Source organism: Pantoea sp. RG18 (genome assembly GCF_025910075.1).
GTDB lineage: Bacteria > Pseudomonadota > Gammaproteobacteria > Enterobacterales > Enterobacteriaceae > Pantoea > Pantoea agglomerans.
The window spans coordinates 57672-115342 of sequence record NZ_JAPCIL010000001.1 but is presented as its reverse complement, the minus strand read 5'-3'; the positions used below and the strand labels follow the sequence as shown (position 1 = coordinate 115342).

The following is a 57671-nucleotide window of genomic DNA, read 5'->3' as shown; positions in this document are numbered from 1 at the left end:
AACGGTTCAACGAATCGGTCGGCAGTGCCATTGAACAGGCGTGGAAGGAGGTTGGCGTGCTATGAGTGACCTGCCCGAACTCACTGATGACGCCACCATCATCGTCGCGCGTGAAGGCGGCATGGCCTTTATTCCGGGGCTACGCGCCGAACGACGCTTTATGCTGGGCGATCTGCCGCCGCCAGAAAGAGAGCGCGTCTGCCATGCGCTGCAGCAGGCGATGCCGCTGGGCGAACCGGAGGAGAAAGCCGCGCAGGTGGGCAGTGGCGACCAGCGCTATTTTCGCATCCAGATTCAGTATGCAACCCACCGCGAGGTTGGGACGATAGTGCTGTTGATTCCGGAACAGGTGGCGCCGCCTGAGTTGCAGGCGCTGTGGCGCGACGGCAAATAAGCAAAAAAAAAGGGCCGACAATGTCGGCCCTTTTCATTAAGTGTTGTTACTTGCTGTCTGGCAGTGCGTAAGCAATCACATAATCACCACGGTCCGGTGACTGACGTGCGCCACCTGCCGAGATCAGGATGTACTGCTTACCATCTTTCGGTGAGACGTAGCTCATCGGGCCACCCTGACTGCCCACCGGCAGACGTGCTTTCCACACCTCTTTACCGGTCGAAGAATCAAAGGCGCGCAGATAGTAATCCTGCGTACCCGCGATGAACACCAGGCCGCCCTGCGTGGCCAGCGTACCGCCCAGCGTTGGCATGCCAACCGGCATTTTCACGCGCATCTTGATACCGAATGGTCCGGTATCCTGCACCGTGCCGACCGGCACCTGCCAGACGATTTTCTGCGTTTTCATGTCAATCGCCGACAGCGTACCAAATGGCGGTTTCTGACATGGGATACCCAGCGGTGACATAAAGCGATTTTTATTCACAGCATATGGCGTGCCTTTCAGCGGAACGGCACCCATACCGGTGTTGATCGCTTCGCCGCCGTTGCTGCCACGCGCAATATTGCTGGTATCAGCCGGGATCATCTGAACCCACAGACCCAGACGCATATCATTGACGAACAACAGGTGGTTGTTCGGATCGACCGACATGCTGCCCCAGTTCATACCGCCCAGCGAACCCGGGAAGCTCAGAGACTTGTCGGTGTCCGGCACGGTGAACAGGCCATCATAGCGCATGGATTTGAAGCCAATGCGGCAGGCCAGCTGATCAAACGGCGTGGCACCCCACATGTCAGACTCTTTCAGCGTCTGGTTGCCAATCTGCGGCATCCCGGTCGAGTGTGGCTGCGTTTTAGTGTACTGCTCGTTCGGGATATGACCCTGCGGCATCGGCAGTTCTTCGACTTTGGTCAGCGGCTTGCCGGTCATACGGTCAAGTACGAAGATCATGCCGGTTTTGCCGCCAATCACTACCGCTGGTGTGGTAGTGCCATCTTTTTGCGGGAAGTCGATCAGGCTTGGCTGCATCGGCAAGTCAAAGTCCCACAGATCGTTATGCACGGTCTGATAAACCCACTTCTCTTTACCGGTCGTGGCATCCAGCGCCAGAACCGATGCGCCATATTTGTGATCCAGTTCAGTACGGTTCGCACCCCAGAGGTCAACCGACGAACTGCCCATTGGAATGAACACGGTGTTCATTGCCGGGTCGTAAGACATTGGCGCCCATGAGTTCGGCGTACTGCGGGTATAATCTTTACCCGGCATCAATATCGCATTCGGGTCAACATTGCCTGGGTCAAACGCCCAGCGCATCTGGCCGGTGATAACGTCAAAGCCACGCAATACGCCACCCGGCATATCCGTCTGCACGTTATCCGCTACGCGACCGCCGACCACCACAGTGGTGCCAGCCAGGGTTGGCGCTGAGGTCAGCTGATATTGCGGATCCGGTGCCTTGCCCATGCCCGCTTTGAGATCAACGATGCCGTGATCGCCAAAGTTTTCACAGAACTCACCGTTGTCAGCATTGATCGCAATAAGACGCGCGTCGATGGTGTTCATCAGAATACGACGCTGACAGCTGTCACCGGCTGGCAACACTGCGGCAGTCACAGGTGAAGACCCCGGCTTATCTGGCTGCTGCAGCGGTTTCGTGGCGTCAAAGTAAGCCAGACCACGGCAGCGCGGCCAGACTTCCGCTTTGGCATTGATTTCACGTTTCCAGATCTGCTTACCGCTGTTGGCTTCAACGGCGATGACGTTGTTGTGCGGTGTGCAGAGATAAAGGGTATTGCCAATCTGCAACGGTGTCTGCTGATCTTCTGCGCCGTTGCCGGTCGGGCTGACAGGGGTATCGCCGGTGCGGAAGGTCCAGGCCACCTGCAGATCTTTCACGTTGTCGCGGGTGATTTGATCCAGCGCCACAAAGCGGCTGCCCTGCGGGGTATTACCGTAGTTATCCCAGTCTTTCTGCTGTTTCGCTTTATCTACCGGGATCAGCGGCAGCTCTTCGCCCGTGCCTGCAACGGTAGGATGTGGCTGGAACATCTGCACCAGCGTAACAACCATACCTGCCGCCAGCAGCGCAGAGAACACATAAGAGGGTTTTGCCAGTGAGTGCTTACCTTCATGCTTACGCAGTGAAGGCCAGATCAGGAAGGCAAGCAGCATCAGTCCGGCAGGCACCATCAGGCGTGATACCAGCGGCCAGAACTCCAGGCCCGCGTCGAACAGCGACCAGATCAGGGTGCCGACAAAGACCAGCAGGAACAGAACCACTGCCGAGGATTTACGACGGAAGAACTGAATTGCGGAGAGTACAGTGACGATACCCGCAATTAAAAAGTACCCGCTGCCACCAAGTGCAACCAGTTTGCCGCCGCCAATTGCAAAAAACAGACCGGTGGCAAGTAGCACCAGTCCGAGCAGCACGGATGCTATTCCCAGCCCCTTTCCGGAGCGGGAGGATGTTTCAGCCATAATACTTACTCTCCTGAATAAACAGAGCACCCGGACAGATGCCATCCGGACGCCGGCGCGTTAAGACAGTCCGCGCCAGGCATCGCTCGGTTTCAAATCGAATATAAACAGACCCGCGTCCGTGAGATCGAGGGGCCGGAAGAACACGGATGTGGCTTGCCCCTCCCACGACGCGGCAGGATTGTACCACCTGGTACATTACAGAGTGAACATCCACAACTCATTTGTTACGGCGCAATAGCATTTTTGCTACAAAATGAGCCAGTCGTCGCTCTGAATTCTCAGACGTTTTAAGCGTAGCTGAAAGCGGCGTCAGTGACCTGGCGGCTGGAAAAGGACGCGCTTGCGGGAGATAAGGCCATGTCCGTTCCGGCAAAAATAGTCCACCGCGCCGCAGGCTTTGAGCACTTCAAGCGGCTGATGACACGCCGGACAGCAGGGTTGTGCGGGGTAATGCGTACCGCAGGTATTACAGATAAATTCACCGTCACTGAGCGACAGCGGTTGCTGACATTTTTCGCAAATAATAGTCACTATTTTCTCCCTGCTCCGGTTTATTCAGGGTAAAAAAAAGAGGGCCAGATGGCCCTCTATTCTTAACGCTTGTTCTTTTTCATATGCGCCAGCAGACGCTTACGTTTACGCTGCTGCGTTGGTGTCAGCAGGTTACGTTTGCCTTCATAAGGGTTATCACCCTCTTTGAACTGAATACGAATTGGCGTTCCCATCACGTTGAGTGATTTACGGAAATAGTTCATCAGGTAGCGTTTGTAAGAATCGGGCAGATCCTTAACCTGATTACCGTGGATTACCACGATAGGCGGGTTATAGCCCCCCGCGTGCGCGTATTTGAGCTTAACGCGACGACTGCGTACCAGCGGTGGCTGGTGATCGTCTGCCGCCATGTTCATGATACGGGTCAGCAGCGAGGTGTTTACACGCTTCGTCGAACAGTCATAGGCTTCAGTGATCGACTCAAACAGATTGCCGACGCCGCTGCCGTGCAGCGCAGAGATAAAGTGGATGCGGGCGAAGTCGATAAAGCCCAGACGGTAGTCCAGTGTCTCTTTCACTTCATCACGCACTTCCTGCGACAGGCCATCCCATTTGTTGACCACAATCACCAGCGAACGACCACTGTTGAGAATGAAGCCAAGCAGCGACAGATCCTGATCGGAAATACCGGCATGGGCATCAATCACCAGCATCACCACGTTGGCATCTTCAATCGCCTGCAGCGTCTTGATCACCGAGAATTTCTCTACAGTGTCAGAGATTTTGGCACGCTTACGCACGCCCGCCGTGTCGATCAGAACGTATTCACGTCCATCACGCTCCATCGGAATATAGATGCTGTCGCGGGTGGTGCCCGGCATATCGTAGACCACCACGCGGTCTTCACCGAGAATACGGTTGGTAAGCGTTGACTTACCTACGTTAGGACGGCCAACAATCGCCAGTTTGATCGGCAGGCCCGTCGGGTCGAAGTTTTCTTCTTCCTCGGCGGCTTCCTGCTCAGCAATCTCGTCAGCTTCAAGCGCAGCCCAGTATGCCTGGTTCTCTTCTTCTTCCGTGAGCTCGACCGTCTCAACTTTGTCCATCCATGGCAGCAGTGCCTCTTCTATCAGGCTGCTCACACCACGACCATGCGATGCCGCAATGGCGTGGATCTCGCCCAGGCCCAGTGAATAGAAGTCCACAACCGCCTGATCAGGATCCATCCCGTCAGTTTTGTTGGCCACCAGGAAAGTCGCTTTCTGGCGGGAACGGAGATGCTTAGCGATTTGCTGATCGGCGGCCATCATGCCCGCACGCGCATCGACCATAAACAGCACGACATCCGCTTCTTCAATCGCCAGCAGTGACTGCTCGGCCATCCGCGTTTCAACACCCTCTTCGGTGCCGTCGATACCACCGGTATCAATAACAATAAATTCGCGCCCTTCCACTTCGGCGCGACCATATTTGCGATCGCGAGTCAGTCCAGGAAAATCCGCTACCAGCGCATCACGTGTGCGGGTTAAGCGGTTAAATAGCGTAGATTTTCCCACATTGGGACGCCCAACCAGCGCGACCACAGGTACCATAACAAAATGCCTCAATAAATAATTAATCGCCCGAATGGCGTGATTATAACGGCTCTGGCCGTCAAGTTCAGGCTTAAGGCACAAAGAATACCATGCCTGACTAAAAACGAAACGGCCCCTGATTAAATCAGGAGCCGTCGGAACGGAGGATTTCACCTGCCAGACGTGTACCCGTTAACGGGTAATCGCATAAACCTCACCATCTTTCGACTGGATCAGCAGCTTATCGCTGGCGACCACCGGCTCGGTCTGGAAGCCTGAGCTATCCAGTTCCTGCTGCGCAACAAAACGACCATCCGTGGTGTTCAGCCAGTGCAGATAACCTTCGCTGTCGCCGACAACCAGATAGCCGTTGTAGAGCACCGGCGAAGTCAGGTTGCGATGCAGCAGATCGCTTTGACGCCAGATGGCGACACCGCCGTCAGCGTTAAGCGCAATCACACGATCGTCCTGATCGACCAGATAGATGCGGCCGGCATCCACAATCAGATCTTTCACACCGCCAATTTCGCGTTTCCACAAAATCTGGCCGGAACGCAGATCCAGTGCTGTCAGATTACCGTTATACGCCAGCGCGTAAACCACGCCATTGACGATAACCGGAGTGGTATCGACATCGTTCAGACGATCGATCTCAGTGGCACCGCTGACCTGAGAAATACGCTGCTGCCAGACCAGTTGTCCCTGGTTCAGCACCACGGCACTGACACGACCATTGTCGCCACCGACAATCGCGCCACCAAAAGCGACAGCCGGAGCAGATTCACCGCGCAGAGACAACGCTGGCATATCCAGGTTGACGCTCCACTTTACGGCACCGCTGCTCTGATCCAGGCCCTGCAACATGCCGTTGCTGGTATGAACCAGCACCAGACCATCGCTGACTACCGGACGTGACAGTGCTTCACCGGCGACTTTCGTCTGCCACGCCAGGCTACCATCACTGCTGTTGAGGGCATAAACCTGGCCGCGCTCGCTGCCCACATAGACCCGATCGCCATCAGCCGTCAGGCCACCTGATAACATGGCTGAGCGATTTTTAGAGAAGAAGCCGGTTTTCTCAGAGAGATCGACTTTCCATTTTTCTTTACCGTCTGCGGCATCGAGCGCTTTGACAATACCAAAGCGGTCGGCAGCATAAACCGTATTATCCTGCCAGGCAGGATGCAGATTTGAGTAGAAATCACCGACACCATCGCCTACCGAGGTGCTCCACACTTTCTGTGGCGTGAACTGATTTTCCACCTTCGGCAACGGGGCCATTTTTACTACATCTTCTTCGCCGCTAAACAGCGAACAACCGCTGAGCAAAGTGACTGAAATCAGTCCCGGCAGCAGGTATTTACGTAATTCCATGCGCTCTCTCTTGACTGGCTTAGCTTAAGTTATTCATCTTCATCTGCATCATTTGCTTCAATGCCGGAGAGGCGTCAGATTCAACCCCTTTACTCCAGGCATCGCGCGCGCCCTGCTTGTCGCCTTTGGTCAGCAGCGCTTCGCCGCGAATATCGGCCACAATGGCTGTCCAGCCATCACCCTTCACACCGTCAAGGGTTTTAAGCGCCGCATCCGCTTGATTCTGTTGCAGTTGAATGCGTGCCAGGCGCAGGTTAATCACCGCCTGCAGATTGGCATCTTTGGTATCTTTCAGTCCGTTTTGCAGCAGCGTCGCGGCTTTATCAAGCTGACCGGCGTCAACATACTGCTTCGCCAGATCCATCGCAGCCAGCGCACCGTAGGTGTTGCTGTTTTCACTGGCAAAACGGTTTACCGCTTCCAGCGTCTCCGGTTTGCCCGCCTGCATGGCGCTGGTGAGCTGCTGATACTGCGCTGATACTGTCTTCGCCGTATCGTCCTGATGACTGCTCCAGTAACGCCAGCCGCCCAGCGCAGCAATGCCGATCACTACGCCAATAGCTAACGCTTTGCCATTGTTGGCAAAAAAGTTGCGCAGCGCGTCGGTCTGCTCGTTCTCATTGCTATACACTTCCACGCAATCCCTCTCCTTTCTATGGTTGGTGCTGTGTCACGCTTACTGTAACAGCGAGCGCAAGACAGCAGCAGCCTCTGCCTGATCCAGCGTTTGCTGCTCGCCACGGCGCAGATCTTTAATCACGACCTGACCGGCTTTGACCTCGTCCTCGCCTAACACCAGTGCGACGCGAGCGCCCCACTTGTCAGCACGGGCAAACTGTTTCTTGAAGTTGCCGCCGCCAAAGTTGGTCATCAGCCTCAGTTCTGGCGCTTCATCACGCAATTTCTCAGCCAGCTGCATCGCAGCAGACTGCACGCCCTGACCTGAAGCGATAACATAGACATCCACATTGCTCGTCGGTTCAAATTCAGGATTAACCGCCTGAACCAGCAGCACCAGACGCTCCATGCCCATGGCAAAGCCAACGGCAGGTGTTGCGCGGCCACCGAGCTGCTCAACCAGGCCATCATAGCGACCGCCACCACATACCGTGCCCTGTGAACCCAGGCTATCGGTGACCCACTCAATCACGGTGCGATTGTAATAATCAAGACCGCGTACCAGACGCTGATTGACGGTGTAGCTGATCCCGGCGTCATCCAGCAGGGCACACAGGCCGCTGAAATGTTCACGTGATTCGTCATCAAGATAGTCGCCAAGCTGTGGCGCATCATTCAGTAACTGCTGAATATCGGGATTTTTAGTGTCGAGAACGCGCATCGGATTGGTGTACATGCGGCGTTTACAATCCTCATCCAGCACCTCTTTATGCTGTTCAAGGAAGGCGACCAGCGCGTCGCGGTAATGCGCGCGTGCTTCCAGCGAACCGATAGAGTTGAGTTCCAGACGAACGTGCTCAGAGATACCCAGGGCTTTCCACCAGCGGGCGTTCAGCATGATCAGTTCAGCATCGATGTCCGGTCCCTGCAGACCAAACACTTCCACGCCAATCTGGTAGAACTGACGATAGCGGCCTTTCTGCGGACGCTCATAGCGGAACATCGGGCCCATATACCACAGGCGCTGCTCCTGGTTGTAGAGTAAACCGTGTTCAATACCGGCTCGCACGCAACCTGCAGTGCCTTCCGGACGCAGCGTCAGGCTTTCACCGTTGCGGTCTTCGAAGGTATACATCTCTTTTTCAACCACGTCGGTGACTTCACCGATGGCGCGTTTAAACAGTGGGGTTTGCTCCACCAGCGGTAAGCGAATTTCGCTGTAACCGTAGCTCGCCAGCGTCTGCTTGAGAACGCCTTCAATCCGTTGCCAGAGGGCGGTATCCGCAGGCAGGTAGTCGTTCATCCCGCGAATCGCCTGAATATTCTTCGCCACGTTAGAATCTCTTAATGCAAAAAAACCTGTCCGGCATCATACCTTATGAGGATGAAACCGCACAGGTTCAGTCAAAAAAGTCACGCACGCAAACCGCGTACGCCATTATTTTTCCAGATGCTGCACATCAATACGGCGACTGGCATCCAGCATCGACGCTTTAGCACGAATGCGCGCTTCCAGCTGATCGATCATGTCATTGTTGTCGAGACGATCGCGCTGACGCACACCATCCTCGTAGAAACCACTCTTCTTGCTGCCGCCGGTCACGCCCAGCGTAGAGAGGGTCGCCTCGCCAGGTCCGTTGACCACGCAGCCGATAATGGAGACATCCATCGGGGTGATGAGGTCTTCCAGACGCTGCTCCAGCGCGTTGACCGTGCCGATAACATCGAACTCCTGACGTGAGCAGGTCGGACAAGCGATGAAGTTGATGCCACGAGAACGGATACGCAGTGACTTGAGGATATCGAAACCGACTTTGACTTCTTCTACCGGATCGGCGGCCAGCGAGATACGCAGCGTATCGCCGATCCCTTCTGACAGCAGCAGACCCAGTCCAATCGCCGATTTCACTGCGCCAGCCCGCGCGCCGCCCGCTTCGGTGATACCGAGATGCAGTGGCTGTTCAATCTGTTTCGCCAGCAGACGATAAGATTCAACCGCGAGGAAAACGTCAGAGGCTTTAACGCTGACTTTGAATTGATCGAAGTTAAGACGGTCGAGATGATCGACATGGCGCATGGCAGATTCCAGCAACGCCTGCGGCGTCGGCTCGCCATACTTTTCCTGCAGATCTTTCTCCAGCGAACCGGCGTTCACGCCGATTCGAATCGGAATATTGTTGTCGCGCGCGCAGTCGACCACCATACGGATGCGCTCATTGTTCCCGATGTTACCGGGATTGATGCGCAGGCAGTCGACGCCATACTCGGCGACTTTCAGGGCGATGCGGTAGTCAAAATGAATATCTGCAACCAGCGGGACGTTTACCTGCTGTTTGATCAGCCTGAATGCTTCTGCGGCATCCATGGTAGGCACCGAGATACGAACGATGTCGACACCGACTCGCTCAAGGGCTTTGATCTGATTTACCGTCGCCTCCACGTCAGTGGTGCGGGTGTTGGTCATCGACTGGACAGCGATGGGTGCGCCGTCACCGACCGGCACCTTGCCGACGTAAATGCGTTTGGATTTACGACGGATAATGGGTGCTTCGTTATGCATATTTCTTCTCCACAATTGCCCGGTACGCGATACGCTGTTATTGCGCACCCAACGTCAGGCGAGCAACCTGGTTATTACGGATAAAACGACTTAAATCAACGGTCTGATTCTGATATTGCACCTGAACAGCGGAAGGCGCGCCAATTTTCAGACGATACGGAGGCGTTCCTGCGAGGCTGAGTTTACCACCACTGCGCTGAATGCCGCTGAACAGTTTTTTGCCGGTGGCATCGCTCACTTCCAGCCAGCAGTCGGCGTTAAAAGTCATCACCACCGCATTAGGGTCAGCAGCCGGTTCACTGACCGCCGCTGCACCTACTGGCATCTGAGGTGCCGTGCTGGTATTGGTATTCGTGTTCGCGGCCGCAGGTGCAGCCGCTGAGTTGTCCACGGGCGCCTGGCTCGGCGAAACCACGGCATTGCTGGTGGTATCCGGCTGTGCGGTGGTCGCGCTATTGCTGCCAGTGGCGGCCGGAGCCGCACTCGCTGGCGCACTGGCTGCGCTGTTGTCACTGGTGGTATTGCTTTCGTCAGGCGCGGCAGGTGCCGCGCTGTCACCACTGGATTCACCCAGCGGAATCGACTGGCCGCTATCACCGCTGCTGCTGTTCTGATCGGTCATCGGCACCAGATCATCCTGCGACTCTTTATGATTCTGCCACCACCAGGCACCGGTCAGCCCCACCACCACAAACACCACCAGCCAGGTGAAAATCATCAACCAGCCGTCGCGTTTCTTGCGGCGTTTGCCCAGCGAGAAACTTTGCATCGGCTCGATCTTTGAAGCCCGAATCGGTGTCTGTTTCGCCATCATCGGCAGCAGTTCCTCTTCAGGAATGTGCACCAGACGCGCGTAGGAGCGAATGTATCCGCGCAGGAACGTGGAGGCCAGATCGGCAGGCGATTTGTCTTCCTCGATATCACGCACGGTAGAAAGTTTCAGGCACAGGCGTTCAGCGACGTTCTGCTGCGTCAGCCCCATCTGCTCACGGGCCAGACGCAGGCGTTCACCTGTTGAATGTAATGCAGAGTTTTCTTGAGTGGCTTCAGTATTCATTAGCTAAATAACGCTGGTACTGTATCGATTGCGGAAAACGTCGCGCTAACTGGTCGCCATAACGTGAAACGTCAGCGGCATCTCCCTGTAGCGCGGCGAAACGTAAGTGTAACGCCAGACTTCGTGCCGTTGCGGGCAGCTGTTGCTGGTAAATATCAAGCAAAACCTGCACCTTCGCCAGATGGTTATCTGCCAACTGCTTTTCAGCTTCCGACAGCAGCGAATCAGCTTTGCGTCTGTCAGCCTCAATGGCCTGGCGTAGTGTCCTGCGGGCAGCGGCAATATCGCCAGCCTGCAGATAACAAAACCCTGCCAGTTCAAGCGCGTCATTGCGTGCATCAAACTGCGGTGCTGCGCTTGCCCGACTAAACTGTTGATGCGCTTCGCCATACTGCCTTAAAGCGCAGAGAAACGCACCGTAATTGTTAGCAACAAAACCATTATCCGGGGCCTGCTGCTGTGCCAGTATAAACCGTGCCTGCGCCGCTGTCTGATTACCCTGCTTCTGCGCCAGTCGAGCCAGCGCAAGCGAGACCCGGTAATCCTCTGGCGCGGCGGCCTGTGCCCGCAGAAAGTTTCGCTCAGCTGCGGCATAGTCGCCACCCGCCAGATAGTGCATCCCTAACTGCAGACGCACCTCTTCTGCTCCGGGTTCGTGATGCTGGCTGACACACCCGCTTACAACAAACAGCGCCAGTAAAACTGCAGGTAATCCGTTACGCATAATCGTTTCCATCCGCTTGACGTTGACAGGCTGCAGCCTGCCACGCGTCATCACTTCAGGAAACGCTCTGAGTCACTCTTCTAGAGAGCCTTCACAGAGATGGCTTCACCCGCCATTTTTTTACGCATCGTACGCTTGGTACGGTCGATCACCTCACCGGCTAACTGACCACAGGCGGCATCGATATCGTCGCCACGGGTTTTACGCACGATGGTCGTAAAACCATAGTCCATCAGGACTTTGGAGAAACGATCGATGCGGCTGTTGGAGCTACGGCCATAAGGCGCGCCCGGGAAGGGGTTCCAGGGGATCAGGTTGATTTTACACGGTGTTTCTTTCAGTAATGCGGCGAGTTCATGCGCATCATCTGTGCTGTCATTGACGTGATCCAGCAACACATACTCAATGGTCACGCGTCCCTGATTGGCGTTGGATTTGCCAATGTAGCGTTTCACCGCCGCCAGGAAGGTTTCGATATTGTACTTTTTGTTGATCGGGACAATATCATCACGCAGCTTATCGTTAGGCGCGTGCAGGGAAATCGCCAGCGCGACGTCGATCATATCGCCCAGTTTATCCAGCGCAGGCACCACACCCGAAGTGGAGAGGGTCACGCGACGCTTCGACAGACCAAAACCGAAGTCATCCAGCATGATCTCCATCGCCGGGACCACGTTATTGAGGTTGAGCAGCGGCTCGCCCATGCCCATCATCACCACGTTGGTGATAGGACGCTGGCCGGTGATTTTCGCTGCGCCGACAATTTTTGCCGCGCGCCACACCTGACCAATAATTTCTGACACCCGCAGGTTACGGTTAAAGCCCTGCTGTGCGGTCGAACAGAATTTACACTCCAGCGCACAACCCACCTGTGAAGAGACACAGAGCGTGGCGCGGTCCCCTTCCGGGATATAGACCGTTTCCACCAGCTGGTCGCCCACGCGAATGGCCCATTTGATGGTGCCGTCGGTAGAGCGCATCTCTTCTGCCACTTCTGGCGCACGGATCTCCGTCAGCTCCATCAGCCGGTTACGCAGCTTTTTGTTGATGTCGGTCATCTGCTCGAAGTCATCGCAGCAGTAGTGATAAATCCACTTCATGACCTGATCGGCGCGGAAAGGCTTTTCGCCCAGCGACAGGAAGAATTCGCGCATCTGCTGACGGTTGAGATCCAGCAGGTTTATTTTCTGGCTTTTGGGGGAGACGACAATAGGGGATGCTGACGCGGACGTCACAATCTGTTCGGACATAATATTCTCTGGCCTCGTTGTTACACGTTATGGCGCTGTTCAGGGATAGGTGAAAAAAATTGCGCCTTCATTAAGCTGAGTCAATGAAGGCGCAATATTGTACAACATCTGCAGCCTGATAACAGGCGGGAGTGACCTCCCCTACGCAGATTTTTGTAAAGCCGACGTAACGTTTATCGCCAGGCGATTAACGGGTACGTGGGCAGATTTCGTTTTCGCCAAAGAAATAAGCGATTTCGCGGGCAGCGGATTCAGCAGAATCTGAACCGTGCGTGGCGTTTTCGGTGAAGCTGTCAGCGTAGTCAGCACGCAGTGTGCCAGCCAGTGCGTTTGCCGGGTTAGTGGCACCCATCAGGTCACGGTGACGCTGAACGGCATTTTCACCTTCCAGCACGGAAACAACAACCGGGCCAGAGGTCATGAATTCAACCAGACCATCGAAGAATGGCTTGCCCTGGTGCTCAGCGTAAAAACCTTCAGCCTGCTCTTTGCTCAGCTGCAGCATTTTTGCGCCAACGATTTTGAAGCCAGCGCTTTCAAAACGGTTGTAGATAGCACCAATCACATTTTTAGCGACGGCGTTTGGCTTGATGATAGAAAAAGTACGTTCGATTGCCATGATGACCTCTGTCTTGACGTTCTGAAGAAACCGGTGGCGTCCGCCCCGGTTAAGAAACGGCGCCGATTATAGGGGCTGAGTCCGGCATTGCCTATCAGAGATCCCTAATTTGATGAAAAATCTTGATCTGAGTCGAAGCAGACGCGCCATAGTTATGATTTAGCGCAAAAAATCGTCAGCCCCGGCTGAAGGTGACCGAGACAAGTTGCCCCTCTTCATCCATCACCACCAGCTGATACTCGCCCGGATGATCGAGCTGCAGCGACAGGCTGTCTGCGGCGTTCTGCGTCATCAGAGGCTCACCATTCAGGAACCACCAGCGCTGCGCGCCCTGCCCTCCCTGCACCGCGACCGGCATTGTCAGCGCGCTCCTGCCCGGCAGCGGTCTGACAATTTGCCCCTCAATCACGCCGGTAACGATCAGCGGAGCGCTGCTGCCCTGCTGTAACGGCGGACACCGGGCATCGACAGGGGGCAGGCGTTGCGCCCGCCGCTCCTGAGGCGGCAGCCAGGCTTCCAGCGGCAGCGGCCAGACCAGCCGTTCATGGCGGGTGGCGTCGGGGCAGTCTGCTGCGACGCGCAGTCCCTGCGCATTCTGCCAGTAGCCCAGGCGTAATCCGCTGAGGCTCTCCTGACCGGGAGCCAGCAATGTAGGCGGCAGCGTGTCGGCGGCAACCCAGCTTTGCCGCCGCTGGCGACAGTTTTCGTCTCCGGCGGGCAACGGCTGACCGCCAGGCCAGCAAATGGTCGCCACCGTCACCGAGGCCGGCCGCGGATCGCCCGGAACGTCACGTCTGCCAAGGCGACTCATCAGCAGGCTGTTGATCTGATTCATGACGGGCACGGCAGAGGCAAAACCAAACTGCCCGGCAACCGGCGTCGCATCCGGTCTTCCGACCCAGACGCCAATCAGATAACGGGGATTGATCCCCACCGACCAGGCGTCGCGGTAGCCATAACTGGTGCCGGTTTTCCAGGCCAGTGGCACCACATCGGGTACGCTGCCATTGCCCGCGGGCTGCGCTTCCCCGGCCAGGATACGCCGGATGATCCACGCCGACTCAGGCGAAAGCAGCGGCCGCTGCTGTAAGGGTTGATCGGGCATCCAGCGCAGCTGGCCGGCGTTGCCGTGGCGGGCAAAGGCGCTGTAGGCTGCCACGATCTCATCCATGCGCGCTCCGGTGCCGCCGAGAATCAGCGAAAGATTAGGTTCAGCGCCGGGGGGAAAACGTAAGTTGAGACCGACATTGCGCAGGCGCGCTGCTACGTTTTTCGGTCCCAGCGCCTCCAGAAGCTGCACCGCAGGCAGATTCAGCGACCGCACCAGTGCGTCACTGGCGCTGACCGGCCCGTGAAATCCGGTATCGAAGTTGCCTGGCCGGTAATCACCAAAGCGACGCGGCACATCCTGCAGCAGTGATTCAGCATGAATCAGCCCCTCATCCAGCGCCATGCCGTAAATAAAGGGTTTTAACACCGAGCCTGGCGAACGCACGCTGGCGATCATATCTACATGGCCAAAACGGCTGTCATCGGTAAAGTCAGCCGAGCCGACGTAGCCGCGAACCGCCATGGTGGTGTGATCCACCACCAGCATCGCCAGCGAGGTGCGTGGTGGAAGCTGATTTTTAACATTCAGCGCCAGGCTTTCCAGTTCGCGCTGCAGTGAGGGGTCAAGTGTAGAGACAATCTTATCGCTGTGGCTGATCGACAGCAGCCGCCGGGCCAGCAGCGGCGCCATCTGTGGCATCTGGCGCGGCGGCAGCCACACCGGCTCCTGGCGGATTTCCGCCACCTGTTCAGCGGACCAGATGCGGTATTCCGCCAGCCGATCCAGCACTTTGTTGCGTGCGGCTTCTGCCCGCTCCGGCCAGCGATCGGGTCGCAGACGGCTGGGTGCCTGCGGCAAAACGGCCAGCAGCGCCGCCTCGCCCGGCGTCAGCTGTGACGGGGCTTTTCCCAGCCAGCTCCAGCTGGCCGCGCCCACCCCTTCCAGCGTGCCGCCAAAGGGCGCACGGTTAAGATAGAGCGTCAGGATGTCACGTTTGGAAAGATGCCACTCCAGCTGCAGCGCCCGCCACGCCTGAATCAGCTTGCCGCGCAGCGTCCGGGGTTGCGGGTCGATAAGGCGTGCCACCTGCATGGTCAGCGTGCTGCCTCCGGAAATCACGCTCTGATGGCGCAGATCCTGCCAGGCGGCACGCAGCAGAGCCAGGGGATTGATGCCGGGATGATACCAGAACCAGCGATCTTCGTAGGTCAGCAGCGCCTGCAGATAGGCCGGAGCCACCTCCTCTGGCGTGACCGGATAGCGCCAGATCCCCTTGCTGTCTGCAAAGCGCCACAATGGTGTACCGTCGCTGGCAACAATCACCCGCGCAGGTTGCACCTGTTTAAGCGGCAATGGGAAAAGCCGATCCAGCCCCCATGTCGCCAGCCACAGCGCCAGAAAAAAAAGCGGCAGCGCGAGCCACCACTTTTTGATGCTGCTGACGTTTACCACGCGTCGCGTCACTTACTGAATATGCAGCTGCGACGGCGTGCTGCCGGTGGCGCGCCACTCCGGCACATACATCGACTCGACCTGCGGTGGTGGCATCAGATAGCGACCCGGTGTGACCGCCCGCGCCAGGTAGACCAGCGTCGCGGGACGATAAGTATCCACCGCCAGTGCCGCCACAAAGCGATCGTCACGGAACTCAATGTGTCTGATGTCTGCCTGCTGCATGTCACCCATGCTCTCCTTCAGCGCATCCGCACTGTCGCCGAGGCTGGCGCTGCTGTCAGCCAGGTTCTGGTTTTCCAGCTCCAGACCGGCAGGCAGCAGATCCACCACCAGCGCATCGGTGATGCTGCGCTTCGACGAAACGGTCAGACGCACCACCAGCAACTCGCCGCTGCGCAGATTGCTGAGATCGGCGGCTTTGCCATCCAGCGTAAAGTATTCACGTTTTATCCCGAGCACATTGCTCTCCGGCTGTGGCGCGGCCAGCGGATAACCGGTGACATCCAGACGACCATACAGCGGCGCACTGCCCGGATTACTGATGGCTAAGCCCTGCAACAGTCGTTCAGCCCCCAGCCCTTTATTCAGTGGCGCATCACCCTGCAGAGGCTGTGCATTGCCCGACAGTTGCGCCTGCCAGCTTCCGCCCTGCGCACGCTGCAGCGTATGCGCCGCTAAATAGAGCGCGTTATTCTCCTGAGTCGAGAACCAGCGCTTGCCGTTGACCTCTTTTGACAGCGACAGCAGCAGACTATTCTGTAGATCGGGCTGCAGCTTATTCTCTGCTAACAGGGATATCATCATCCCCTCATCGCGCACCGTGCTGCCATAGTCGCCATACCACTCTTTATCTGAGCGCGTCAGACTGGCACCCTGCATGATCGCAAGCGATGCGCGCTGCCCGTCACCCATCAGCTTCAGCGCCACGCCAAGCTGCATCAGCGCCAGACCGGAGCGGGCCTTCTCACGCTTTTCATACAATGCGCGCAGCGCCCCCAGCGGCGCACGCTGCTGACGCGCCAGCACCAGTCCGGCGTAAGCCTGCACGCTGAACTGCAGCGCGGCGTTGTTATCACTGCCGCCGCCGCTGATCTGCGCGGGATCCTGCAGATAGCGCAGCAGCCGTGCGTTAGCGCGGTCAACTACATTATCCGGCAGCGCATAGCCCGCCTCGCTGGCGCGAAGCAGGAAATCGGTCACGTAAGGCGTCAGCCAGAACTCCTCCTCACTCTGCTTGTCCCACAGCCCGAAGCTACCGTTGGCCCGCTGCATGCCCGCCAGACGGGCAATGCCGGTGTCGACGGCGGCCCGGCGCGCCTCATCACTGCTGGTTTTTATCCCCATCGCGGTCAGCTCGGCATGGCTGGTGTAGAGCGACGGCCAGAGGCCGCTGGTGGTCTGTTCCAGACAGCCGTAGGGATAGGCGTAAAGCGCACTGATATAGCTGGCGATATTGAGCGGCGGACGATTGCTCAGCGTCAGCTGTCCACTCAGGGTCTGAGCATCCAGGCCGGTAAACGCGGCTGCCGCGACCTGCCAGGGCTGATCGGAATTGATGACGGCATCGAAATTCAGCGTCCGGGCCGGATAAGGTGGTCTGACGCCGATTTTCCACTGCTGTTTGCTGGGCTTCACCTGCTCGCCCGGCAGGTTCAGACCGGAAATCTGCACGGCAACCTCGCCATCACCAAAGCCGGTTTTCGCCATGACCGGAATCTGAAGTGTGGTACGCGCGCCTTTGGCCAGCGTCACACTCTGGCTGGCAGCCCCGGCCAGATCCACTAAGCCACTGCTGCTCAGATCCACCTTCAGGGTTTGCGGCAGATCGGTCAGGTTAGTGAGATCCAGCGCCAGTGAGGCTGTATCGCCGCTGGCAAGGAAGCGCGGGGTGGCCAGTTCGCTGATCAGCGGCGCCGCGACCACCAGTTTGCGCTCTGCCGCGCCGAAGCTGTCGTCGCTCCAGGCCTGAGTCATCAGCCGCAGTTCGCCGTTAAAGGCCGGGATCGGCAGCGTAATCGATCCGTTGCCCTCTTTATCCAGTGTGACTGCCTGTAACTGCTGCGCCACGATATTGACGTGCGTCACCGGCTTTTTGCCGCCGCGCGTCATCGATTCATCCTCGCCATCACCACCAAAACGCAGCGCCGCGAGCCGGCCACCGCCTTCGATCAGCTGGCCAAAGACGTCGTACTGATCGACGTTGTAGCGTTTACGGCCAAAGAAAGCCTGCCACGGATCGGGCGTTTTAAAATCCGTCACGCTCAGAACGCCGCTGTCCACCGCTGACAGCAGTACATTCACTTTTTCAGGCAGCGGGCCGCCATCACGACTGGCGTGGACTTTTACCGTCAGGCGTTGCTCAGGACGGATTTTATCGGGCGCATCCAGCGTCAGATTTAAGCGGCGCGCCTCCGTCGCCATCGGCAGATGCAACAGCCCCACCGCGCGTTTTGGCGTTGCGCCACTGACCTTATCGCCGTCACGCACCACGATGGCGCTGAAGTAGAGATCGTGACGCTGCCAGCTCTCAGCAACAGGGACATCCACCGTTGTGCCGCCCTTTGGTACGGTCAGTGGCTGCCACCAGAGCGTGCCGCTGCTCGACTCCACCATCAGGTAACCTTTACCGGCCGCCGGTGACTCAACCTGCAGATGCACGGTATCGCCCGGCTGGTAAGCCGCTTTATCCAGCTTCAGTCTGACCTGATCCGGGCGCAATGCACCCGTGCCGTTGGTGTTATCCTGCCAGTCATAACCCGCCTGGAACCGGACGCTGCTGACGATCTTCTCGCCCGCCTGCACTTCCAGCCGGTAGTGGCCCCACTCGACCGGGAAGCTGACTTTGGTGCTGCCATCAGCCGGGACAGAGATGGCGCGTTCATCTTCCTGCAGATCCTTGTCGCTATACTGCGACTGCCAGCCTTCGCTGTCAGAGAAGCTCCAGTAGTAATCATGGCGTTCACGGATCAGGCGAACATCCAGCTTCTCTGCCGCCAGTTTTTTGCCCTGACTGTTGGCATAGACAATGTCGAATTCGGCCAGGCTCTGTTCCGGCACGGTCGGCTCATCGTGATAGCTGTCACTGCGGTAGTCATAAACCGCCTTGTTACCAAACAGCGGCCGGATACCCGGCAGCGCTTCAGCGGGCCAGATGGCCTGGGTGGCACGACGGGTGACCGGACGTCCGCCGGTTTCCAGCAGGCTGGCCTGCAGGATCAGATTGAGCGGAGAGTGGAGCTGATCCCACTGATTTTCTACCGTGAGTTGTGCTTTACCGCTGGCATCGAGCTTGAGATCCACCTCATCCAGCGTCCGCTTTAACCCCTCTTCGGTGATGTCACCAAACTGGTAGCCTGGCAGTGCAGTCACCGCCTCGCGTGCCGGTCGCAGATAGAGTTGACCCTGTAGCGTGTTACCTGCTGCCGGGGCGCCATAGAGATAGCGCCCCTCAATACCGAACTCAACACTGGCATCAGCGGCCTGTGGCTGAGGGTCATTTTTCAGGGTTAACGCCATACGCTCCGGCAGAAAATCTTCGACGTGAAACTTCCACTCTCGCTTGAGGTTATCGCCGGTATTCAGTCGCAACATCCAGTCGCCGGTCATGGCCGATGCGGACAGCGCCAGTCGCTGCTGGTAGAATCCCGCTTCAGGCTGCCAGACAAAAGTCCGCATCACCTGGCCATCGGGCTGCACCAGCTCCGCTTTGATCGGCTGCGCGGGCAAGGGGTGTCCGTCGGCATCGCGAAGCAGCGCATTCACGATGACCGTTTCGCCAGGACGATAGATATCGCGCGGACCAAAAACAAACAGCTGTTTGTCATAGCCCTGCGGCCCCGCGACCGGGAATTCAGCGAGATCCAGCGCCGGACGCGCCAGGTCGATCATTGAGGTCTGTTCTCCCTGAATTGCCAGCAGGAGCTTGCCTTTTTCATCCGCCTTGAGGCTCAGATGACCGGTACTGTCACTGGTTCCGCTTTGCAGCACCTGCCCCTTCTCATCCAGTAACCTGACGCTGACCCCGGAAAGCGGCTGACCGTCTGCCAGACTCTGGGCGAACAGTTCAAACCGGGTCGGGAAGCGATGCAGTGACAGGCCAATATCGCTGAGGGTGAAAAGCGTGGCGGGCTGGCTGTAGCGATAAGTACCGGCCTGCTTCATCACCGCCAGATAGACGCCCGGCTGCTGAAGTGCGGTAATGTCACGCATCGGCAGCTGCAATTTTTCACGCGTGTTACGCGCCGGGTTGAGCTCAAAGCGTCCGCTATAGACCAGCTGGCTGCTTTTCAGCAGCTCCTGCGACTGCCAGCTTGAGAGGTTGTTGCCGTAATTCCACTGCGAGAGAAATTCCGCCAGGCCGGCATTCTTTATCCGGAAGAAATCGACATCGACCTGGTCAACATTCAGCGCCAGCACCGGCAGTCCCTGCGTGATACGCAGCGGCAGCAGTGAACCGCGAATGGCAAAGCCCACCATCGGCTGGATATCACGGGTGGCGATTTTCTGACTGTAATCGGCGGCAAGCGTCTCTCCGCTGGCCGCGCGCAGTCCCGCATCCACCGTGACGGTGAAGTGACGTGACGGCTCGGGATGGCGGAAGCGCAACGTTTTGCGGTTAGCGGAAAGCTCCCAGCCGCCATCCACCCGGCCCTGTTTATCGTCGGTCAGCCTGACTTTTTGCGCGATATCCTGTTTATCATCAAGCGGCTGACTGAAGGTTAAGACCAGCGCAGCGGCATTATCGATCTGCAGTTCCGAGAGATCGATAATCGTCAGCGGTTTGCTGACCTGGGAGGTTGCGGGTGCTTCTGCCGCCTGGAGAGGCAAAACAGGTAACAGGGTCGCTGACAGCAGCGAACCACCGATCAGCATGCTGAGCAGCAGCCGGGTATTGCGTTTCTTCATGGTAGTTCCTTCACCGGGACGCAGGGAGTGTCGTTTGATTACGCAGCGCAATTTCATATCAATGCTCGCATTTAATCAACGCTTCTCTTGAGATGGTGCGCACATTCCCTGACACTGGTATGACAGATTGCTGAGATGAGGTTATTATGACGACGCCACTGTTTGTGTCCGCCGACTGGTTACAAGAGCACTACAACGATGAGCGGCTTCAGGTGCTGGATGCACGGTTGTTGCCACCCGGGATGGAAGCGGTTCGCGATATCCAGGCCGAATATCTGGCGGGTCATTTACCCGACGCCCCTTACTTCGATATTGAAGCGCTTTCCGATCACACCAGCCCTTACCCCCATATGCTGCCCCGCGCCGAAAGTTTTGCCGTCGCGATGCGTGAACTGGGTGTCAGCAGTGATAAGCACCTAGTGGTGTATGACGAGGGTAATCTCTTTTCTGCGCCACGCGCCTGGTGGATGCTGAAAACCTTTGGTGTGGCTCAGGTGTCGATTCTGGCCGGGGGCTTGCAGGGCTGGAAAGAAGCCGGTTTTGCGCTGGCAACCGGCGAAGTGAATCTGCCGGAAGGTGAGTTTGAGGCCCACGCAGATGAAAGCCGGGTGAAGCGCCTGACGGACGTACTGCTGATCAGCCATGAAGGCGGCGCACAGATTATTGATGCGCGTCCTGCCAATCGCTTTAACGCCGAAGTGGATGAACCACGTCCCGGATTGCATCGTGGCCATATTCCCAACAGCCTGAACGTGCCGTGGAACAGCCTGGTTGAACAGGGAAAACTCAAGCCGGAGGCGGAACTTCAGACGCTGTTTGCCGATGCGGGCGTCGATATTACCCAACCGGTGGTCGCCAGCTGTGGCTCAGGCGTGACGGCGGTGGTGGTGATTCTGGCGCTGACGGCGCTGGGCGCACGGGATGTCACGCTGTATGACGGATCCTGGGGCGAATGGGGCAGTCGCGACGACTTACCTATCGCGAAATAAAAAACAGGCGGCCCATGAGCCGCCTGTTTACTTTGTTGTCTCAGATAATCCGCTCACTTCCCTTGAAGTCGCGCAGGAAACTGCCCCAGCGACGCTCATAGAATGGCGTGATATGGGCGGTAAAGAAGTGGCTGATGCCGCGATCGTTCAGCGTCACCTCACAGATATCAACCGGCGCATCGTCCGGCAGCGTATCGGTTGCCACGCTGCCCGCCGCCTGAATGATCGTCTCAATATTGCTGTCCGCTTCAATGCCAATCAGCAGATTGGGCGCTTCGTCAGCCCGCTCACGGATACTGGCGATAAACGCGCGACGCACCTGCTTATGCTTGCTGAAGAGCTGAGTCAGTGAGTCGATCATCTGCGCAGGGGGTTCAGCCACCTCAGACAGCAATAGTGACTGTCCGCCTTCCAGAACGGTTTGCTGACTTAGAGCACTGCCCTCTTCAGCCAGCAGATGGGTGATCTCGGCCGCAGTAAACTCTTTACCGGAAGGCAGTTTGGGATTGAGAAACAGCGTCTCGCCACGTGTAATCTCAAACAGCGTCCGTACCGGCAGACGCAGCCAGGACTGCTCACCGCTCACCGCTTCACTCATCGCCTCTTCTGACGTGAAAAAAGGAATGATGCTGCTGCCATCCTCTTTTTCCCAGTGCTGCAGATCAACGGGCGTGCTGGCATCAAGCTGTTGCGTGGTGCTTTCACCTGGCACCCAGGCATCAGATTCCAGCAGCAGCTGAAAAAACTCGGGCCGATGGGCAGGCTCAGTGGCCGCCAGCTTCAGCACCTCTTCAAGACGATTCATAGTTTCCCTCTGAACAGCGGCGGCATCAGCCACCGCTGAGATCGGCTTATTTCAGTAACAGATTGGCGAGGGTACGCACGCCAAGACCTGTTGCACCCGCCGCCCACTGGTCAACTGCGCCTTTGCGATAGGTCGCGGAGCAGTCGATGTGCAGCCAGCCCTGCTGATAGTTACTGACGAAGTGTGACAGGAACGCTGCCGCGCTACTGGCACCCGCCGCATGTGACGGGCTGGCGATATTATTGAGATCGGCGAAGTTAGACGGCAGATGGCTGCGATGGAATTCGGCCAGCGGCAGACGCCAGAAAGGTTCGTTCTCACTCACCGCGCTGCCCATCAGCGACTGTGCCATCACATCATCAAAGGTAAACAGCGCATGGTAATCGTTGCCCAGCGCCGTCTTGGCCGCACCGGTCAGCGTCGCAGCATCGATGATCATCGTCGGGTTCTGCTCGCTGGCGTCGATTAAACCGTCGGCCAAGACCAGACGCCCTTCCGCATCGGTGTTCATCACTTCCACCGATTTACCGTTGCGATAGCGAATAATGTCGCCCAGTTTAAAGGCATTGCTGCTGACCATGTTATCGGCACAGCAGAGGTAGAGTTTGACGCGCTTGTTAAGACCGCGCGAAATCGCCATGGCCAGCGCGCCGGTGACGGTCGCCGCGCCGCCCATGTCAGATTTCATTGAGTCCATGAAGCTGCTCTGCTTCAGGCTGTAGCCACCGGTATCAAAGGTGATGCCTTTACCGACCAGACAGGCGTAGACCGGGGCATCGTCGTCGCCGGTCGGGTTGTAATCGAGTGCCAGAAATACCGGCGGACGATTTGAACCGCGTCCAACAGTGTGCAGGCCCATATACCCCTGTACCCGCAGATCGTCGCCTTTGGTGATGCGATAGCTGACGGCGCTTCCGCCCACTTCACTGATCAGATCGACTGCATTGTGCGCCAGCTGTTCCGGCCCCAGATCTTCCGCGGGCAGGTTAATAACGTTGCGAACCCAGTCGATAATTTTCAGACGGCGATCAAACTCCGCCTGCTCATGTTCGCCCAGCGCCGGCCACTCAACCTGACGCTGGCCTTTCGGACCACGGAAGCCCTGCCAGAATGCCCAGCACTGCTCAAGGTGCCAGCCTTCGCCGGTCAGCGCCACATGGCGGATCCCCTGGCTGTCGATTTTGTGAGCCGCACGCTGAATGATATTCAGCGCATCCGCGCCGGTCAGATGCAGTATCATGCCGCTGTCGTTGCTGCTGAGAATCGCTTTTTCGCCCCAGCGCGCATCGGCGGGCTGGCTGCTAAGCGTAATATTCATGGGTTGTGTGGTCATCGAAAAGCTCCATAATCGTTATCTGTTTCATCCAGCCTGATTGTTATAACGGCTTTAATAAGATGTTAAATATAATTCGCAGAGAGACCTGATAACAGATTCCGTCAGGTGTTGCCAGCGAAGTGCAAATATAGGCGCAATTTCCGGACTATGACCGGATATCAGGATTTCATTAAGGCCCGCAGACGGGTCACTGATTTCTGCACCAGGGCAATGGCGTAGTCGATCTCTTCCTCGGTAGTGAAGCGTCCCAGCGAGAAGCGCAGCGAACTGTGCGCCAGCTCTTCACTCAGGCCCAGCGCCCGCAATACATAGGAAGGCTCCAGGCTGGCGGAGGTGCAGGCCGATCCGGAAGAGAGCGCCAGATCTTTCAGCGCCATGATCAGTGATTCACCCTCAACGTCAGCAAAACTGAGGTTAAGAATGTTCGGTGCGCTCTGATGCAGATCGCCATTGAGGGTGACGCCGGGCAGTGTGCTGATGCCCTGCCACAGACGATCGCGCAGAGTCTGCAGGCGCGCCATCTCGGTTTCGCGCTCTTCTGCTGCGATACGATACGCCTCGCCCATGCCGACAATCTGATGCACCGGCAATGTCCCGGATCGCATACCGCGTTCATGTCCGCCGCCGTGGATCTGCGCAGCAATCTGCACACGCGGTTTACGCCGGACATAGAGTGCGCCGATGCCTTTCGGGCCATAGAGTTTGTGGGCAGAAAAGGACATCAAATCAACCGGTAACTGGCTGAGATCGATAGGCAGCTTGCCGACGCTCTGGGTCGCATCCACATGAAACAGAATCTCACGTTCGCGGCAGAGTTCGCCAAAGGCGGCGATATCCTGAATCACTCCGGTTTCATTATTCACGTGCATCAGGGTGACTAAAATCGTGTCGTCGCGCAGCGCCGCACGCAGCTGGTCAGGCGAGATAATGCCGTTAGCGGCCGGGGTGAGATAAGTGACAGCAAAGCCTTCACGTTCAAGCTGCTGGCAGCTATCAAGCACCGCTTTATGTTCTGTCTGGCTGGTGATGATATGTTTGCCGCGCGCCTGATGGGCGTGAGCTGCACCTTTAATCGCGAGGTTATCGGATTCGGTGGCGCCAGAGGTAAAGATGATTTCACGCGGATCGGCATTGACCAGTTCGGCGATCTGATTACGCGCAACATCAACCGCTTCTTCAGACTGCCAGCCAAAACGGTGCGATCGCGAGGCCGGATTACCGAACGTGCCATCCAGCGTCAGAAACTGCATCATTTTGCTGGCCACACGCGGATCGGCCGGCGTGGTGGCGGCGTAATCCAGGTAAATCGGTAATTTCATTGCGCTACAGCTCCGTATAAAAAATCATACGTCTTTATAGCAGATTCGGCCCTGACCGCGTTAGCAGTAAGGGCCGCAACAGCGGGGATTACGAGGCGCGTTGGTTGACGTTAATTTCCTGCGTGCGCGGGCTCTGGAAGCGACGATTATCAATCGCATTCTGACGATCGGCTACATCCAGGATCTCCTGATTATTCACCAGCTCAGCCAGTGTAATATTGTTCAGGAAGTCACTGATACGCACGCTCAGATCGCGCCACAGCACGTGAGTCAGGCAACGCTCGCCGCCCTGGCAGCCTTCTTTACCCTGACATTTGGTGGCATCAACAGACTCATCAACGGCGGTGATCACTTCACCGACAGAGATGGTATTAGACGCTTTGCCCAACAGATAACCGCCGCCCGGACCACGTACGCTGGACACCAGCTCATTTTTACGCAATCGGGAGAATAACTGCTCCAGATAGGAGAGCGAAATGCCCTGACGCTCTGAAATATCAGCCAGCGGGACCGGGCCTTCATGGGAGTGAAGGGCAACGTCCAGCATTGCAGTAACGGCATAACGTCCTTTGGATGTCAGTCTCATAGCGTACGACCTCAATAGCGTCCGGTTATCGGAGGATTAGCAACAGATGCTCTGAAGTCTGCCATTCCCGAGTAAATTGGTCAACTATTTAACCTGGTAAATTAGTCAGGTATTTAACCTGGTAATTCACTCAACTATTATCTGCTTCTTTTTTATCGTTTTTTCGCTTTTCAAACGACGAAAGCATGCCGCGCAGGATGTTCAGTTCATCGCGTTCCGGGCGGGCGCGGGTGTAAAGACGACGCAGTTTGCTCATCACCTGGCCAGGATTGGCTTCACGGATAAAGCCGCTGTTCAGCATCATCTGTTCCATATGCTGATAGAAGCGCTCCAGATCATCCACCAGCGGATAAGGTGACTCTTCATACTGTGGTGGTGGGCTGGCCTGCGCCTGTAACCATGCCATGCGCACTTCATAGGCGATAATCTGTACGGCCATCGCCAGGTTCAGCGAGCTGTATTCCGGGTTTGCCTGAATCGCGACGTGATAGTGGCACTTCTGCAACTCGTCATTGGTCAGGCCGACACGTTCACGACCAAATACCAGCGCAACCGGTGCCTGCTGGCCCTCTTCCACGCTTTTCACGCCACATTCGCGCGCATCCAGCATCGGCCAGGGCAGCGAGCGGGAGCGTGCACTGGTGCCGACCACCAGACTGCATCCGGCAATGGCCTCATCCAGCGAGTCGACAATTTTTGCGTCGCCGATAACGTCGCTGGCACCGGCCGCGAGTGAGATAGCCTGTGAGTCAGGCTTGACCAGCGGGTTAACCAGATAGAGGTTGGTTAAGCCCATGGTTTTCATGGCGCGCGCAACGGAGCCCATGTTACCGGTGTGAGAAGTCTCGACCAGCACGATACGAATATTTTGCAACATGATTAGGGATACTCAGAAACGGGTCAGTAAAATCAGTAGAGAGAATATTAACATAAAGCAGGACATTTACCGAACACGCTGCTATACTCCGCGCCGTTTTCCCCGTTCTTTAACATCCAGCGAGAGATACCGATGCATCCAATGCTCAACATTGCCGTGCGCGCAGCGCGCAAGGCCGGAAATTTAATTGCCAAATATTATGAAACCCCGGACGCCGTCGAAGCCAGCCAGAAAGGCAGCAACGACTTCGTAACGAATGTTGACCGCGAAGCAGAACGCCTGATTATCGAAATTATTCGTAAATCTTACCCGAAACATACCATCATCACTGAAGAAAGCGGTGAACTGGCGGGCGAAGATCAGGATGTTCAATGGGTTATCGATCCGCTGGATGGCACCTCAAACTTCATCAAACGTTTACCCCACTTTGCTGTTTCTATCGCTGTGCGCATTAAAGGCCGCACTGAAGTCGCCGTCGTTTACGATCCAATGCGCAATGAACTCTTCACCTCTTCACGCGGTCAGGGCGCTCAGCTGAATGGCTATCGTCTGCGTGGCAGCACGGCACGCGATCTGGATGGCACCGTTCTGGCGACCGGCTTCCCGTTCAAAATGAAGCAGCACGCGCCGGCTTACATGAATATCATGACCAAACTCTTTACCCAGTGTGCTGACTTCCGCCGCACCGGTTCTGCTGCGCTGGATCTGGCCTATGTGGCTGCCGGTCGCGTAGATGGCTATTTTGAGATTGGCCTGAAGCCGTGGGATTTTGCGGCGGGTGAACTGCTGGTCCGTGAAGCGGGCGGTCTGGTGACTGATTTCACCGGCAACCACGGCTATCTGCTGTCAGGTAACCTGGTCGCGGGTAACCCACGTGTGGTGAAATCGATGCTGTCGAACATGCGTGATGAGCTGAGCGAAGCGTTAAAACGCTAAGTCTCAGTACAGAAAAAGGCGGCTTCTCAGCCGCCTTTTTTATTGCCTGTTACTCAGTGATGATTAACGACGTTCGTGTGACAGCACCTGACGAGGCTGAGTACGACGACCTACCATACCCATCACACCTGCCAGCACCGCTTCGATGATCAGCAGAATCAGGGCATACCAGCTCGCTTTCGCAGTCGCGGCAGCGGCTTTTTCACCAGCTTCACGCGCTTTCTGTTCAGCCTGCTGTTTCAGTTCCTGATACTTCTGAACGGCCTGCTGATAGCTCTGTTCAGTTTTGGCCACGATCTGATCCACTTCCTGATCGCTTTTGCCGGTGCGCGCTTTGATAATATTTTTCAGCGCATCACGATCGGCTGCCTGCAGGGTATCGGAATGACGATCCATCACCCCTTTTAACCAGTTAGCCAGATCAGTATCCGCTGTCTGTGGATGGTTTGCGGTGTTGTTAGCCTGGTTTTCAGCATTCTGCGCTTCTTTATTTGCATCCTGCTTTAAGTTCTCTGGCTGTAATTCCGGTTTCCCGGTCTGGCGTAAAGTCGTTTCCAGTTCGTTCTGCAGGTTATCTAAATTAATATTACTCTCCTGCAGTTTGTCTTTTGCCATTTGGGTAACGGATGGCGCAGCGGCGGAAATACCACTACCCAGCGCCTGGAAGCCTGAGCCCACAATATTCATCGCGCCGCCTAATACACTGGTCGCCAGCGCAATAGCCAGGTAAATAGTGAAAATTGTGCTAAGGCCAAACATCAGTAAACCGTGCAGTGCGCCTTCGCGCTGAGCCAGTCGGCCTGCAACATAACTACCTGCAGCCATCGCGACCAGCATTTCAATGGCAGTCCAGACCAGCGCGCCTGTGCCCAGGCCGTCGAGTGGATTCTGTTCTTTCATCGGATCAATGGTGGTGGCACCAATGGCGGTTCCCAGCAGCGTCAGAATAATGTGAACGATCAATGCACAAATGACACCGGCAAACACGGCGCTCCAGGAAATACGTTTTAACGGCAATCCAGCCGGCCCGGTCGCCAGCGTTTCGGTATAGCCATTATTAATACGGGTATCAGCCATGAAATATACTCCTCGCAATAAACAGAAAGCGGTCTTGATCTTTTATCATCCCGACGGCGGAATGCCGTTTTGGTATTATCAGCGTAGACAGGGAATAGTCATTTCACCACTAAACCAGCCAGAGAAAAAAATAAAGAGATGAATTCAGAGATAATTAACGAAGAGAAGAGCGCAGCGGCAATTTTATTTCCGCTGCGCTTTTATTCAGAAAGGTCGAATTCCGCCACCCAGCGTCATCTGCGCTGACTGCCATAGCGCGATACCCGCTACGATTAAAATCAGGCTGCCGGTTAAGGCCAGCGCGGGGATCAGCAGTCGCGTCATGCCTGCGGTAACGCCAGGCTGTGCCAGCCGTTGTGCCACCGTGCGCGCCTGCTGAACCAGCAGGCCAATCGCCGAAATGGTCAGTGCCGTGCCCAGCGCCATCACCGCAGCAGAGATCACCCCCCAGCCATAGACCCCAATCACTTTGGCAAACAGCAGCATCATAATCGCGCCGGAACAGGGACGTAATCCCATCGACACCACCACCAGCAGCTGGGTTTTCACGCTGAGATTGCCGCTCATCTGCTGCGGTGTCGGAAGATGTGCGTGTCCGCATCCGCACTGATCGTCATGCTGATGGTGAGGTTTGAAGGTGCGAAATACCGGGGCCGGACGCGGACGCAATGTCCGCCACAGCGAACGCAGCGCCCGATAACCGATCATCACACCCAGCCCGATCACCAGCAGATAACTGCCCTTCTCCAGCCAGAAACTGCTGAGATGCAGCTGTCGCGATGACGTTTTCAGCAGCACCAGCATCACCGTCACCAGGGCAATCGCCACCGAACCCTGCAGCAGTGAGGCGAGCAGCGTCAGCCTGATACTGGTTTTCACTCTGGTGGGATGGGTTGCCAGAAAGGTCGCGATCACCACTTTGCCATGGCCCGGCCCCAGCGCGTGCAGTACGCCATACAGCAGGCTGAATATCACCAACGAAATGCCTGCCTGGTGGGGCTGCTCCGCAACCTGCTGTAGCAACTGAGTCATCTGCCGATGCAGATCTTTTTGCCACAGTATGCTCTGCATCAGAATCTGCGGCCAGTAGAGCCAGACCAGCAATGCGCTGCTCAGCAGCACGCCCGCCATCAGCCACAGCGGCCAGAGGCGGGAAGCCCGTAACGGTGTGGAGATTACTGACATGTCAGTATCACCGTCTGGGCAAACTGGCGGCCTAAATCCATCTCCTCTGCAGGCGCGTCGGCTTTATCCAGCGACAGCGCATACTGCTTCAGTGAATCATTGGGCTTTGGCGTGTTCAGCGCGAACTTGCAGCGCGCCTGCAGCGCCGTCGGCAGCGTTAACGCACCGGGATTGTCATAGAACATATCGACGAAATAGGTGGGATCAAAAGTCAGGATCTCAAAGCGCTGCCCGGTCAGCTTCGGGGGTTCCGCCAGCGGCAGAATAAATTCCAGCACCGCTTTATGGCCGTTACGTGACAGGTTGTATTCGGTTGGCAGATTCAAAAACTTTACCCGCTGTTGGTTGTGCCAGATTTCAGAAAAGTAGTGCTGGCCCAGCACGTTCGCCATCACGCCTGCCGCCAGCTTCTTCCACACCACGCTGCCTGGTTTCGCCTCGCCCGCGTCATAAAGCAGATCGGCGGAGGTAATCTCATCCATGGTCCAGGTCATCTTTAATCCCGTAAAGGTGTCATCCTGCGCCACCAGTTCGGTTTTCATATCGATGAAGCTGTGAGGATGTGCCATTACAGCCGGACTTAAGACCATCAAGAGGGCAAAGAGTGTGCGTTTCATAATGTTATAAAGTAACGTTCCCGATGAAAAGAATCTATAAGTAACAAAATTTTGTGACCCGCCTTAAACCTCCGGCAAATAAACCGCGTAAACCGCGCAGGCGCTGACGGGGTTGACTATTCTTAGCTCAAAATAGCCTGCTGGAAACCTGATTGATGAGTTCTGCTACCCCTTTGGCACCACTCTTCACCCGCTCACAGCGTCAGTGCCATCTTTTATTGCTGCTGTTTCTGCCGACACCCGTGCTTACGCTTGAAAAAGTCTGCCAGCTGAATGGCGTCGATCCTGCCGTTGCCCGACAGGATATCGCGGATGTGGGCCTTGAGATACAGCGATATCACCAGCTGGAATTGCATCAGATGGTGGATGGCAGCTTTCGTCTTCATGGCACAGAGTTGGATCGGCGCCTCTGTCTGCTGCACAACCTGCGACGCAGTTTGCGTTTATCGCAGGATTTCGTCTGCGATCATTTTGCAGCTCCCCTGCGTCAGCGCCTGAAGGTGATGAAGATTGAGAAGGCGCTGTGGGATGAGACCAATTTACAGGCGCTGATCCAGCACTGTAGCCTGCGTCTGAAGCGCGATTTCAGCGAACGTGACCGGCTTTTTCTGCAGATTTTCATGAAGTATGGATTGTGCCAGCGCCAGCCGGTGCTGTTCAGTGAGGCGCAGTGTCACTGGCTGCAGCAGAAGGCTGAGCGGCAGGCCGCCGAGGATGTGATTCACCACTGGCGCAAACGCTGCCACCTTGCGCCGCCCGTCAGTGAAACCGACTTCTGGACACTGCTGTTCAGCCAGATACATACGCCTGTCGTGGATGCGATTGCACATCCAGCTGAGCAGCAGTTAATGGCTGCGACCCAACAGTTGATTAATGACTTTGAACGGTGTGCCGACATTACTTTTGCTGATCGCGACGAGCTGCTTAACCAGCTCTATCCTCATCTGGCGCAGGCGCTGGATCGCACCCACTTCACTATCGGCATCGACAACAGCGTGGCGCTGGATGTCAGCCGCCTCTATCCCCGCCTGTTGCGTACCACTCAGCAGGCGCTGCATGCGTTTGAGCAGCAATACGGGATTGCGTTCAGCCCGGAAGAGGTGAGCTTAATTACCGTTATTTTTGGTGCCTGGCTGATGCAGGAGAATGCGTTGCAGGAGAAGCAGGTGCTGATTCTGACGGGTGACGATACCGATCTGGAGCAGGATGTGGAGCAGCAGATCCGGGAGATCACGCTGCTGCCGATCAATATTACCTATCAGGACGTGAAACAGTTTCAGCGGGATGGCGCACCGCGGGATGTGGACATCATCATTTCGCCCTACCCCACCTCGCTGCCACTCTTCTCTCCGCCGCTGGTGCATGCGGAACTGCCGCTGACGTTACACCATCAGCAGCGGATTCGTTATTTACTGGAGTCGTAGCCGGGACGCAGAAATAGCGCGGGCAGTGCCACCAGTGCCATCACCCAGAACAGATGCCCCTGCAGATGAGCGAACAGGACGCCGCAGATCATGGTCATTATCGCAATGCCACCCCCCATCGCCAACGCGGAATAGAGCGACTGCAGACGGATCACTTCCGCTCCCTGACGCGCCGCAATAAAACGCATCGCCGCCAGATGACAGACGGTGAAGCTGCCACAGTGGAGGATTTGCGCCACAATCAGCAGCGGCAGCGCGGTAGTGGCCCCCATCAGACTCCAGCGGATCAACGCACAAATGCCCGAAAGCAGCAGCAGATCGCGCGCGCTCCAGCGGCGGAACAACCGGTTGCTCAAAGCAAACACGACGATCTCGGCCACCACGCCCAGCGACCAGAGATAACCCACCGTGGAGGCGGAATAGCCACTCTCCTGCCACCAGATAGCACTGAAGCCGTAATAGGCGGCGTGCGCACCCTGCAGCAGTGTTACGCAGAGCATAAATCGCCATACCGCATTCTCACGCAGCAATTCACGCCACACCTGCCAGCCGCCGCCCGCCGCGCCCTGCCGTTCATTACCCTGTGGCTGGGTGGCGGGTGACAGCATCATGCCTGCCAGCATAGAGATGACGCCGACGGAAAGCAGCAGCAGAATGGCGTTTGAAGAGTAAGCACTGACCAGCACGCCGGTTAAAGCCGAGCTGATCACAAAGGCCAGCGAACCCCACAGCCTGACCGGCCCATACGCCAGCCCTATCTGCTGTGTCCAGGTGGCGGCCAGCGCATCGCTAAGCGGGACCAGCGGCGAGAAAAAGAGGTTAAAACCGATCATGACCGTCAGCAGCCACATCCACTGCTCACCCACCCAGAAACCGGCAGCGAACAGACAGGTCATCAGCGCCAGCAGACGCAGCGCCGTAATCAACCGTGAAGGATTTTTGACCTGAGAGGCGATAAGCAGACTGCCGACAAAGCGTGCCACCATGCCACAGCCGAGCAGCAGGCCAATCTTTTCAGCATCGAGACCGGTGCCTTTCAGCCACACGCCCCAGAATGGCAGATAGATGCCGTAACAGAAGAAGTAAGTGAAGTAGCCCAATCCGAGCCATCTGGCGGAGCCGATTGCCATATTCCCTCCAGCAAGAGTGCTGCCTGGCAGCATGAGTGGGCGCTACTCTGGCAGAGCGCCGCAGGACAGGCAATAAAAAAGGATGGCTGATGCCATCCTTTCAGAACACTAACCAATCCAAATCAGAGCGCCTCTTGCCGCTACATCTGAATTTCACGCGCAGAAAACACGGTCAGAGGAGGAAAGCGTCCCGCGCCACGGACAAAAACGCCGGGAGCGTTTTTGAACAATGCAAAGCGTTGGCCCGGTTACGGGCGCACCTCAGGGATGAGGTGCGTAGTCGCGCGGGCCGAGCGGCCAGGGATTGGCTTTAGCGACTTTCCGATCTGACCGTGTTTCCTGAGCAACTCCGGTATCACAGCTAACACGCACTCGTTTTTTAACTATAAAAAAGGATGGCTGATGCCATCCTTTGTATGCTGTCTCACAACAGGTTAACGATTAAGCGTAGACCGGCAGACGGCTGCAGATTTCCAGCACTTTCTTTTTGGTGCGCTCAATGGTCGCTTCGTCATTGACGTTATCCAGCACATCCGCGATCCAGCCAGCCAGCTCACGCACGTCCGCTTCATTGAAGCCACGACGGGTAACAGCTGGCGTACCGATACGGATACCGGAAGTCACAAACGGGCTTTTCGGATCGTTAGGCACGCTGTTTTTGTTAACCGTGATGTTGGCACGGCCCAATGCCGCATCCGCTTCTTTACCGGTCAGGTTTTTGCTCACCAGATCGATCAGGAACAGATGGTTATACGTGCCGCCAGAAACGATGTCATAGCCACGCTCAATAAGCACCTCAACCATCGCTTTGGCGTTTTTTGCCACCTGCTGCTGGTAGGTTTTGAATTCCGGCTCCATCGCCTCTTTGAACGCAACCGCTTTACCAGCGATAACGTGCATCAGAGGACCACCCTGACCGCCAGGGAAGACAGCAGAGTTCAGTTTCTTATAGAAATCTTCGTCGCCGTTTTTCGCCAGAATGATACCACCGCGCGGACCCGCCAGCGTTTTGTGAGTGGTAGAGGTCACGATGTGCGCATGCGGGATCGGACTTGGATAAACGTCTGCAGCAATCAGGCCGGCAACGTGTGCCATGTCCACAAACAGCCATGCACCTACGCTATCCGCGATTACGCGCATTTTCGCCCAGTCGCAAACGCCGGAGTAAGCTGAGAATCCGCCAACGATCATTTTTGGCTTGTGGGTTTTCGCCAGTTCAGCCAGCTCGTCGTAGTCAATTTTACCGGTCTCATCGATACCGTAAGCCACGACGTTATAGAGTTTGCCCGACAGGTTAACCGGTGAGCCGTGAGTCAGGTGTCCACCGTGCGCCAGGTTCATCCCCAGAATAGTATCGCCCGGCTGCAGCAGCGCGGTGTAAACCGCAAAGTTAGCCTGTGAACCTGAGTGTGGCTGCACGTTAGCGTAATCGGCACCAAACAGTTCTTTTGCGCGATCGATCGCCAGCTGCTCAACGATATCAACGTACTCACAGCCGCCGTAGTAGCGTTTGCCCGGATAGCCTTCAGCGTATTTATTGGTGAGCTGAGAACCTTGTGCCTGCATAACACGCGGGCTGGTGTAGTTTTCAGAAGCAATCAGTTCAATGTGCTCTTCCTGACGCACTGTCTCCTGCTCCATCGCCTGCCACAACTCGGCATCGTAATCGGCAATGTTCATATCACGCTTTAACATCCGGATCTCCTGACTCAGCTAACTTTCTGACGGTATTTACCCCCCTTCAGGGGCGAAGGCCCACAGTGTAAACCGTTTTAACAGGTGAAGGTAGGGTGAACCTCCTCTTTTTACGCAAACGATTGGCTGGCTACTGGCAGGGCTTTTTTACACCTTTTCACCCTGTTCACACGCCACGATTTTTCTTCAGGATGTGACGGCGGTTTCTCAGGATGCACCAAAAAGTTGCCACTTTGACAACCGGGAAATTTATCGGGTTATTTACACCACAGGCGAGACGGCTATAAGATGTATTTAAAATACAACTTTAAATGAGAGGCCGCTTTTATGCTTGATGCACACACTATCGCCACGGTTAAATCGACCCTGCCTGCTATCGCCGCCTGTGGTCCTGCGCTTACCGCACACTTCTATGACCGCATGCTGTCGCACCATCCGGAACTCAAAAATGTTTTCAATATGAACAACCAGCGCAATGGCGATCAGCGTGAAGCGCTGTTCAACGCCATTTGCGCCTATGGTGCGAATCTGGAGAACCTGGCCGTGCTGCTGCCTGCGGTGGAAAAGATTGCGCAGAAACATACCAGCCTGAATATTCAGCCTGCGCAATATGCCATCGTCGGTGAAAATCTGCTGGCAACCATTAAAGAGCTGCTGAATCCGGGTGAAGAGGCGCTGGCAGCCTGGGGCCGGGCCTATGGCGTACTGGCGGATGTGTTCATTAATCGCGAAGAGGAAATTTATCAGGCGACGGAGCAGCAAACGGGTGGCTGGCGCGGCACTCGTGCGTTTCGCATCAGTGCTATTGAGCAGCAGAGCGAGGTGATTAAAAGCTTTACCTTCAGTCCGGTAGATGGCGGCCCGGTAGCGGCCTTTAAACCGGGTCAGTATCTGACGGTGCATCTGCAGCCCGCCAGTTTCGAACATCACCAGATTCGTCAGTACTCGCTTACTCACCTCAGTAATGGCAAAGATTATCGGATTGCGGTGAAACGTGAAGCGCAGGGCACCGTCTCCGGCTGGCTGCATCAGAATGGCAAAGTGGGTGATGAGCTGATGCTGGCCGCACCGCATGGCGACTTCTTCCTTGAGGTCGATGCTGCAACCCCGGTGGCGCTGATTTCCGCGGGCGTGGGTCAGACGCCGATGCTGGCCATGCTGCATGCCCTGGCGGCCCGCCAGCACCGCGCGCCGGTCAGCTGGCTGCACGCAGCAGAGAACGGCAAACAGCATGCATTTGGCCCGGAAGTGATGGCTACGGGCGCGCAGCTCACCGATTTCGTCAGTCAGGTCTGGTATCGCGATCCCGCCGCTGAAGATGCCGGTCGCTATGACGCGCAGGGTCTGATGGATATCACCGCGATCTCCGCACGTCTCGCCTCACCCGACACCCACTTCTACCTCTGCGGTCCGCTGCCCTTTATGCAGCATGTGGTGGCGCAACTGCGCGATGCCAGCGTGGCAGATACACGCATTCATTACGAACTTTTTGGCCCGCACAAAGGGATGTAATTGAGCAATAAAAAAAGCCCGCAGCGCGGGCTTTTTTATGCTGATAAAGAGACAATCAGATCGCCTCTTCATCCTCTTCGCCAGTACGGATGCGCACCACGCGCGCCACGTCGAAGACAAAGATTTTACCGTCACCGATTTTGCCGGTCTGCGCAGTGCGCATAATGGTCTCGACGCAGGTATCAACGATATCGTCGCCCACCACCATCTCGATTTTCACTTTAGGTAAAAAGTCGACCATATACTCTGCGCCGCGGTAAAGCTCGGTGTGCCCTTTCTGGCGGCCAAAACCTTTTACTTCACTCACGGTCATCCCGGTGATGCCGACTTCCGCTAAGGCTTCACGGACATCATCGAGTTTGAATGGTTTGATAATCGCATCAATCTTTTTCATGTCAGACCCTTTTTCACTCCCTCCATGGTCAGAGGGTTTATCAAGTATAAATGTTGCTGGCGCTGTCGGGCGGTAATATCCGGGATTCTTCAGGTTGCCGCAAGCGCTGCCAGATTATGCTGACCGCACCCATTCTGATTCGGGCCTGAGCAGGCAACCTGCCGGTATCACTCCGCAGCCTCCGCTACTCTTTGAAATCACTGGCATCCAGCTCATGACGAGACAGCAGCTTATAGAACTCCGTGCGGTTGCGTCCAGCCAGACGTGCGGCATTGGTCACATTGCCTTTAGTCATCTGCAACAGCTTACGCAGATAGTTCAGCTCAAACTGATTGCGCGCCTCAGCAAAGGTCGGCAAAGCGCTGTTCTCACCGCTCAACGCCTGCTCCACCAGCGCATCGCTGATCACCGGCGATGAACTCAGCGCCACACACTGCTCAATCACGTTAACCAGCTGACGCACGTTGCCCGGCCAGCTGGCCGCCATCAACCGCTTCATCGCATCAACGGAAAAACTGCGGATCTGCGGTTTATGCCGTTCCGCCGCCTGACGCAGCAGATGATTAGCCAGCAGCGGAATATCTTCAGTGCGCTGATGCAGCGCCGGAATCTTCAGGTTCACCACATTAAGACGATAGAAGAGATCCTCACGAAACTCCTTTTTCTCCATCGCCTTCGGCAGATCGCGATGCGTGGCTGAAATAATGCGCACGTCGATCTCAATATCATGATCGCTGCCCAGCGGCCTGACCTTACGCTCCTGCAATACCCGCAGCAACTTAACCTGTAGCGGTTGCGGCATATCGCCAATCTCATCCAGGAACAGCGTCCCGCCACCTGCAGTTTTAAACAGACCATCACGGGCACTGACTGCGCCGGTAAAGGCCCCTTTGGCATGCCCGAACAGCTCTGACTCCAGTAACTGCTCCGGCAGTGCGCCGCAGTTAATGGCGACAAAGGGCTTGCCGTTTCGCGGGCTGGCGGCGTGAATCGCCTGTGCCAGCATCTCTTTACCGGTACCGCTCTGCCCGTTAATCAGCACGCTGACGTCCGACTGCGCCACCATATGTGCCTGCTCCAGCAGCCGCAACATCAGCGGGCTGCGGGTGACGATCGCTTCCCGCCAGCGGTCATCGCTCACCGGCGCCTGCTGAGCCAGTGCTTCATCAATCGCTTTGTAAAGTGCATCTTTATCCACCGGCTTGGTCAGGAAGCTGAAGACGCCCTGCTGCGTGGCGGAAACTGCGTCCGGGATTGAGCCGTGCGCCGTCAGGATAATCACTGGCAGACCGGTGTGGCGTTTCTGGATCTCGCCAAACAGCGCCAGACCATCCATCTCATCCATCCGCAGATCGCTGATCACCAGCTCGATTTTTTCTTTCTGCAGCAGACGCAACGCTTCGGGGCCGCTGGCCGCGGTGGTGACCTGATACCCTTCGCTGCGAAGACGCATGCCCAGCAGCTTTAGCAGGCTGGGATCGTCATCCACCAGCAGCAGTTTTGCCGCTTGTCTGACCATTATTGCTCCTCATCCTGCGGCAGCGCAGTGCCATGGCCGCTGTCAGACACATCCGGGGCTTTCCGCGATGAAAGCTGGCGCTCAATATCAGTAAGTCGCTCCAGCTTATGCTGCGTGTCGCTGAGCTGCAGCTGCTGTTTAACCATCTGCTGGCGTATCGCCTCCAGCTGGGTATCGCTGCTCTGTTGCAGATGAACATAACGGGTGCGCGCTTCACTCAGGTCGAGCTGCGCGGCCTGATTACTGCGCCACAACTGGAGCAGCGGACGCACAGACTGCGGGAAATCGCTGCTGTAGCGATCCAGGGTTTCAACATAGCGACGACGCTCCACTGGCGTCACGTTGCCGTTCGACATCAGCACGCCCTGCTTGAAGGCGCGCGACCAGCTCTCAACCGGCCAGCGGTGAGCTTCGGCTCGGGCCTCGGCGGGGGAAAGGCGTTCAGCACAATCGATCGCCCGCATCCAGTAGAGAGGATTACTCAGTGCCGCACTATTCTCTATCGTCCACAGGTCACTGCAGCGGGTCGCCAGGTAATCAGCCACGCTGACCTCGGGTTCCGCTACCTGATGGCCTGACGGCAGGGATGAGGTGGCCGGGGAGGTCGTACATCCGCTGAGCAGCAGCGTGGTCAGTGTGCTCAACAGCAAAGCGGGTAAATATTTCATCAGTCAGACATTCCCGGCTGTGGTGTTCAGTTCAATTCGAAAACAGACGTCAGCCTGCTCGCAGGAGACCAGCGTCAGGTCGCCATGCATCCGGCGCAGGCAATCTTTGGCAATACTCAATCCCAGCCCGCTGCCTTTTACCGGCCCTTTGCGCTGCTGGCTACCCTGGAAGAAAGGTTCGAAAATCATTGCCTGCTCTTCCGGCGGGATCGGCGTACCGCTGTTCGCGACCTCAATCCAGACCCGATCGCCCTGCTGCTGACTGCGCAGCCAGATGGTACCGGATTCGCTGCCGTAGTTCACGGCGTTCGAATAGAGATTATCGATGACCCGCATCAGTAACATCGGTTCGGCAAGGCAATGACTGACCGCCAGATCGACAACCGTCTGCATGAGTTTGGCGCGCGCCGAGAGTGCGTGTGCATTCACCACCCCCTCCACAATTTCCGCTACGCTGACCGGTTCCAGCTGGATCGGGCCATCTGCCAGTTTGCGGTTGTAATCAAGCAGCTGTTCAATCAGCCGCTGCAGATGACGGCTGCTGCCGTCGAGGATAGTGACCACCTCTTTTTGATCGGCGTTCAGCGACCCGGCTACCTCGTCCGCCAGCAGTTCGGTGCCTTCACGCAGGCTGGCCAGCGGCGTTTTCAGTTCGTGAGAAAGATGGCGCAGGAATTCATGGCGCTGCGATTCCAGCCACTGAAGCCGTTCGCTGAGCCAGACGATGCGCTGTCCCAGCGAGCGTAACTCGCGCGGGCCGCGAAATGTCACGCTGTTACCCAGTTCCCGGCCTTCGCCAAGCCGGTTGATCATCCGCTCAATGCGCTTGACTGGCCCGATAATCATGCCGGTAAACAGCGTCATCAACGCCAGACTGATGATAAACAGAATCAGCGCCTGCCAGCCAAAAAACTGGCCGCGATCGGCAATTTCGCGCTGCAGCTGAAGGCCGCGCGAAAACACCACTTCGCGCGTGTCCTGCACCATCTGCGCATTGGTGGCAGAAAAACGATCCAGCGCCTCTGCGGCAGGCGTAACCGGATTGCCGTTATCGCACTTTAACGGTGTCAGCAGCGGCAACGTCGCCTGTAAAGTCTGGAATGCGGGCAGCTCGGGCAGGCTGGCGCTGTGCGAACTCAGCATCTGGCTGTAGCGGGTGTGCTGGGTCTGATAAAGGCGCGCCAGCGAGGCATCATCCAGCACGCAGTACTGGCGATAGCTGCGCTCCAGCTCCACCGCCGTTCGCGCCATCGCCTCACTTCTGCGAACGTCGGTGAAGGTATTGCGGTTGGTATCCGCCGCCTGTTCACTTAATGCAGAGAGACTTTCCCACGCCTGCCAGGCCAGCACCAGCAACGGCAGCAGCACCAGTACAAATGCCATCAGCACCAGCTGACGCAGAGAACGGGGAAATAAACGCCATTTTTTCACGCAGCCGCTTCCTTAAGATTTGCTGTCTGGATGCTAACGGACTCTGTCAGCGGAAGAAAGGTGTCGGCGGAAGAAAGGGGAACAAAAGAAAACGGCAGGCTCAATGGCCTGCCGCTGGCACGACGCGTGATGCATCGCGTAAAAATGGGTGGAGCCTTACTCAACGTTACGTCCGGTGTTTGATAACGCAAGCGATTATCGGTCAGTTGGACGGCAGGCTCCGTTTGGTGCGTCATTCGGGCTTTATGAGCTCTTCTCCGCTAAGCGGGGCAATCATAAACAGGTGAATGAGCAGCTGCATGAGTATAGCAAGTTCCATGCCAGAAAATAAATCATTATATTTTTCAGCAGATTGAATAAGCTTACCGGACAACTGTTGCGCAAAATCTGATTACAGTAAGGGAAAACTGTCTCCGCTGAGCGACATGAAATCGCGCCGGATGGGCGTTCATTAAAAATCAACGAGATAGATGTCGCCAAAAAGAGACAGTACGACCTGCTCATTGTCGCCATTTGCCAACAGAGTCACAAAAAAGAACAGGAGGCACACTGGTCTCCTGCTCTTTTCAGCGGATTACATTAACCCAGCTGTTTACGCGCATTGCGGAAAATACGCATCCACGGGCTGTCTTCGCCCCACTCTGCCGGATGCCAGGAGTTGCTGACGGTGCGGAACACCCGCTCCGGATGCGGCATCATGATAGTGACGCGACCACTTTCGTTGGTCACAGCAGTGATGCCGTTTGGTGAGCCATTCGGGTTAGCCGGATAGGTTTCTGTTACCTTGCCGAAGTTATCGACAAAGCGCAGTGCCACCAGCCCTTTCGACTCCAGCGCCGCCAGATGCGAAGCATCACGCACTTCAACAAAGCCTTCACCGTGCGAAACGGCGATGGGCATATGCGAACCGGCCATGCCGTCCAGCAACAGCGATGGACTGGCGGCCACTTCTACCAGACTGAAACGCGCTTCAAAGCGCTCAGACTGGTTACGCACAAAGCGCGGCCAGAGATCGCTGCCTGGGATCAGTTCACGCAGATTAGACATCATCTGGCAGCCGTTGCAGACGCCCAGCGCCAGGGTTTGCGGACGGTGGAAGAAGGTTTCGAACTCGTCACGCACGCGCGGATTAAACAGAATCGATTTCGCCCAGCCCTCACCGGCACCCAGCACATCGCCGTAGGAGAAGCCGCCACAGGCGACCAGCGCCTGGAACTCTTCCAGACCGCGACGTCCGGCCAGCAGATCACTCATATGAACGTCAATGGCGGTGAAACCTGCCCGATCAAAGGCGGCGGCCATCTCTACATGGGAGTTCACGCCCTGCTCACGCAGCACCGCCACCCTTGGACGTGCGCCAGTGGCGATCATCGGGGCAGCAACATCTTCCTGCGGATTAAAGGTCAGATTAACGTTCAGGCCAGGATCGCTGTCGTTTTTCTTCGCTTCATGCTCCTGATCGGCACACGCCGGGTTGTCGCGCAGACGCTGCATCTGCCAGGTGGTTTCCGCCCACCAGGTACGCAACGTGTTGCGGCTTTCACTGTAGACCGCACTGTCACCAGAACGGATCACAAAGCGATCGCCCGGCTGCGCGCTGCCCAGCAGATGCGTCGAGTCGGCAAGGCCGTGATCCGCCAGGATCTGCTCAACCACGGCGCGATCGGCGGCGTTGATCTGAATCACCGCGCCCAGCTCCTCGGTAAACAGGGAGGCCAGCGCATCGTTACCCAGCGAGGCGATGTCAACGTCGATGCCGCAGTGACCGGCAAACGCCATCTCGGCCAGCGTCACCAGCAGACCACCGTCGGAACGATCGTGATAAGCCAGCAGTTTCTGCTCAGCCACCAGCGCCTGGATGGCATTGAAGAAGCCCGCCAGCTGAGCGGCATCGCGCACGTCGGCAGGTTTGTCGCCAAGCTGACGGTAAACCTGCGACAGCGCGGTTGCGCCCAGCGTATTCGCGCCGTTGCCCAGATCGATCAGCAGCAGCAGGTTATCCTGATCGGCCTGCAGTTGTGGCGTGACGGTGCGACGGACATCTTCGACGCGGGCAAAAGCGGTAATCACCAGCGACAGCGGTGAGGTCATTTCGCGCTGTTCGCTGCCTTCCTGCCAGCGTGTTTTCATCGACATCGAATCTTTACCGACCGGGATGGTGATCCCCAGCGCCGGGCAAAGCTCCTCGCCGACTGCCTTCACCGCCGCATATAAACCGGCATCTTCACCCGGATGACCGGCTGCGGACATCCAGTTTGCGGAAAGCTTCACACGCTTCAGCGAACCAATATGGGTAGCCGCCAGGTTGGTCAGTGCTTCACCGACGGCCAGACGACCCGACGCCGCGAAGTCCAGCAGCGCAACCGGTGAACGTTCGCCCAGGGCAAACGCTTCGCCGTGATAGCTGTCGAGGCTGGCGGTAGTCACCGCACAGTTGGCAACCGGGATCTGCCACGGTCCCACCATCTGGTCGCGCGCAACCATGCCGGTCACGCTGCGGTCACCGATGGTGATCAGGAAGGTTTTTTCCGCCACGGCAGGCAGATGCAGCACGCGGTTTACCGCATCGACCAGCGTAATGCCGTCACGCTGCAGGGCAGTGCCCTGTGTCTGCTGCGTCACCACATCCCGCGTCATCTTCGGCGTTTTGCCCAGCAGGACATCAAGTGGCATATCGATCGGCTTATTACCGAAATGACTATCTTCCAGGCTCAGGTGCAGCTCTTCGGTGGCTTCACCAATGACCGCGAACGGTGCGCGTTCACGCTGGCAAATTGCCTCAAACTGCGCCAGCTGATCGGGTGCCACTGCCATCACATAACGTTCCTGTGATTCGTTACACCAGACCTCCAGCGGACTCATGCCAGGCTCATCACTCAGGATGTCACGCAGGTTAAACCGGCCGCCACGACCGCCATCGCTGACCAGCTCCGGCATCGCATTGGAGAGGCCGCCAGCGCCCACGTCGTGGATAAACAGAATCGGGTTCTCATCGCCCAGCTGCCAGCAGCGGTCGATCACTTCCTGACAACGGCGCTCCATCTCCGGGTTATCACGCTGTACCGAGGCAAAGTCGAGATCGGCATCAGACTGACCCGAGGCCATCGATGACGCCGCGCCGCCGCCCAGGCCGATGTTCATTGCCGGACCGCCCAGCACCACCAGCTTCGCGCCTACGGTGATTTCACCTTTCTGCACGTGATCGGCACGGATATTCCCGATGCCGCCCGCCAGCATAATCGGCTTATGGTAGCCACGCAGCTCAGTGCCGTTGTGGCTGGTGACCTGCTCTTCATAGGTACGGAAGTAACCATTCAGAGCCGGACGACCAAATTCATTGTTAAATGCAGCACCGCCCAGTGGGCCATCGGTCATAATTTCCAGCGCGCTGACGATGCGGGCCGGTTTGCCGAAGTCCTCTTCCCACGGCTGTTCAAAGCCAGGGATACGCAGGTTCGATACGGAGAAACCGACGAGGCCCGCTTTTGGCTTTGAACCCCTTCCGGTTGCGCCTTCATCACGAATTTCACCACCGGAACCGGTCGCAGCACCAGGCCACGGCGAGATGGCCGTCGGGTGGTTATGGGTTTCCACCTTCATCAGGATGTGTGCGGCTTCCTGATGCCAGCGGTATTCGCTCTCTCCGGCGTCAGCAAAGAAGCGGCCAACCTCTGAGCCTTCCATCACGGCGGCGTTATCTTTGTAAGCAGAGAGCACGTAGTCCGGCGTCTGCTCCATGGTGTTTTTAATCATCTTAAACAGCGACTTTGGCTGTTTCTCGCCGTCGATAATCCAGTCGGCGTTGAAGATCTTGTGACGACAGTGCTCAGAGTTCGCCTGCGCAAACATATAGAGTTCAATGTCGTTGGGATTGCGGCCCAGTGCGGTAAACGCCGCCACCAGATAGTCGATTTCATCGTCGGCCAGCGCCAGACCCAGTGAGATATTCGCCTGAACCAGCGCCTGACGGCCCTCACCCAGCAGATCGATACTTTTCACCGGCTGTGGCGTGTGATGCGCGAACAGCTGTTCAGCCTGCGCCAGATCGCCGAAGACCGTTTCCATCATCCGATCGTGCAGCAGTGTGCCCAGCGTTTGCCACTGTGCTTCCGTCAGTTGTGGGGCCTGTACATAAAAGGCCAGGCCGCGCTCCAGGCGACGTACCTGCGGCAGGCCGCAGTTGTGGGCAATGTCAGTGGCTTTGGATGACCAGGGCGAAATGGTGCCGGGACGAGGCGTCACCAGCAGCAGACGCCCCTGTGGGGCATGTTCAGCGAGAGAGGGACCATATTTCAGCAGGCGCTGCAGACGGCTCTGTTCGTCAGCGCTTAAGGGCGTGCTGACATCAGCAAAATGGATGTACTCAGCGTAAATATCACTCACCGGCAGATGAGCGTCCTGAAAGCGGGTCAGCAGTTTGTTTACACGAAATGCCGACAGGGCGGGCGAACCACGCAGAATTTCCATTAATAAATCTCTCGTCAGGGCGCCGGGCGACGCTTCATTGGGCGCAACAGGGAAAACGGGGCGTATTATAGAGAAAGCGACCTCGCGACGAAACCGTTTGCGCACAATTTTTGGCGACCCGGATTTGCCTGAATTTTGCGCAAAAGCTGCTATAAAAGTTGCTCAGCGTGATTTTGTTGCGCAAAATGCCCCTCGCTCTGGGAGTTCAAAGAAGACAAATACTGCCTTTAAAAGACAGAGGCCTTAGAGCCAGCGAGAGATAACTATTTGAAACGCCTAAAATTTAATTATCTGTTTATCGGTCTGGTTGCCGTGCTGTTAGCGTTAGCGCTATGGCCATCCATTCCCTGGTATGGGGGTGGGCAGGACCAGATTTCACAGATTAAATCACGGGGAGTACTGCGTGTCAGTACCATCAATTCCCCGTTGACTTACTACACAGTGAACCAATCTCCGGCCGGTATGGATTATGAGCTGGCAAAACGCTTCGCCGATTATCTGGGCGTCAAACTCAAGGTGACAGTACGTCCCAACCTGAGCGATCTGTTTGACGATTTAGATGATGGCAAAGCCGATTTGCTGGCCGCGGGTCTGAACTACAACAGCGAACGCCTGACCCGCTATCAGACCGGGCCAGGCTACTACAACGTTTCGCAGCAGCTGGTCTATCGCGTGGATAAGCCGCGCCCTAAAAACCTCGGTGACTTAAAGGGGCGGCTGACTGTCGCGTCTGGATCGGCTTATCTGTCAACGCTGAAGAGCGCGCGGTCAAATCAGTACCCCGATCTGGACTGGGCGATCTCCACCGATCAAAGTCCTAAAGCCCTGCTGGAAGCGGTGGCAGACGGCAAGCTCGACTATACGATTGGTGACTCCGTGACCATCGCTCTGCTGCAGCGCATCTATCCGCAGCTGGCGGTGGCGTTTGACGTCACTGATGAAGAGCCGGTCACCTGGTATGTGCGGCACAGTGAAGATGACAGCCTGAATGCGGCAATGCTCGACTTCTTTAACGGTATGGGTGAAGAAGGGGCGATGGCGCGGCTGGAAGAGAAATATCTCGGCCACGTCGGCACCTTTGATTATGTTGATACCCGCACTTTCCTGCGCGCCATCGACAACACGCTGCCTGACATCAAACCGCTGTTTGAGAAGTACGCCACCAGCATTGACTGGCGACTGCTGGCGGCAATCTCCTATCAGGAGTCGCACTGGAACCCGCAGGCCACCTCCCCTACCGGCGTGCGCGGCATGATGATGTTGACCCGTAATACCGCTGAGAGCCTGGATGTGGGCGACCGGACCGATCCCGAACAGAGCATTCGCGGCGGCAGTCAGTATCTTCAGGATATGATGGCGAAGGTGCCGCAGACCATCCCGGAAGATGAGCGCATCTGGTTTGCGCTGGCGGCCTATAACATGGGCTATGCCCATATGCTGGATGTCCGTAAACTCACTGCCCGCCAGGGGGGTAATCCGGATAGCTGGGCGGATGTGAAGCTGCGTCTGCCCATGCTGAGCCAGAAGCGTTACTACACCCAGACGGCTTATGGCTATGCCCGTGGGCATGAGGCCTATAACTATGTGGAGAACATCCGTAAGTATCAGTTAAGCCTGGTGGGTTATCTGCAGGAGCAGGAAAAGCGCCTGGCGCAGCAGGCTGAAGCACAAGAAGCACAAGCCGAACTGGCCAAAGGCTATCCGGCGGTTGAACCGAAGATCGCCATGAATTAATCCTGGCGTTGCGCCTGACGCAGCGCTTTTTTCTGCTCGCGACGCATACGGAAGAAGTCGCTCAGCATAGCGGCACACTCTTCAGCCAGCACGCCGCTCTGCAATTTAACCTGATGATTCATGCCGGGGTGACCCAGCACATCGAGCAGCGATCCTGCCGCCCCACTTTTGATATCGTGCGCCCCGTAGACCAGCCGGCTGATGCGGCTGTGCACCATGGCGCCGGCGCACATCACGCACGGCTCCAGCGTTACGTAGAGCGTGGTGTCCAGCAGACGATAATTTTCCAGCACTTTACCGCCCTGCCGCAACGCCATAATCTCCGCATGCGCCGTCGGATCATGCTGGCCGATGGGCCGGTTCCAGCCTTCACCGATCACCCGGTCATTCTGAACCAGCACCGCACCCACCGGCACCTCGCCCTGCTCCCAGGCCCGGCGCGCCAGGTCAAGCGCATGGCGCATCCAGTATTCATCTTGTTGTTTCATGCTGACCACTCCGGGCGACAGAAAAGCGGCGCATTATAGCGGTCTCACCGATCCTTTAGAAACTTATTCCAGCTGTTGCAGCTCACCTGCGGGTGTTACGCGCCAGCGATGCTGACAGAAAAACAGCAGCGGGTTGTCCTGTTTGCTGTCGCTATAACCGCTGTAGAGCTGTAGCGGCGTGCCGATTTTCTCTTCCAGCTGTGCCACTTTCTCATGGCCGAGGCAGCGCATTGCCAGTACCCGCCCGCCCCAGCCGCGCTGCATCTGACTGGCAATCAGCTTCACGCGTGGCAGAAACGCGGAGTCGTAATAGACCTGCTCCACCAGAGACTGTGGCGATCCGGTGATGAGCCAGACGTCAGCATCATCACTGCCGAGATAATCGGTCAGGCGCTGCTGAACCACCGGAAAGGCTTTGACGCGCAGGCGGAACCACTGCGCAAATTCGGCTTCGAGTTGCAGCAGCGTCCGCTCAGAACGGCCAAAAGTAATAGACCAGAGCAGCAGGCTCATGGGCCAGCGTGCCGCCCGGCCTTTAAACAGCAAGCCGATACCCACTACCGGCAATAACGGCACCACCAGCAGCAGATTAAGCGGGCGGCGACGCAGCAGATAGCGCATAAAAGTGCCGAACATGTCCTGCTGGTGCAAAGTGCCATCCAGGTCAAAAAATACGACGCGACGTTGTGTTCCCCTGGTCAAACAACTCTCCTTCAGGCTGATTCTGGAATGATAAAGAGTAGTGTAGCCATCATCAGGCGCTACGGCGATGACTGTCATTTTTAATTCCGATGACTACAATGCCTGATGAATAGTTTATTCTTCACAGATTATCCCTGAATTACGAGGATTGGGCATGAGTTCATTGCTGCGCATTCGCCAGCTTTATCCACGTCTGGCATTGAACGAGCGTCGGCTGGCTGATTTTTTACTGTCGCAACCCGATCGGGCGCGCCACCTGAGTTCGCAAAAGCTGGCGGAAGAGTCTGGCGTCAGCCAGTCGAGCGTGGTGAAGTTTGCTCAGAAACTGGGATACAAAGGCTTTCCGGCGCTTAAGCTGGCTCTGAGTGAGTCACTGGCGGACAAAGATGCCATTACCGTGCATAACCATATCCTCAGCGACGATCCCCTTAAAATGGTGGGCGAGAAGCTGCTGACAGAGAAACTCTCGGCGATCCGCGCCACGCTGGATATCAACAGCGAAGAGAAACTCAACGATGTGTTACAGCTGCTGAAAAATGCCCGGCGTATTTTACTGGTAGGCATTGGCGCTTCGGGTCTGGTGGCGAAGGACTTCTCCTGGAAGCTGATGAAGATCGGCATTAATGCGGTGGCGGAGCAGGATATGCACGCCCTGCTGGCCAGTGTGCAGGCGATGGGGCCCGGCGATGTGCTGCTCGCCATCTCTTACACCGGTGAACGGCGGGAGATCAATCTGGCCGCGCAGGAGGCGGTTCAGGTAGGCGCCGATGTGGTGGCGTTTACCGGTTTTACGCCGAATACGCTGCAGCAGAGCGCCAGTTACTGTCTCTATACGGTGGCGGAAGAGCAGAGTACCCGCAGCGCGGCCATCTCCTCGACCACGGCGCAGCTGGCCCTGACCGATCTGCTGTTTATGGCGCTGGTGCAAAACGATCCGGAACGCGCGTCCAGTCATATTCGCCACAGCGAAGCGCTGGTGAAAAAGCTGGTCTGATCAGCGGCAGCGCGTATAATACCCGCGCTTTTTCTGTTGTTATCAGGTGGGTAAAATGGCGCTGTTGATTACGTCCAGATGCATTAACTGCGATATGTGTGAACCGGAGTGCCCGAACCAGGCCATTTCACTGGGCAATACGATCTATGAGATTGATGTCAGCCGCTGCACGGAATGCGTCGGGCACTATGAGGCGCCAACCTGTCAGCAGGTATGCCCCATCGACAACACCATCATCATTGACCCACAGCACACCGAATCACGTGATGCCCTGTGGGAGAAGTTCGTGCTGCTGCACGGCTAGCTTTCAATGATCACCGTGGCGCAGGCGTAGTGACGCTCATCGGCCAGCGTCACGTGAACGTGTTTAACGCCCAGCCTCTCCGCCACTTCAGCGGCATGCTGAAAGAAGCGTAATCCCGGTTTTCCCAGCGCATCGTTGTAAACTTCAAACTGATTAAACGCCAGACCACCGCGAATGCCGGTGCCAAAGGCTTTTGCCGCCGCCTCTTTTACCGCAAAGCGTTTAGAGAGAAAGCGCACCGGCTGCTTGTGCGACTGATATTGCTGCCATTCGGCTTCGCTCAGCACCCGCCGCGCCAGCCGGTCGCCGGAGCGCTCTAGCACTCCGGCGATGCGTTCAATCTCAACGATGTCCGTACCCAGTCCCAGAATAGCCATCAGCGACGGGCTTCACGCAGCAGTTGCTTCATCTCTTTCACCGCATCCGGCAGGCCACTCATCACCGCACGACCAATAATCGCATGGCCGATATTCAGCTCATGCATTTCCGGCAGCGCCGCAATCGGCAGCACGTTGTGGTAGGTCAGACCGTGACCGGCATTGACCTTCAGTCCCAGGCTGGCGGCAAAGGTCGCGGCGTGGCGGATACGCGCCAGCTCAGCGTCACGCGCCAGTCCCTCTGGTGCTTCGGCGTAAGCGCCGGTATGGATTTCGATGTAAGGCGCGCCGCTGGCCACGGCCGCTTCAATCTGACGGTGATCGGCATCGATAAACAGCGAAACCAGAATGCCCGCGTCACTCAGCAGTCGTACGGCCGCGTTCATCTTCTCCTGCTGCCCCGCCACATCCAGCCCGCCTTCAGTGGTCACTTCCTGACGCTTTTCCGGCACCAGGCAGCAGAAGTGGGGCTGGATATCACAGGCGATGCCGATCATCTCATCGGTGACCGCCATCTCCAGATTCATACGCGTCTGGATGGTGTCACGCAGGATACGCACGTCGCGATCAGTGATGTGACGGCGATCTTCGCGCAGGTGCACGGTAATGCCATCTGCGCCCGCCTGCTCGGCGATAAACGCTGCCTGCACCGGATCGGGATAGTTTGTCCCACGGGCGTTACGCACCGTAGCAATGTGATCGATATTGACGCCTAACAGCAACTCAGCCATGACCATCCTCACTTCTTTTTCATCGTGATGTTGAGTGTACCGCGCAAAGTTAAACAGGCGGTACGACCCGCGCTATTCTTCTGCCTGTTCAGGCTTTTTCTTCGGGATAAACTGGCGGAACAGCTCCTGACTCTTCAGCGGCTTGCCACCAAGATAGGGCTTCAGGGCGATGCGGGTAAACCGCTTCGCGGCGCGCAGGGTGTCGGCATCGGGAAACTCTCGCTCGCACAGGGCGCGCAATTCGCGGCCGGTAAAGCTGCGCTGATTGACCACCAGGCTGGCAATAAAGCCGCGCTCTTCGCGGTAGCTGTACGTCATGTTGTCGCTGACCGGCTCGCCGCTGCCGGCGCAGTGCAGGAAATCGACGCCATAACCCAGGTGACCGAGCAGCGCCAGTTCAAAGCGCCGCAGTGCCGGTTCGGGCTTGCCGTGCGTTGAGGCTAATGCCTGAAGGCAGTTGAGATAGTCGAAGAAGAGTTCTGAGAAGGGGAATTCCTGCTGCAATACGCGAGAGACCAGCTCATTAACGTAGAGACCGCAGTAGAGCGTGATGCCGCTGAGCGGTAAAGCCAGCGACACCGCTTCGGCATTGCGCAGAGTTTTGACTTCCCCGCGCCCGCTCCAGCGAACCAGCAGCGGGGTAAAAGGCTGTAACGCCCCCTTCAGCTGCGAGCGCCGCGAACGTGCGCCCTTGGCCAGAACCCGCACCCGCCCTTCACTTTCGCTGAACAGGTCAAGCAGCAGACTGGTTTCGCTGAAGGGGCGACTATGCAGCACAAAGGCGCGTTGCCAGCCTTCCATTGAATCAGAGATCGTCTGTATAACCCAGGCTGCGCAGCGCACGTTCGTCATCTGCCCAGCCGGATTTCACTTTCACCCACAGTTCGAGATGCACTTTCGCTTCGAACATCTCTTCCATGTCTCTGCGCGCTTCTGTTCCGATGACTTTGATTTTGGCGCCTTTGTTGCCAATCACCATCTTCTTCTGCCCTTCGCGCTCAACCAGAATCAGACCGTGAATGTCGTAACCGCCACGTTCGTTGGTCACGAAGCGCTCGATCTCAACCGTAACGGAGTAAGGCAGTTCAGCACCCAGGAAGCGCATCAGTTTTTCACGGATCATCTCTGACGCCATGAAACGCTGTGAGCGGTCGGTGATGTAATCTTCCGGGAAGTGATGATCGGCCTGCGGCAGATGCTTGCGGGTAATCGCCGCAATGGTATCGACGTTTTTGCCGCTTTCAGCGGAAATAGGCACGATATCGAGGAAGTTCATCTGCTGGCTCAGGAACTGCAGATGCGGCAGCAGAATGCTTTTGTCCTGGATGTTATCGACCTTATTGATCGCCAGCACCACCGGCACTTTATTGTCGCGCAGTTTGCCCAATACCATCTCATCATCGGGCGTCCAGCGGGTGCCTTCAACCACGAAGATCACCAGTTCTACGTCGCCAATAGAACTGCTGGCTGCGCGGTTCATCAGACGGTTAATGGCGCGCTTCTCTTCCATGTGCAGACCGGGAGTATCGACGTAGATCGCCTGATATTCGCCTTCGGTATGAATGCCCATGATGCGGTGGCGCGTGGTTTGCGGCTTACGCGAGGTGATCGACACCTTCTGCCCCAGCAACTGGTTCAGTAAGGTGGATTTACCGACGTTTGGTCGGCCAACAATCGCGACAAAGCCGCAATAAGTAACGTTTTCGCTCATTCGAGTCCTGAATTGTTCAGCGCCTGATGCGGCGCCGAAAGAGTGCTATTTGAGTCATGTGTCATTCAGCGTCTTCTGACGCCGGGATAGAGTGTCAGGTTAATGGTTTAGTGCCGGTTCCGGCACTGTCATCCCGACAGATCTATTCAAGACCTAATTTTATCAGTGCCTGTTCAGCCGCTGCCTGCTCAGCTTTACGACGGCTGGAGCCGACGCCGACAACCGGCTCGGCCATGCCACTCACCTGACAGTGAATGGTGAATTCCTGATCGTGGGCTTCGCCACGTACCTGTACTACCAGATAACTTGGCAGCGGCAGATGACGTCCCTGCAGATACTCCTGCAGGCGCGTTTTCGGATCTTTTTGTTTGTCGCCAGGACTGATTTCGTCGAGGCGGGTCTGATACCAGTCGAGGATCAGCTGCTCTACCCGCTCAATACTGCTGTCGAGGAAGATACCGCCAATCAGCGCTTCCACCGTATCCGCCAGGATCGATTCACGACGGAAACCGCCGCTTTTCAGCTCACCGGGTCCCAGGCGCAGGCACTCGCCAAGATCAAATTCGCGAGCCATTTCAGCCAGCGTGTTGCCCCGCACCAGCGTGGCGCGCATGCGGCTCATGTCACCTTCATCAACCCGCGGGAAGCGGTGATAAAGGGCATTAGCAATCACATAGCTAAGAATAGAATCGCCAAGAAATTCCAGGCGTTCGTTGTGCTTACTGCTGGCGCTGCGGTGAGTCAGGGCCTGCTGTAACAGTTCCGAATGAGTAAAAGTGTAGCCCAGTTTGCGCTGAAGCTTGTTAATCAGGATGGGGTTCATGCGATTCCAGTTCTTTGTTGCGTCTGTGACTCTGCATACCAAACGGGGCTGGTAATCCAACACGTTCCGTTTGGTGTGCAGTGGCCTCCCTGAGGAGGCCACCCGATTTGCCTGTTAATCAGACAATAATGTTAGTGGATACCACCGATGCGACTGAATCGCACGCCGGTTGGCCACTGGCCTTCTTGTTTCTCAAAGCTCATCCAGATAGCGACCGCTTTACCGACCAGATTACGCTCCGGGACAAAGCCCCAGTAGCGGCTGTCGGCGCTGTTATCACGGTTGTCGCCCATCATGAAGTATTGCCCTTTCGGCACGACCCAGCTTGCCTGCGGCTGACCCGGCTGCTGATAATACATGCCTGCCTGACTCTGCGCTTCGTTTACCAGCAGAATGTCATGCGTCACGTTACCGATTGTCTCTTTGCGGGTTCCCAGGCGCAAACCACCGCGCAGGGTATCGCCCTGCGGCACCTGATAAAAACCGTTGCCGGTTTCGTTGCCATCAAAGCCGCTAAAGGTCTGAACAAAGTTGCTTGGCTCAACGTCGGTGTAAGTTACCGCTAACGCTGTGTCACAGGCTTTATCATCGGAGCAGGTCGGTTTCACCGTCAGCGTTTTGCTGTAAGGATCATAAATGACTTTGTCGCCCGGCAGGCCGATAACGCGCTTAATGTAATCCAGGCTCGGATCTTTCGGGTATTTAAATACCGCGATATCGCCGCGCTTCGGCTGACCGGTTGGGATCAGCGTCGTCTGGGTGATCGGATCCTTGATGCCGTAAGCAAACTTCTCCACCAGGATAAAGTCACCAATCAGCAGTGTCGGCATCATCGAGCCAGAGGGAATCTGGAACGGTTCGTAGATAAACGAACGCACGATGAAAACCACGGCCAGCACCGGGAACACGGATGCGGTCGTTTCAACCCAGCCTGGCTTTGCAGCGACCTTCGCCAGCGTTTTGCTGTCGAGCGCGTTACCGGTCTGGGCCTGAGCCTCAGCCTGTTTCGCGCGACGCGCGGGTGCCCATTTAAAACGATCAATTACCCATACGATGCCAGTAATCAGCGTCGCTATCGCCAGAATCAGGGCGAACATATTAGCCATTGGAAATCCTTATTTGCTGTCCTTACCGACATGCAGAATGGCGAGGAACGCTTCCTGTGGCAGCTCAACGTTACCAACCTGCTTCATTCGCTTCTTACCATCTTTCTGCTTCTGCAACAGTTTCTTCTTACGGCTGACGTCACCGCCATAACACTTGGCGAGAACGTTTTTACGCAGCTGTTTCACCGTTGAACGCGCGATAATGTGGTTGCCGATGGCAGCCTGAATCGCAATATCAAACTGCTGACGCGGGATGAGCTCTTTCATTTTCTCAACCAGATCGCGTCCGCGATAAGGCGCGTTGTCACGGTGAGTAATCAGCGCCAGCGCATCCACACGTTCAGAGTTAATCAGTACGTCGACGCGTACCATGTCTGAAGGCTGGAAACGTTTAAAGTTGTAATCCAGCGAGGCATAACCGCGCGAGGTTGATTTCAGACGGTCAAAGAAGTCGAGTACCACTTCAGCCATCGGAATTTCGTAAGTCAGTGCCACCTGATTGCCGTGGTAAACCATGTTGGTCTGCACGCCACGCTTCTCAATACAGAGCGTGATGACGTTGCCCAGATACTCCTGCGGCAGCAGCATGTGACATTCGGCAATCGGTTCACGCAGCTCTTCGATATTGTTCAGTGCCGGCAGCTTGGATGGGCTGTCGACATGAACGATTTCGCCGCTGGTCGTCACGACTTCATACACCACCGTCGGTGCAGTAGTGATCAGATCGAGATCGTATTCGCGCTCCAGACGCTCCTGGATGATCTCCATGTGCAGCAGACCGAGGAAGCCGCAGCGGAAACCAAAGCCCAGCGCCGTTGAGCTTTCTGGCTCATAGAACAGCGAGGCGTCGTTCAGGCTCAGCTTACCGAGCGCATCACGGAACGCTTCATAGTCGTCAGAGCTGATTGGGAACAGACCGGCGTAAACCTGTGGCTTCACTTTTTTAAAGCCTGGCAGCGCTTTGTCTGCCGGGTTACGTGCGGTAGTCAGCGTATCGCCCACGGGTGCGCCGAGGATATCTTTAATGGCGCAGACCAGCCAGCCTACTTCACCGCAGTTCAGCTCATTACGATCAACCCGTTTTGGGGTGAAGATACCCAGGCGGTCAGCGTTATAAACCTGGCCGGTGCTCAGGACTTTGATCTTGTCGCCTTTACGCATGGTGCCGTTTTTCACGCGCACCAGGGAAACAACACCCAGGTAGTTATCGAACCAGGAGTCGATAATCAGTGCCTGCAGCGGCGCTTCCGGATCGCCTTCTGGCGGCGGAATGTCGCGCACTAAGCGCTCCAGCACTTCCGGAACGCCTACGCCGGTTTTGGCTGAGCAGCGCACCGCGTCAGTCGCATCAATGCCGACGATATCTTCAATTTCCTGCGCGGCGCGATCGGGATCGGCAGCGGGCAGGTCAATTTTGTTCAGAACCGGCACCACTTCCAGATCCATCTCCATCGCGGTGTAGCAGTTCGCCAGTGTCTGCGCTTCAACACCCTGACCGGCATCCACCACCAGCAGCGCGCCTTCGCAGGCGGCCAGTGAGCGGGAAACTTCATAGGAGAAGTCTACGTGGCCTGGGGTATCGATGAAATTGAGCTGGTAAGTTTGGCCGTCTTTCGCGTGGTAATCGAGTGTGACGCTCTGTGCTTTGATGGTGATGCCACGCTCGCGCTCCAGATCCATAGAGTCAAGAACCTGCGCAGCCATTTCACGAGCGGTGAGGCCGCCGCAAATCTGAATCAGGCGGTCAGAGAGCGTAGATTTGCCATGGTCGATATGAGCGATGATGGAGAAATTTCTTATGTGCTTCATTTATTGGGATATCTTCGCTTAAAATTCAGTTGAAAACCTGAGCACAGACACATTCAGGAAGATCGCTCTTTACCCACAATCCTGTCAGCCTCATTAATGACGACGCATATTACACTGTTAACGCCGCGCATAAAAGAATGGAACGTGGTGGAAGCGAAACAGATATCTGCGCGAGGCAGAACAGACAAAGGCCGCGGGATGCGCGGCCTGGACGTGCGTTACGCTTCGCTTTCAACACGCAGCGCATCGGGAGGCAAGGCGATGTTCAGAATGACCGGCTGAAAGGCTTCCCGATCGCCGAATTTCATTGAAACGCCTTTGGCGACAATAAAACCCCCGATGCCGCCCAGCAGCGCACCGCAGGCGGCGGCCAGATCGCTGCTGAACAGCGCCTGAAACAGCCCGGAAACCAGGAACAGGCCAAACAGCGGCGTCATGTAGACCAGCAACGCTGAACCCAGCAGGCTGCTCTCTTTGATACCAAGTTCGATCCGCTGCCCCGGCTGCAGCGGCTTGCTGCTGGCGATTTGCATCACGTGGGCATTCTTCGGACCGAGCTTATTCAGCATATGGCTGCCACAACCTTTACGTGCCTGGCAGCTGTTACAGGAGGTTTTAGCTTCGGTGTGCAGCGTGGCGATGCCATCCTGCCATGCCACCACGGTGGCCCATTCTCTCATCATTTTTGTGACCCCAGGTCGATGCTGTCCGCAATACGTTTTGCGGTCGAGGGCGGTAATTCGCCGATCACTGCTATTTCGTTATTATTGCGCACAACGGTCTGGACCGTACGACGCCCAGTGCGCAATGTCTGCGTTGTGCTGGTTTTATCGGCCGGCGTCACGTTGATCGCGAAACTAAACAGGCCATCGCTGTAGAGCTTCGATTCCATATTTTTATTCAGACCGGGTAGCGTGCGGCGATTCTGCGACACCAGCGACATACCGGCAGGTATCCAGCCTGGCTGCCAGGTGAGCGTGACCGCATCCCCTTTCGGCACCGATAGCGACGGAGGCAGATTGGCTTTCTCCAGACCCTTCATCAGATTGCGCACCCCTTCGTCCACCGCAAAGCTGATGACGCGGAACTGCTCCAGCGTTTCGCCGTCACGATCGAGCAGGTCGATGCGCAGCGGCAGCTTGGTGTCCACATCCAGCCAGACCACATAGCTGTAACGGGTGCCATCGCGTGAAACGATGCGCAACACATCACACATCTGATCGGCAATGCGCGAGCGGCCTACGGTAATAAAATCATAGGCTGTAGCGAGCTTGGTGAAGTCAGCAAAAATCACCGACGGCAAAGCATCGATAATGTGATTACCGGGGAGCGAAAAGGGATCGAGGCCGGGTTCGAAGTAACTGATATCGTTGCCGCGCTGGATCACTTCCCGACGTGGCCCGTCCATCTGCAACAGCTGCGCGAATATCCGGTTATCGATTACAGCATGACGATAACGCAGCGATTCGATGCCGATGCGGGAGACGTTGATATAGGCGAATTCGTAGTTGAGGTTCTGACTTGCCTGCTCCATCTGCTGCAATAGCGCCCCGGACGCAGAAGGTTGCGCCGGGGCGGCAGATGACCACAACAGGCTGCCTGTCAGCAGGCTAACAGCATACCAAAGCGGCTTCATTACTGCTGTTGCTGTCCTAATGATTGATTTCCGGGAACATCAACCTGCGCCTGTTTTGGCGCAGTGGTTTCAAACTGCAGCTGGTCAGCGTGCAGGCGACGTTGCAGTTCGTAATCCTGCAGCATGGCATTTACGCGACGACGCTGGTCCTGAACCTGCTGGTTAGAACTGTTGGTGTCAAATGCATCAGAAGGCACGCCCAGGCTCACCGGAGACGCTTTGCCCATCATCGGCATCGTATTGAACACCGGAGAGTCAGAGGTCTGCGTGGCGCTGCCCTCTGGCTGGTTATAGTGCTGAACGCCTACGATCACGGCCAGTGAAACACAGGCAGCGACACCGACCTGGGTCAGTTGCGCAGCCCACGGGCGCGCTTTTTTCCAGAACGGCATTTTTTCCCAGCGGGAAGGTTCTGGCTGAGCTTCAGGGATCAACGTTGTAACCGTACGCAACGGTTCTTTTTCGATGGCAGCAGCGACGCGCGCAGAAATATCAAAATGCAGGACATCGCCCACATCACCGCGCATGGTATCGCGAATGAGATGATAGCTTGCCCAGCTTTTCTGTAATTCTGCGTCCTTAGACAAGGCGGAAAACAGCTCGTTATCTAAGGTCTCACCATCCATTAAAGCGGAAAGTTTTTCTTTCTGCATGCCTATGTACCCTTCCAGTAGCCGTTATCACTGACGTTGGATAAGCGGTTGAACTTTGTTATCAATGGCCTC

50 protein-coding genes (2 of these 50 cut by a window edge) are annotated in these 57671 nt (G+C 56.5%); 9 read left to right on the top strand and 41 right to left on the bottom strand.

Features of this window, described 5'->3' with window-relative positions; all coding sequences use genetic code 11:
• Together OK409_RS00515 and OK409_RS00510 are read left to right on the top strand one after the other, a co-directional pair.
• Positions 1 to 65 carry the final stretch of a M4 family metallopeptidase gene (locus tag OK409_RS00515; RefSeq protein WP_010257519.1) on the top strand. It extends 949 nt beyond the left edge of the window, so the window shows 65 of its 1014 coding nt (coding positions 950-1014); its start codon lies beyond the left edge, outside the window; it ends in the stop codon at positions 63 to 65.
• The gene (locus OK409_RS00510) at positions 62 to 394 is read left to right on the top strand and encodes a protealysin inhibitor emfourin (RefSeq protein WP_010671321.1); all 333 of its coding nucleotides are present in this window, start codon (positions 62 to 64) and stop codon (positions 392 to 394) included. Before OK409_RS00515 ends, OK409_RS00510 begins: the two co-directional genes overlap by 4 nt.
• A gap of 46 nt (positions 395 to 440) precedes the next feature.
• Here OK409_RS00510 and OK409_RS00505 read toward each other — a convergent pair whose 3' ends face one another.
• The 13 genes from OK409_RS00505 to OK409_RS00445 form a co-directional block, all read right to left on the bottom strand.
• Positions 441 to 2882, bottom strand: coding sequence for a glucose/quinate/shikimate family membrane-bound PQQ-dependent dehydrogenase (locus tag OK409_RS00505; RefSeq protein WP_157352757.1), 2442 nt, complete (start codon positions 2880 to 2882; stop codon positions 441 to 443).
• A gap of 312 nt (positions 2883 to 3194) precedes the next feature.
• Positions 3195 to 3416, bottom strand: coding sequence for a zinc ribbon domain-containing protein (locus OK409_RS00500; protein ID WP_010257531.1), 222 nt, complete (start codon positions 3414 to 3416; stop codon positions 3195 to 3197).
• A gap of 62 nt (positions 3417 to 3478) precedes the next feature.
• Positions 3479 to 4969: a ribosome biogenesis GTPase Der gene (der, locus tag OK409_RS00495; protein ID WP_010257536.1), complete on the bottom strand. Its 1491-nt coding sequence runs from the start codon at positions 4967 to 4969 to the stop codon at positions 3479 to 3481.
• Between the two features lie 174 nt (positions 4970 to 5143).
• The gene (bamB, locus tag OK409_RS00490) at positions 5144 to 6325 is read right to left on the bottom strand and encodes an outer membrane protein assembly factor BamB (protein WP_010257539.1); all 1182 of its coding nucleotides are present in this window, start codon (positions 6323 to 6325) and stop codon (positions 5144 to 5146) included.
• Positions 6326 to 6344: 19 nt separating this feature from the next.
• Entirely contained in the window at positions 6345 to 6962 is a 618-nt protein-coding gene (locus OK409_RS00485) for a YfgM family protein (RefSeq protein WP_010257542.1), read from the bottom strand.
• 39 nt (positions 6963 to 7001) lie between these two features.
• Positions 7002 to 8276: a histidine--tRNA ligase gene (gene hisS, locus OK409_RS00480; RefSeq protein WP_010257545.1), complete on the bottom strand. Its 1275-nt coding sequence runs from the start codon at positions 8274 to 8276 to the stop codon at positions 7002 to 7004.
• Positions 8277 to 8381: 105 nt separating this feature from the next.
• The gene (gene ispG / locus OK409_RS00475; RefSeq protein WP_003848692.1) at positions 8382 to 9503 is read right to left on the bottom strand and encodes a flavodoxin-dependent (E)-4-hydroxy-3-methylbut-2-enyl-diphosphate synthase; all 1122 of its coding nucleotides are present in this window, start codon (positions 9501 to 9503) and stop codon (positions 8382 to 8384) included.
• 37 nt (positions 9504 to 9540) lie between these two features.
• Entirely contained in the window at positions 9541 to 10560 is a 1020-nt protein-coding gene (gene rodZ / locus OK409_RS00470) for a cytoskeleton protein RodZ (RefSeq protein ID WP_264366639.1), read from the bottom strand.
• Positions 10550 to 11284 carry a type IV pilus biogenesis/stability protein PilW gene (gene pilW, locus OK409_RS00465; RefSeq protein ID WP_031292207.1) on the bottom strand — a complete coding sequence of 245 codons (735 nt, stop codon included), beginning with the start codon at positions 11282 to 11284 and terminating at the stop codon, positions 10550 to 10552. The genes rodZ and pilW overlap by 11 nt, the downstream gene beginning before the upstream one ends.
• A gap of 80 nt (positions 11285 to 11364) precedes the next feature.
• Positions 11365 to 12534, bottom strand: a complete 1170-nt coding sequence (locus OK409_RS00460; RefSeq protein WP_010257560.1) for a bifunctional tRNA (adenosine(37)-C2)-methyltransferase TrmG/ribosomal RNA large subunit methyltransferase RlmN — start codon at positions 12532 to 12534, stop codon at positions 11365 to 11367.
• A gap of 187 nt (positions 12535 to 12721) precedes the next feature.
• Complete coding sequence (gene ndk / locus OK409_RS00455) at positions 12722 to 13153, bottom strand: nucleoside-diphosphate kinase (RefSeq protein WP_003848684.1); 432 nt, start codon at positions 13151 to 13153, stop codon at positions 12722 to 12724.
• 175 nt (positions 13154 to 13328) lie between these two features.
• The gene (gene pbpC, locus OK409_RS00450; protein ID WP_264366638.1) at positions 13329 to 15668 is read right to left on the bottom strand and encodes a peptidoglycan glycosyltransferase PbpC; all 2340 of its coding nucleotides are present in this window, start codon (positions 15666 to 15668) and stop codon (positions 13329 to 13331) included.
• Entirely contained in the window at positions 15669 to 20564 is a 4896-nt protein-coding gene (locus OK409_RS00445; protein ID WP_264366637.1) for an alpha-2-macroglobulin family protein, read from the bottom strand. It lies immediately after the preceding gene.
• A gap of 146 nt (positions 20565 to 20710) precedes the next feature.
• On the opposite strand from OK409_RS00445, the gene sseA reads away from it, so the two are divergent.
• Positions 20711 to 21553, top strand: a complete 843-nt coding sequence (sseA, locus tag OK409_RS00440; RefSeq protein ID WP_010257579.1) for a 3-mercaptopyruvate sulfurtransferase — start codon at positions 20711 to 20713, stop codon at positions 21551 to 21553.
• A gap of 40 nt (positions 21554 to 21593) precedes the next feature.
• Here the strand turns inward: sseA and sseB are convergent, their stop codons facing one another.
• The 5 genes from sseB to trmJ all read right to left on the bottom strand — a co-directional run bounded on the left by sseB (position 21594) and on the right by trmJ (position 26476).
• Positions 21594 to 22358 (bottom strand): enhanced serine sensitivity protein SseB, encoded by a 765-nt coding sequence (gene sseB, locus OK409_RS00435; RefSeq protein ID WP_010257582.1) that lies wholly within the window; start codon positions 22356 to 22358, stop codon positions 21594 to 21596.
• Positions 22359 to 22404: 46 nt separating this feature from the next.
• A complete protein-coding gene (gene pepB, locus OK409_RS00430) occupies positions 22405 to 23691 on the bottom strand; it encodes an aminopeptidase PepB (protein ID WP_264366636.1) in 1287 nt (428 codons plus the stop codon).
• 161 nt (positions 23692 to 23852) lie between these two features.
• Positions 23853 to 25013, bottom strand: coding sequence for an IscS subfamily cysteine desulfurase (locus tag OK409_RS00425; protein ID WP_191922844.1), 1161 nt, complete (start codon positions 25011 to 25013; stop codon positions 23853 to 23855).
• 88 nt (positions 25014 to 25101) lie between these two features.
• The gene (gene iscR, locus OK409_RS00420) at positions 25102 to 25599 is read right to left on the bottom strand and encodes a Fe-S cluster assembly transcriptional regulator IscR (protein WP_010257591.1); all 498 of its coding nucleotides are present in this window, start codon (positions 25597 to 25599) and stop codon (positions 25102 to 25104) included.
• Positions 25600 to 25729: 130 nt separating this feature from the next.
• Positions 25730 to 26476, bottom strand: a complete 747-nt coding sequence (gene trmJ, locus OK409_RS00415) for a tRNA (cytosine(32)/uridine(32)-2'-O)-methyltransferase TrmJ (RefSeq protein ID WP_264366635.1) — start codon at positions 26474 to 26476, stop codon at positions 25730 to 25732.
• Between the two features lie 132 nt (positions 26477 to 26608).
• Between trmJ and suhB the strand changes: the two genes are divergently transcribed.
• Positions 26609 to 27412, top strand: a complete 804-nt coding sequence (suhB, locus tag OK409_RS00410) for an inositol-1-monophosphatase (RefSeq protein ID WP_008926709.1) — start codon at positions 26609 to 26611, stop codon at positions 27410 to 27412.
• Between the two features lie 63 nt (positions 27413 to 27475).
• Here suhB and OK409_RS00405 read toward each other — a convergent pair whose 3' ends face one another.
• The 3 genes from OK409_RS00405 to OK409_RS00395 all read right to left on the bottom strand — a co-directional run bounded on the left by OK409_RS00405 (position 27476) and on the right by OK409_RS00395 (position 30291).
• A complete protein-coding gene (locus OK409_RS00405; RefSeq protein WP_010257601.1) occupies positions 27476 to 28489 on the bottom strand; it encodes a TIGR04086 family membrane protein in 1014 nt (337 codons plus the stop codon).
• Positions 28490 to 28693: 204 nt separating this feature from the next.
• Positions 28694 to 29674: a nickel/cobalt transporter gene (locus OK409_RS00400; protein WP_264366634.1), complete on the bottom strand. Its 981-nt coding sequence runs from the start codon at positions 29672 to 29674 to the stop codon at positions 28694 to 28696.
• Positions 29665 to 30291 (bottom strand): DUF1007 family protein, encoded by a 627-nt coding sequence (locus OK409_RS00395; protein ID WP_010257608.1) that lies wholly within the window; start codon positions 30289 to 30291, stop codon positions 29665 to 29667. The genes OK409_RS00400 and OK409_RS00395 overlap by 10 nt, the downstream gene beginning before the upstream one ends.
• 155 nt (positions 30292 to 30446) lie before the next feature.
• Here OK409_RS00395 and csiE point away from each other — a divergent pair, with 155 nt between their 5' ends.
• A complete protein-coding gene (gene csiE, locus OK409_RS00390) occupies positions 30447 to 31715 on the top strand; it encodes a stationary phase inducible protein CsiE (protein ID WP_045139747.1) in 1269 nt (422 codons plus the stop codon).
• On the opposite strand, the gene OK409_RS00385 is transcribed toward csiE, so the two are convergent.
• Positions 31697 to 32845 carry a 3-phenylpropionate MFS transporter gene (locus tag OK409_RS00385; RefSeq protein ID WP_033772425.1) on the bottom strand — a complete coding sequence of 383 codons (1149 nt, stop codon included), beginning with the start codon at positions 32843 to 32845 and terminating at the stop codon, positions 31697 to 31699. The genes csiE and OK409_RS00385 overlap by 19 nt on opposite strands.
• 441 nt (positions 32846 to 33286) lie before the next feature.
• Positions 33287 to 34540: a serine hydroxymethyltransferase gene (gene glyA / locus OK409_RS00380; protein ID WP_264366633.1), complete on the bottom strand. Its 1254-nt coding sequence runs from the start codon at positions 34538 to 34540 to the stop codon at positions 33287 to 33289.
• A 327-nt stretch (positions 34541 to 34867) separates the two neighbouring features.
• Between glyA and hmpA the strand changes: the two genes are divergently transcribed.
• Positions 34868 to 36052, top strand: a complete 1185-nt coding sequence (gene hmpA / locus OK409_RS00375) for an NO-inducible flavohemoprotein (protein ID WP_187508211.1) — start codon at positions 34868 to 34870, stop codon at positions 36050 to 36052.
• A gap of 55 nt (positions 36053 to 36107) precedes the next feature.
• Here the strand turns inward: hmpA and glnB are convergent, their stop codons facing one another.
• The 5 genes from glnB to purL form a co-directional block, all read right to left on the bottom strand.
• Complete coding sequence (gene glnB / locus OK409_RS00370) at positions 36108 to 36446, bottom strand: nitrogen regulatory protein P-II (protein WP_003848647.1); 339 nt, start codon at positions 36444 to 36446, stop codon at positions 36108 to 36110.
• Positions 36447 to 36630: 184 nt separating this feature from the next.
• The gene (glrR, locus tag OK409_RS00365; protein WP_010257627.1) at positions 36631 to 37965 is read right to left on the bottom strand and encodes a two-component system response regulator GlrR; all 1335 of its coding nucleotides are present in this window, start codon (positions 37963 to 37965) and stop codon (positions 36631 to 36633) included.
• On the bottom strand, positions 37965 to 38633 hold the full coding sequence (gene qseG, locus OK409_RS00360; RefSeq protein ID WP_187495930.1) for a two-component system QseEF-associated lipoprotein QseG: 669 nt from the start codon (positions 38631 to 38633) through the stop codon (positions 37965 to 37967). Before qseG ends, glrR begins: the two co-directional genes overlap by 1 nt.
• A 3-nt stretch (positions 38634 to 38636) precedes the next feature.
• Positions 38637 to 40064 (bottom strand): sensor histidine kinase, encoded by a 1428-nt coding sequence (locus OK409_RS00355; protein WP_191916869.1) that lies wholly within the window; start codon positions 40062 to 40064, stop codon positions 38637 to 38639.
• A 579-nt stretch (positions 40065 to 40643) separates the two neighbouring features.
• Positions 40644 to 44531 carry a phosphoribosylformylglycinamidine synthase gene (gene purL / locus OK409_RS00350; protein WP_264366632.1) on the bottom strand — a complete coding sequence of 1296 codons (3888 nt, stop codon included), beginning with the start codon at positions 44529 to 44531 and terminating at the stop codon, positions 40644 to 40646.
• A gap of 267 nt (positions 44532 to 44798) precedes the next feature.
• Between purL and mltF the strand changes: the two genes are divergently transcribed.
• Positions 44799 to 46265: a membrane-bound lytic murein transglycosylase MltF gene (gene mltF, locus OK409_RS00345; RefSeq protein ID WP_264366631.1), complete on the top strand. Its 1467-nt coding sequence runs from the start codon at positions 44799 to 44801 to the stop codon at positions 46263 to 46265.
• Here the strand turns inward: mltF and tadA are convergent.
• Entirely contained in the window at positions 46262 to 46753 is a 492-nt protein-coding gene (tadA, locus tag OK409_RS00340; protein ID WP_264366630.1) for a tRNA adenosine(34) deaminase TadA, read from the bottom strand. The genes mltF and tadA overlap by 4 nt on opposite strands.
• A 63-nt stretch (positions 46754 to 46816) precedes the next feature.
• Positions 46817 to 47455: a phosphatidylglycerophosphatase C gene (gene yfhb / locus OK409_RS00335; protein ID WP_010257641.1), complete on the bottom strand. Its 639-nt coding sequence runs from the start codon at positions 47453 to 47455 to the stop codon at positions 46817 to 46819.
• 154 nt (positions 47456 to 47609) lie between these two features.
• Here yfhb and OK409_RS00330 point away from each other — a divergent pair, with 154 nt between their 5' ends.
• On the top strand, positions 47610 to 48449 hold the full coding sequence (locus OK409_RS00330) for a MurR/RpiR family transcriptional regulator (RefSeq protein WP_010257643.1): 840 nt from the start codon (positions 47610 to 47612) through the stop codon (positions 48447 to 48449).
• Positions 48450 to 48504: 55 nt separating this feature from the next.
• Positions 48505 to 48753 (top strand): YfhL family 4Fe-4S dicluster ferredoxin, encoded by a 249-nt coding sequence (locus OK409_RS00325; RefSeq protein ID WP_264366629.1) that lies wholly within the window; start codon positions 48505 to 48507, stop codon positions 48751 to 48753.
• Here the strand turns inward: OK409_RS00325 and acpS are convergent.
• The 11 genes from acpS to rpoE all read right to left on the bottom strand — a co-directional run.
• Positions 48750 to 49130, bottom strand: a complete 381-nt coding sequence (gene acpS / locus OK409_RS00320) for a holo-ACP synthase (protein ID WP_264366628.1) — start codon at positions 49128 to 49130, stop codon at positions 48750 to 48752. The two genes, OK409_RS00325 and acpS, sit on opposite strands and share 4 nt — an antisense overlap.
• Positions 49130 to 49861 carry a pyridoxine 5'-phosphate synthase gene (gene pdxJ, locus OK409_RS00315; protein WP_010257647.1) on the bottom strand — a complete coding sequence of 244 codons (732 nt, stop codon included), beginning with the start codon at positions 49859 to 49861 and terminating at the stop codon, positions 49130 to 49132. Before pdxJ ends, acpS begins: the two co-directional genes overlap by 1 nt.
• Before the next feature lie 72 nt (positions 49862 to 49933).
• Complete coding sequence (gene recO / locus OK409_RS00310; protein ID WP_010257651.1) at positions 49934 to 50662, bottom strand: DNA repair protein RecO; 729 nt, start codon at positions 50660 to 50662, stop codon at positions 49934 to 49936.
• A 4-nt stretch (positions 50663 to 50666) separates the two neighbouring features.
• Entirely contained in the window at positions 50667 to 51572 is a 906-nt protein-coding gene (gene era / locus OK409_RS00305) for a GTPase Era (RefSeq protein ID WP_010257653.1), read from the bottom strand.
• A gap of 142 nt (positions 51573 to 51714) precedes the next feature.
• Positions 51715 to 52395, bottom strand: coding sequence for a ribonuclease III (gene rnc, locus OK409_RS00300; protein WP_010257656.1), 681 nt, complete (start codon positions 52393 to 52395; stop codon positions 51715 to 51717).
• Positions 52396 to 52526: 131 nt separating this feature from the next.
• A complete protein-coding gene (gene lepB / locus OK409_RS00295; protein WP_010257658.1) occupies positions 52527 to 53501 on the bottom strand; it encodes a signal peptidase I in 975 nt (324 codons plus the stop codon).
• 9 nt (positions 53502 to 53510) lie between these two features.
• Positions 53511 to 55310 carry a translation elongation factor 4 gene (gene lepA, locus OK409_RS00290; RefSeq protein WP_010257661.1) on the bottom strand — a complete coding sequence of 600 codons (1800 nt, stop codon included), beginning with the start codon at positions 55308 to 55310 and terminating at the stop codon, positions 53511 to 53513.
• A gap of 218 nt (positions 55311 to 55528) precedes the next feature.
• Positions 55529 to 55993: a SoxR-reducing system protein RseC gene (rseC, locus tag OK409_RS00285; RefSeq protein WP_010257664.1), complete on the bottom strand. Its 465-nt coding sequence runs from the start codon at positions 55991 to 55993 to the stop codon at positions 55529 to 55531.
• Complete coding sequence (gene rseB, locus OK409_RS00280; protein ID WP_022624108.1) at positions 55990 to 56946, bottom strand: sigma-E factor regulatory protein RseB; 957 nt, start codon at positions 56944 to 56946, stop codon at positions 55990 to 55992. The genes rseC and rseB overlap by 4 nt, the downstream gene beginning before the upstream one ends.
• Positions 56946 to 57599, bottom strand: coding sequence for an anti-sigma-E factor RseA (gene rseA / locus OK409_RS00275; RefSeq protein ID WP_010257667.1), 654 nt, complete (start codon positions 57597 to 57599; stop codon positions 56946 to 56948). Before rseA ends, rseB begins: the two co-directional genes overlap by 1 nt.
• A 27-nt stretch (positions 57600 to 57626) precedes the next feature.
• Positions 57627 to 57671, bottom strand: partial view of an RNA polymerase sigma factor RpoE gene (rpoE, locus tag OK409_RS00270; protein WP_264366640.1) — the 3' end only. It continues 534 nt past the right edge of the window; the window shows 45 of its 579 coding nt (coding positions 535-579); the start codon falls outside the window, past its right edge; it ends in the stop codon at positions 57627 to 57629.

Bases quoted from the DNA above. Each gene is read 5' to 3' on its own strand.
- OK409_RS00510 (WP_010671321.1), top strand. From the start codon at position 62: ATGAGTGACCTGCCCGAACTCACTGATGACGCCACCATCATCGTCGCG.
- OK409_RS00505 (WP_157352757.1), bottom strand. From the start codon at position 2,882: ATGGCTGAAACATCCTCCCGCTCCGGAAAGGGGCTGGGAATAGCATCC.
- der (WP_010257536.1), bottom strand. From the start codon at position 4,969: ATGGTACCTGTGGTCGCGCTGGTTGGGCGTCCCAATGTGGGAAAATCT.
- bamB (WP_010257539.1), bottom strand. From the start codon at position 6,325: ATGGAATTACGTAAATACCTGCTGCCGGGACTGATTTCAGTCACTTTG.
- ispG (WP_003848692.1), bottom strand. From the start codon at position 9,503: ATGCATAACGAAGCACCCATTATCCGTCGTAAATCCAAACGCATTTAC.
- rodZ (WP_264366639.1), bottom strand. From the start codon at position 10,560: ATGAATACTGAAGCCACTCAAGAAAACTCTGCATTACATTCAACAGGT.
- pilW (WP_031292207.1), bottom strand. From the start codon at position 11,284: ATGCGTAACGGATTACCTGCAGTTTTACTGGCGCTGTTTGTTGTAAGC.
- OK409_RS00460 (WP_010257560.1), bottom strand. From the start codon at position 12,534: ATGTCCGAACAGATTGTGACGTCCGCGTCAGCATCCCCTATTGTCGTC.
- ndk (WP_003848684.1), bottom strand. From the start codon at position 13,153: ATGGCAATCGAACGTACTTTTTCTATCATCAAGCCAAACGCCGTCGCT.
- OK409_RS00445 (WP_264366637.1), bottom strand. From the start codon at position 20,564: ATGAAGAAACGCAATACCCGGCTGCTGCTCAGCATGCTGATCGGTGGT.
- sseA (WP_010257579.1), top strand. From the start codon at position 20,711: ATGACGACGCCACTGTTTGTGTCCGCCGACTGGTTACAAGAGCACTAC.
- sseB (WP_010257582.1), bottom strand. From the start codon at position 22,358: ATGAATCGTCTTGAAGAGGTGCTGAAGCTGGCGGCCACTGAGCCTGCC.
- pepB (WP_264366636.1), bottom strand. From the start codon at position 23,691: ATGACCACACAACCCATGAATATTACGCTTAGCAGCCAGCCCGCCGAT.
- OK409_RS00425 (WP_191922844.1), bottom strand. From the start codon at position 25,013: ATGAAATTACCGATTTACCTGGATTACGCCGCCACCACGCCGGCCGAT.
- iscR (WP_010257591.1), bottom strand. From the start codon at position 25,599: ATGAGACTGACATCCAAAGGACGTTATGCCGTTACTGCAATGCTGGAC.
- trmJ (WP_264366635.1), bottom strand. From the start codon at position 26,476: ATGTTGCAAAATATTCGTATCGTGCTGGTCGAGACTTCTCACACCGGT.
- suhB (WP_008926709.1), top strand. From the start codon at position 26,609: ATGCATCCAATGCTCAACATTGCCGTGCGCGCAGCGCGCAAGGCCGGA.
- OK409_RS00405 (WP_010257601.1), bottom strand. From the start codon at position 28,489: ATGGCTGATACCCGTATTAATAATGGCTATACCGAAACGCTGGCGACC.
- OK409_RS00400 (WP_264366634.1), bottom strand. From the start codon at position 29,674: ATGTCAGTAATCTCCACACCGTTACGGGCTTCCCGCCTCTGGCCGCTG.
- OK409_RS00395 (WP_010257608.1), bottom strand. From the start codon at position 30,291: ATGAAACGCACACTCTTTGCCCTCTTGATGGTCTTAAGTCCGGCTGTA.
- csiE (WP_045139747.1), top strand. From the start codon at position 30,447: ATGAGTTCTGCTACCCCTTTGGCACCACTCTTCACCCGCTCACAGCGT.
- OK409_RS00385 (WP_033772425.1), bottom strand. From the start codon at position 32,845: ATGGCAATCGGCTCCGCCAGATGGCTCGGATTGGGCTACTTCACTTAC.
- glyA (WP_264366633.1), bottom strand. From the start codon at position 34,540: ATGTTAAAGCGTGATATGAACATTGCCGATTACGATGCCGAGTTGTGG.
- hmpA (WP_187508211.1), top strand. From the start codon at position 34,868: ATGCTTGATGCACACACTATCGCCACGGTTAAATCGACCCTGCCTGCT.
- glnB (WP_003848647.1), bottom strand. From the start codon at position 36,446: ATGAAAAAGATTGATGCGATTATCAAACCATTCAAACTCGATGATGTC.
- glrR (WP_010257627.1), bottom strand. From the start codon at position 37,965: ATGGTCAGACAAGCGGCAAAACTGCTGCTGGTGGATGACGATCCCAGC.
- qseG (WP_187495930.1), bottom strand. From the start codon at position 38,633: ATGAAATATTTACCCGCTTTGCTGTTGAGCACACTGACCACGCTGCTG.
- purL (WP_264366632.1), bottom strand. From the start codon at position 44,531: ATGGAAATTCTGCGTGGTTCGCCCGCCCTGTCGGCATTTCGTGTAAAC.
- tadA (WP_264366630.1), bottom strand. From the start codon at position 46,753: ATGAAACAACAAGATGAATACTGGATGCGCCATGCGCTTGACCTGGCG.
- OK409_RS00330 (WP_010257643.1), top strand. From the start codon at position 47,610: ATGAGTTCATTGCTGCGCATTCGCCAGCTTTATCCACGTCTGGCATTG.
- OK409_RS00325 (WP_264366629.1), top strand. From the start codon at position 48,505: ATGGCGCTGTTGATTACGTCCAGATGCATTAACTGCGATATGTGTGAA.
- acpS (WP_264366628.1), bottom strand. From the start codon at position 49,130: ATGGCTATTCTGGGACTGGGTACGGACATCGTTGAGATTGAACGCATC.
- pdxJ (WP_010257647.1), bottom strand. From the start codon at position 49,861: ATGGCTGAGTTGCTGTTAGGCGTCAATATCGATCACATTGCTACGGTG.
- recO (WP_010257651.1), bottom strand. From the start codon at position 50,662: ATGGAAGGCTGGCAACGCGCCTTTGTGCTGCATAGTCGCCCCTTCAGC.
- era (WP_010257653.1), bottom strand. From the start codon at position 51,572: ATGAGCGAAAACGTTACTTATTGCGGCTTTGTCGCGATTGTTGGCCGA.
- rnc (WP_010257656.1), bottom strand. From the start codon at position 52,395: ATGAACCCCATCCTGATTAACAAGCTTCAGCGCAAACTGGGCTACACT.
- lepB (WP_010257658.1), bottom strand. From the start codon at position 53,501: ATGGCTAATATGTTCGCCCTGATTCTGGCGATAGCGACGCTGATTACT.
- lepA (WP_010257661.1), bottom strand. From the start codon at position 55,310: ATGAAGCACATAAGAAATTTCTCCATCATCGCTCATATCGACCATGGC.
- rseC (WP_010257664.1), bottom strand. From the start codon at position 55,993: ATGATGAGAGAATGGGCCACCGTGGTGGCATGGCAGGATGGCATCGCC.
- rseB (WP_022624108.1), bottom strand. From the start codon at position 56,946: ATGAAGCCGCTTTGGTATGCTGTTAGCCTGCTGACAGGCAGCCTGTTG.
- rseA (WP_010257667.1), bottom strand. From the start codon at position 57,599: ATGCAGAAAGAAAAACTTTCCGCTTTAATGGATGGTGAGACCTTAGAT.